The sequence below is a fragment of the Acinetobacter haemolyticus genome (assembly GCF_900406815.1).
GTDB lineage: Bacteria > Pseudomonadota > Gammaproteobacteria > Pseudomonadales > Moraxellaceae > Acinetobacter > Acinetobacter haemolyticus_A.
In genome coordinates, this window is sequence record NZ_OVCN01000005.1 from 115,343 (window position 1) to 173,013 (window position 57,671).

At 39.9% G+C, this 57,671-nt stretch carries 52 protein-coding genes and 1 pseudogene (2 of these 53 running past the window's edge); 16 read left to right on the forward strand and 37 right to left on the reverse strand.

Annotated elements, in window-relative coordinates; translation table 11 throughout:
* Together DK207_RS05025 and DK207_RS05030 are read left to right on the forward strand one after the other, a co-directional pair.
* A protein-coding gene (locus tag DK207_RS05025; protein ID WP_004761875.1) for a cytochrome C assembly family protein crosses the window boundary here: on the forward strand, window positions 1-380 show its 3' end. The gene continues 430 nt to the left of window position 1, outside the view; the window shows 380 of its 810 coding nt (coding positions 431-810); its start codon lies off the left edge, out of view; its stop codon occupies window positions 378-380.
* Window positions 381-460: 80 nt separating this feature from the next.
* A complete protein-coding gene (locus DK207_RS05030) occupies window positions 461-1,393 on the forward strand; it encodes a tRNA dihydrouridine synthase (RefSeq protein ID WP_005081408.1) in 933 nt (310 codons plus the stop codon).
* Window positions 1,394-1,461: 68 nt separating this feature from the next.
* Here the strand turns inward: DK207_RS05030 and DK207_RS05035 are convergent, their stop codons facing one another.
* The 8 genes from DK207_RS05035 to DK207_RS05070 all read right to left on the reverse strand — a co-directional run bounded on the left by DK207_RS05035 (window position 1,462) and on the right by DK207_RS05070 (window position 12,618).
* Window positions 1,462-2,454, reverse strand: a complete 993-nt coding sequence (locus DK207_RS05035; protein ID WP_109440225.1) for a DUF6160 family protein — start codon at window positions 2,452-2,454, stop codon at window positions 1,462-1,464.
* Window positions 2,455-2,546: 92 nt separating this feature from the next.
* The gene (locus tag DK207_RS05040; RefSeq protein WP_109440226.1) at window positions 2,547-5,006 is read right to left on the reverse strand and encodes a DUF6160 family protein; all 2,460 of its coding nucleotides are present in this window, start codon (window positions 5,004-5,006) and stop codon (window positions 2,547-2,549) included.
* 29 nt (window positions 5,007-5,035) lie between these two features.
* Entirely contained in the window at window positions 5,036-5,743 is a 708-nt protein-coding gene (locus tag DK207_RS05045) for a hypothetical protein (RefSeq protein WP_109440227.1), read from the reverse strand.
* A gap of 13 nt (window positions 5,744-5,756) precedes the next feature.
* Complete coding sequence (locus DK207_RS05050) at window positions 5,757-7,784, reverse strand: hypothetical protein (protein ID WP_109440228.1); 2,028 nt, start codon at window positions 7,782-7,784, stop codon at window positions 5,757-5,759.
* 290 nt (window positions 7,785-8,074) lie between these two features.
* Window positions 8,075-9,562: a tryptophan 7-halogenase gene (locus DK207_RS05055; protein WP_109440229.1), complete on the reverse strand. Its 1,488-nt coding sequence runs from the start codon at window positions 9,560-9,562 to the stop codon at window positions 8,075-8,077.
* Window positions 9,563-9,625: 63 nt separating this feature from the next.
* Entirely contained in the window at window positions 9,626-11,107 is a 1,482-nt protein-coding gene (locus DK207_RS05060) for a hypothetical protein (protein WP_213066232.1), read from the reverse strand.
* Between the two features lie 247 nt (window positions 11,108-11,354).
* The gene (dcd, locus tag DK207_RS05065) at window positions 11,355-11,924 is read right to left on the reverse strand and encodes a dCTP deaminase (RefSeq protein WP_003653416.1); all 570 of its coding nucleotides are present in this window, start codon (window positions 11,922-11,924) and stop codon (window positions 11,355-11,357) included.
* Between the two features lie 100 nt (window positions 11,925-12,024).
* On the reverse strand, window positions 12,025-12,618 hold the full coding sequence (locus DK207_RS05070; protein ID WP_109440230.1) for a LysE family translocator: 594 nt from the start codon (window positions 12,616-12,618) through the stop codon (window positions 12,025-12,027).
* Between the two features lie 303 nt (window positions 12,619-12,921).
* On the opposite strand from DK207_RS05070, the gene DK207_RS05075 reads away from it, so the two are divergent.
* Window positions 12,922-13,479 (forward strand): DUF2062 domain-containing protein, encoded by a 558-nt coding sequence (locus tag DK207_RS05075; protein ID WP_109440231.1) that lies wholly within the window; start codon window positions 12,922-12,924, stop codon window positions 13,477-13,479.
* Between the two features lie 18 nt (window positions 13,480-13,497).
* On the opposite strand, the gene DK207_RS05080 is transcribed toward DK207_RS05075, so the two are convergent.
* From DK207_RS05080 to DK207_RS05095, 4 genes are all read right to left on the reverse strand, one after another.
* On the reverse strand, window positions 13,498-14,370 hold the full coding sequence (locus DK207_RS05080) for a 5'-methylthioadenosine/S-adenosylhomocysteine nucleosidase (protein WP_109440232.1): 873 nt from the start codon (window positions 14,368-14,370) through the stop codon (window positions 13,498-13,500).
* A 128-nt stretch (window positions 14,371-14,498) separates the two neighbouring features.
* Entirely contained in the window at window positions 14,499-15,728 is a 1,230-nt protein-coding gene (gene apbC / locus DK207_RS05085; RefSeq protein ID WP_109440233.1) for an iron-sulfur cluster carrier protein ApbC, read from the reverse strand.
* Between the two features lie 150 nt (window positions 15,729-15,878).
* Window positions 15,879-16,415 (reverse strand): hypothetical protein, encoded by a 537-nt coding sequence (locus tag DK207_RS05090; protein WP_087539831.1) that lies wholly within the window; start codon window positions 16,413-16,415, stop codon window positions 15,879-15,881.
* A gap of 192 nt (window positions 16,416-16,607) precedes the next feature.
* The gene (locus tag DK207_RS05095) at window positions 16,608-17,144 is read right to left on the reverse strand and encodes a GNAT family N-acetyltransferase (RefSeq protein WP_087539829.1); all 537 of its coding nucleotides are present in this window, start codon (window positions 17,142-17,144) and stop codon (window positions 16,608-16,610) included.
* Between the two features lie 107 nt (window positions 17,145-17,251).
* Here DK207_RS05095 and DK207_RS05100 point away from each other — a divergent pair, with 107 nt between their 5' ends.
* Entirely contained in the window at window positions 17,252-17,740 is a 489-nt protein-coding gene (locus DK207_RS05100) for a hypothetical protein (RefSeq protein ID WP_109440234.1), read from the forward strand.
* Window positions 17,741-17,776: 36 nt separating this feature from the next.
* On the opposite strand, the gene DK207_RS05105 is transcribed toward DK207_RS05100, so the two are convergent.
* A complete protein-coding gene (locus tag DK207_RS05105) occupies window positions 17,777-18,238 on the reverse strand; it encodes a hypothetical protein (protein WP_109440235.1) in 462 nt (153 codons plus the stop codon).
* Window positions 18,239-18,438: 200 nt separating this feature from the next.
* Between DK207_RS05105 and metG the strand changes: the two genes are divergently transcribed.
* Window positions 18,439-20,508, forward strand: a complete 2,070-nt coding sequence (gene metG / locus DK207_RS05110; protein WP_109440236.1) for a methionine--tRNA ligase — start codon at window positions 18,439-18,441, stop codon at window positions 20,506-20,508.
* A gap of 83 nt (window positions 20,509-20,591) precedes the next feature.
* Here the strand turns inward: metG and DK207_RS05115 are convergent, their stop codons facing one another.
* Window positions 20,592-21,626, reverse strand: a complete 1,035-nt coding sequence (locus DK207_RS05115; RefSeq protein ID WP_109440237.1) for a hypothetical protein — start codon at window positions 21,624-21,626, stop codon at window positions 20,592-20,594.
* A gap of 101 nt (window positions 21,627-21,727) precedes the next feature.
* Between DK207_RS05115 and DK207_RS05120 the strand changes: the two genes are divergently transcribed.
* From DK207_RS05120 to DK207_RS05140, 5 genes are all read left to right on the forward strand, one after another.
* The gene (locus DK207_RS05120; RefSeq protein WP_109440238.1) at window positions 21,728-22,705 is read left to right on the forward strand and encodes an MBL fold metallo-hydrolase; all 978 of its coding nucleotides are present in this window, start codon (window positions 21,728-21,730) and stop codon (window positions 22,703-22,705) included.
* A gap of 128 nt (window positions 22,706-22,833) precedes the next feature.
* Window positions 22,834-23,382, forward strand: coding sequence for a TetR/AcrR family transcriptional regulator (locus tag DK207_RS05125; protein WP_109440239.1), 549 nt, complete (start codon window positions 22,834-22,836; stop codon window positions 23,380-23,382).
* 12 nt (window positions 23,383-23,394) lie between these two features.
* On the forward strand, window positions 23,395-25,050 hold the full coding sequence (locus tag DK207_RS05130; RefSeq protein WP_109440240.1) for an MFS transporter: 1,656 nt from the start codon (window positions 23,395-23,397) through the stop codon (window positions 25,048-25,050).
* Between the two features lie 21 nt (window positions 25,051-25,071).
* A complete protein-coding gene (locus DK207_RS05135) occupies window positions 25,072-26,241 on the forward strand; it encodes an HlyD family secretion protein (protein WP_109440241.1) in 1,170 nt (389 codons plus the stop codon).
* A 65-nt stretch (window positions 26,242-26,306) separates the two neighbouring features.
* The gene (locus tag DK207_RS05140; RefSeq protein ID WP_109440242.1) at window positions 26,307-27,176 is read left to right on the forward strand and encodes a 1-aminocyclopropane-1-carboxylate deaminase/D-cysteine desulfhydrase; all 870 of its coding nucleotides are present in this window, start codon (window positions 26,307-26,309) and stop codon (window positions 27,174-27,176) included.
* Here DK207_RS05140 and DK207_RS05145 read toward each other — a convergent pair.
* On the reverse strand, window positions 27,173-27,592 hold the full coding sequence (locus tag DK207_RS05145; protein WP_109440243.1) for a hypothetical protein: 420 nt from the start codon (window positions 27,590-27,592) through the stop codon (window positions 27,173-27,175). The genes DK207_RS05140 and DK207_RS05145 overlap by 4 nt on opposite strands.
* 261 nt (window positions 27,593-27,853) lie before the next feature.
* On the opposite strand from DK207_RS05145, the gene DK207_RS05150 reads away from it, so the two are divergent.
* A complete protein-coding gene (locus tag DK207_RS05150) occupies window positions 27,854-29,056 on the forward strand; it encodes an NAD(P)/FAD-dependent oxidoreductase (protein WP_171293625.1) in 1,203 nt (400 codons plus the stop codon).
* Between the two features lie 68 nt (window positions 29,057-29,124).
* Here DK207_RS05150 and DK207_RS15815 read toward each other — a convergent pair whose 3' ends face one another.
* The 3 genes from DK207_RS15815 to DK207_RS05160 all read right to left on the reverse strand — a co-directional run bounded on the left by DK207_RS15815 (window position 29,125) and on the right by DK207_RS05160 (window position 31,599).
* Window positions 29,125-29,301 (reverse strand): hypothetical protein, encoded by a 177-nt coding sequence (locus DK207_RS15815; RefSeq protein WP_171293626.1) that lies wholly within the window; start codon window positions 29,299-29,301, stop codon window positions 29,125-29,127.
* A gap of 285 nt (window positions 29,302-29,586) precedes the next feature.
* Entirely contained in the window at window positions 29,587-31,173 is a 1,587-nt protein-coding gene (locus DK207_RS05155) for a mechanosensitive ion channel (RefSeq protein ID WP_109440244.1), read from the reverse strand.
* A gap of 225 nt (window positions 31,174-31,398) precedes the next feature.
* Window positions 31,399-31,599, reverse strand: a complete 201-nt coding sequence (locus DK207_RS05160; protein WP_005081354.1) for a hypothetical protein — start codon at window positions 31,597-31,599, stop codon at window positions 31,399-31,401.
* Window positions 31,600-31,804: 205 nt separating this feature from the next.
* On the opposite strand from DK207_RS05160, the gene DK207_RS05165 reads away from it, so the two are divergent.
* Window positions 31,805-32,227, forward strand: a complete 423-nt coding sequence (locus tag DK207_RS05165) for a hypothetical protein (protein WP_005091558.1) — start codon at window positions 31,805-31,807, stop codon at window positions 32,225-32,227.
* A 34-nt stretch (window positions 32,228-32,261) separates the two neighbouring features.
* Here the strand turns inward: DK207_RS05165 and DK207_RS05170 are convergent, their stop codons facing one another.
* On the reverse strand, window positions 32,262-33,023 hold the full coding sequence (locus DK207_RS05170; RefSeq protein ID WP_109440245.1) for a ferredoxin--NADP reductase: 762 nt from the start codon (window positions 33,021-33,023) through the stop codon (window positions 32,262-32,264).
* A 108-nt stretch (window positions 33,024-33,131) separates the two neighbouring features.
* Here DK207_RS05170 and gigC point away from each other — a divergent pair, with 108 nt between their 5' ends.
* Complete coding sequence (gene gigC / locus DK207_RS05175; protein WP_075316071.1) at window positions 33,132-34,016, forward strand: LysR family transcriptional regulator GigC; 885 nt, start codon at window positions 33,132-33,134, stop codon at window positions 34,014-34,016.
* 14 nt (window positions 34,017-34,030) lie between these two features.
* Here the strand turns inward: gigC and DK207_RS05180 are convergent, their stop codons facing one another.
* From DK207_RS05180 to ndhC, 16 genes are all read right to left on the reverse strand, one after another.
* Entirely contained in the window at window positions 34,031-34,729 is a 699-nt protein-coding gene (locus DK207_RS05180) for a cold shock domain-containing protein (protein ID WP_109440246.1), read from the reverse strand.
* A gap of 81 nt (window positions 34,730-34,810) precedes the next feature.
* Window positions 34,811-35,104: a cold shock domain-containing protein gene (locus tag DK207_RS05185; protein ID WP_109440247.1), complete on the reverse strand. Its 294-nt coding sequence runs from the start codon at window positions 35,102-35,104 to the stop codon at window positions 34,811-34,813.
* Window positions 35,105-35,222: 118 nt separating this feature from the next.
* On the reverse strand, window positions 35,223-35,858 hold the full coding sequence (upp, locus tag DK207_RS05190) for a uracil phosphoribosyltransferase (RefSeq protein ID WP_109440248.1): 636 nt from the start codon (window positions 35,856-35,858) through the stop codon (window positions 35,223-35,225).
* A gap of 106 nt (window positions 35,859-35,964) precedes the next feature.
* Window positions 35,965-37,461 (reverse strand): NADH-quinone oxidoreductase subunit NuoN, encoded by a 1,497-nt coding sequence (gene nuoN / locus DK207_RS05195; protein WP_109440249.1) that lies wholly within the window; start codon window positions 37,459-37,461, stop codon window positions 35,965-35,967.
* A gap of 3 nt (window positions 37,462-37,464) precedes the next feature.
* A complete protein-coding gene (nuoM, locus tag DK207_RS05200; protein WP_109440250.1) occupies window positions 37,465-39,063 on the reverse strand; it encodes an NADH-quinone oxidoreductase subunit M in 1,599 nt (532 codons plus the stop codon).
* A 1-nt stretch (window position 39,064) separates the two neighbouring features.
* On the reverse strand, window positions 39,065-40,960 hold the full coding sequence (nuoL, locus tag DK207_RS05205) for an NADH-quinone oxidoreductase subunit L (RefSeq protein WP_075316076.1): 1,896 nt from the start codon (window positions 40,958-40,960) through the stop codon (window positions 39,065-39,067).
* On the reverse strand, window positions 40,957-41,265 hold the full coding sequence (gene nuoK / locus DK207_RS05210) for an NADH-quinone oxidoreductase subunit NuoK (protein WP_075316077.1): 309 nt from the start codon (window positions 41,263-41,265) through the stop codon (window positions 40,957-40,959). Before nuoK ends, nuoL begins: the two co-directional genes overlap by 4 nt.
* The gene (nuoJ, locus tag DK207_RS05215; RefSeq protein ID WP_171261759.1) at window positions 41,265-41,783 is read right to left on the reverse strand and encodes an NADH-quinone oxidoreductase subunit J; all 519 of its coding nucleotides are present in this window, start codon (window positions 41,781-41,783) and stop codon (window positions 41,265-41,267) included. The genes nuoK and nuoJ overlap by 1 nt, the downstream gene beginning before the upstream one ends.
* Entirely contained in the window at window positions 41,783-42,325 is a 543-nt protein-coding gene (gene nuoI / locus DK207_RS05220) for an NADH-quinone oxidoreductase subunit NuoI (protein ID WP_075316079.1), read from the reverse strand. Before nuoI ends, nuoJ begins: the two co-directional genes overlap by 1 nt.
* A gap of 18 nt (window positions 42,326-42,343) precedes the next feature.
* A complete protein-coding gene (nuoH, locus tag DK207_RS05225) occupies window positions 42,344-43,360 on the reverse strand; it encodes an NADH-quinone oxidoreductase subunit NuoH (RefSeq protein WP_004638054.1) in 1,017 nt (338 codons plus the stop codon).
* A 3-nt stretch (window positions 43,361-43,363) separates the two neighbouring features.
* Window positions 43,364-46,048: an NADH-quinone oxidoreductase subunit NuoG gene (gene nuoG / locus DK207_RS05230; protein WP_075316080.1), complete on the reverse strand. Its 2,685-nt coding sequence runs from the start codon at window positions 46,046-46,048 to the stop codon at window positions 43,364-43,366.
* Between the two features lie 11 nt (window positions 46,049-46,059).
* Entirely contained in the window at window positions 46,060-47,388 is a 1,329-nt protein-coding gene (gene nuoF, locus DK207_RS05235; RefSeq protein ID WP_008941874.1) for an NADH-quinone oxidoreductase subunit NuoF, read from the reverse strand.
* On the reverse strand, window positions 47,385-47,894 hold the full coding sequence (nuoE, locus tag DK207_RS05240; protein WP_004638051.1) for an NADH-quinone oxidoreductase subunit NuoE: 510 nt from the start codon (window positions 47,892-47,894) through the stop codon (window positions 47,385-47,387). Before nuoE ends, nuoF begins: the two co-directional genes overlap by 4 nt.
* 12 nt (window positions 47,895-47,906) lie before the next feature.
* Window positions 47,907-49,694 carry an NADH-quinone oxidoreductase subunit C/D gene (nuoC, locus tag DK207_RS05245; protein WP_004638050.1) on the reverse strand — a complete coding sequence of 596 codons (1,788 nt, stop codon included), beginning with the start codon at window positions 49,692-49,694 and terminating at the stop codon, window positions 47,907-47,909.
* An 88-nt stretch (window positions 49,695-49,782) separates the two neighbouring features.
* A complete protein-coding gene (locus DK207_RS05250) occupies window positions 49,783-50,460 on the reverse strand; it encodes a NuoB/complex I 20 kDa subunit family protein (RefSeq protein ID WP_004638049.1) in 678 nt (225 codons plus the stop codon).
* Between the two features lie 6 nt (window positions 50,461-50,466).
* Window positions 50,467-51,018 (reverse strand): NADH-quinone oxidoreductase subunit A, encoded by a 552-nt coding sequence (gene ndhC / locus DK207_RS05255; RefSeq protein WP_004638048.1) that lies wholly within the window; start codon window positions 51,016-51,018, stop codon window positions 50,467-50,469.
* Window positions 51,019-51,416: 398 nt separating this feature from the next.
* Between ndhC and DK207_RS05260 the strand changes: the two are divergent.
* Window positions 51,417-52,834: pseudogene (locus DK207_RS05260) on the forward strand (diguanylate cyclase).
* Window positions 52,835-52,927: 93 nt separating this feature from the next.
* A complete protein-coding gene (locus DK207_RS05265; protein WP_109440251.1) occupies window positions 52,928-53,284 on the forward strand; it encodes a hypothetical protein in 357 nt (118 codons plus the stop codon).
* Window positions 53,285-53,412: 128 nt separating this feature from the next.
* On the opposite strand, the gene bfmS is transcribed toward DK207_RS05265, so the two are convergent.
* The gene (gene bfmS / locus DK207_RS05270) at window positions 53,413-55,053 is read right to left on the reverse strand and encodes a sensor histidine kinase BfmS (RefSeq protein ID WP_109440252.1); all 1,641 of its coding nucleotides are present in this window, start codon (window positions 55,051-55,053) and stop codon (window positions 53,413-53,415) included.
* 82 nt (window positions 55,054-55,135) lie between these two features.
* A complete protein-coding gene (gene bfmR, locus DK207_RS05275) occupies window positions 55,136-55,852 on the reverse strand; it encodes a response regulator transcription factor BfmR (protein ID WP_005081325.1) in 717 nt (238 codons plus the stop codon).
* A gap of 522 nt (window positions 55,853-56,374) precedes the next feature.
* Between bfmR and DK207_RS05280 the strand changes: the two genes are divergently transcribed.
* Window positions 56,375-57,671, forward strand: the 5' portion of a protein-coding gene (locus DK207_RS05280; RefSeq protein ID WP_109440253.1) for a ribonucleoside-diphosphate reductase subunit alpha. The gene runs 1,538 nt beyond the window's last position; only the first 1,297 of its 2,835 coding nucleotides appear in the window; the start codon lies at window positions 56,375-56,377; its stop codon lies beyond the right edge, outside the window.

Sequence of the window (57,671 nt, forward strand, 5' to 3'; positions counted from 1 at the left end):
CCATTCATGCCGTTCTCTTGTGGTTCCAAGACAGAGAACTGAAAAAAAAGCAAAAAAAACGGATTTGGGTCAATTTACTCCCTCCCTTTCAAGTGATGGAATCATTACTCTTTGATTTAATTATTACAGGATTTGCTCTACTCACTGCCGCCTTATTATTTGGCTTCTTTACCATTGATAATTTCTTTGCCCAACACCTTGCGCATAAAACTGCGTTTAGCATAATTTCGTGGTTTTTATATGGTGCTTTGTTGATTGGACATTACAAATTTGGTTGGCGTGGACGCAAAGCGATTCGTTTTACAATTACAGGTTTTATCTTGCTCGCGATTGGTTTTATTGGCAGTAAATTTGTACTCGAAATGATCTTAGGACGTTAAGTATTTCGTGGATGAATAAACACTAGACAGCGTTTCTTAAAATGCGTATAACGCTGTTTTCGCTTAACTAGGTAACCACCGTGAAACTTGTACTTGCCCCAATGGAAGGTCTAACTGATCCAATCATGCGTGATGTTCTCACTCATGTGGGCAGCTTTGATTGGTGCGTGACCGAGTTTATTCGTATTACAGACAGTATTCTACCAGACCATATTTATTATAATTTTTGTCCTGAACTACAAACGGATGGCAAAACTGCTGCGGGTACACCTGTCCACGTTCAGTTTCTAGGAAATAATCCCGATATGCTGGCAGCGAATGCAGCTAAAGTTGTTGAACTTGGCGCGCCAGCAATTGATCTTAATTTTGGTTGTCCAGCCAAAACGGTCAACCGCCATCGTGGTGGTTCAGTGCTACTCGATGAACCTGAAACTGTTCATTTATTAGTAAAAGCAGTACGTGACGCTGTACCTTCTCACATCCCTGTTTCAGCCAAAATGCGTTTAGGTTATCTGGATGAAAATCATACGATGGAAAATGCTCATGCCATTGAAGATGCAGGTGCTAGTTGGTTAACCGTACATGCAAGAACCAAAGCCGATGGTTATACTCCGCCCGCATATTGGGAAAAAATCCAACCGATCACTGAAGCATTAAAAATCAATGTGATTGCCAATGGTGAAATTTGGAACAATACTGATGCTAAGGCATGTCTGACCCAATCTCACTGTACAGATCTTATGATTGGTCGTGGTGCTGTGACCACCCCAGATTTAACCCAGTGTATCCGCCAAAATGTTGATTATGCTTTATTAAGTTGGCAAGATTTGGTTGAATTACAACATCGTTTTTTAAGTGGTCAATTTAAAACTGAAATTGGCATGATTGGTCGTTATAAACAATGGTTAGGTATGATGACCAAGGCATACCCTGAGGCACAAGAACTTTGGGGACAAGTAAAGCGAATGAAACAATTGGAACAGATTTTGGTCTGCCTAAATCATACCAATTAAACCTCTGCCTATAAAAAAGAGCGGATCCATACCGCTCTTTTTTTACAGGTAAACTTTATGCAATTGAGCTACATTCCACCAACATTAACTCTTAGATTGGTCACTGAAGCGCCTGTTATACCAACATTTCCAATGGATGCATTCGGTAATGCATGGAATGTTCCCGTCGCACTCTGCCCCGCAGTACCTAAAGTTACATTATTCAACTTCAAATCAAATTTGCTGCTTTCACCAGTATTGCCAAAAACTAAACCCGTATTTTCAATACCGGCATAAAAACCATTTAATGCAAAAGCATTACCCTCATGGCCTGTTAACTGCAAATCAAAACTGGCACCGACTGGCGCTGTTGACGCATCTCCTGCAGTTGCATAGTCTGATACGAGTATCATATTACAACCCGTTCCAGCGCCACAAATAGAATTAATTCCGCCACCAAATAATACCATCCGATTTTGGGGAGCTGCTCCTAATTGGATGTTAAAGTTTGGCTTATTATTTGGATCAAAAGCGATATCGATATTACTATTTGAGCGTAAAATTTCTTTAACATTTGTTTTCGGAATATTACCTGACCCAAACATTGAGTTAGTTGTATAAACATCTGCAATTAATGTTGAAAGCGCTGTACTTGTCGCTGCATAAATTGAAAATGGGGAAATACGAATTCCATCTACACCATCAAAAGATAAAGCAATATTAGCAAATGCACCATTTAAACCAGTACCACGATCCGTATCAATCACAGCCTTTAATCCTAGTTGTGTTGAAGATCCAGCAGATAAACCAGATACCTTAACATTCTGCGCAGCTGTTCCCGCAACACCTGCAACAACTAGACCTGCTTTATTAGTGTAATTATCTGGATCGGTATGCCCTGTATAAGACAAACCATCCTTATCAATCATAGCAATCTGTTTAAATTCAATATCTGTATTTATCGTAATACTTAACCCATCTTGTCCTGTTGCTAATGACAAGCTTTGGTCATCCATTGGTTGCATTGCCATTGTAAATGAGCTTAATAACAACAATGACACATATCCTAGTTTCTTATTCATTGCCCTAATCCGTAGACAAGTGTTTAAAAAATACTCACACCAAAGTAACACAATTTTTATATTCCTCAATCCTTTTCAGATGAGATGAGCCCTTAATTACGAGGCATAATACTAAATTGGCTACTCAAACGACCGCCCGTGATTGCCATTTCACCCAAACGTGCTCCTTTTCCAGTTTCTGGTGGATATAAATTTATATCACGGATTCTTAAAACGCCTTCAGTAGTACGTTGAGGGTTAAAAGTAAGATCTGTATTAAAACTAACCACCCCTTCAGCACCATTCTGACCAGCTTTAGGTTCAATCACAATTGCATTATCAAATGCAACTTTACCAGTAATGTTATCCAAGCCAACAGTTGACTTATCAATTGGGTCACTAATTTGTATGGTATTTTTATCACCTGTTAGCTGAAAATCTCCCACAATATTAAGACGGTTTCCTGTGCCATCAGCTTTATATTCACTGTTTGGAATCAGTGAAAGATTCATATTTCCGCCTAAACGCAGGTTCAAACCAAATAGAACATCATCTTCATTTGCAAAATTATTATTAGGAGCAAAACTTTTATTAGTACAAGCCGATATAGGATTAGTGATACAACTTTGATAAGTTGCGCCAGGTAAATATCCTGCAGCAACTTCGGCAGCCATCACAATTAACATATCTTCAAGACTAACATTCATGCTTCCTTTTTCAACACCAATACTACCCGTTCCTTTTAGGAGCATATCAATGTTACGTAGTCCCATGTAATAATCTGTAGCACCATCGATAACTAAAATAGAGGTTGTTTTATTCCCCAGTTTCGTATTATTCACTGGATCTCGATCAATACCATATGTGTTCATTGCCAGTGAGAAGCCCAAACGTGGAGTCTGTCCTGTACCAACTGCAATACCTTGAGTATTACCCTGCTGATAATAATAAACTTTACTCGCATCAACAGTCGTTCCAAACATTGCCATATTTGCGTTTAAACCATAAAAAGGCAATGCCAGCCCCCATTGATTATTATTATGCTCAGCAATATTAGGAACGCTTTGTCCAAAAGCATCATTGGTTCTTGCACTATTGGTAAAACGTCCACGTTTTGATAATGCTTGGAATTCAGCTCCGCGAACAGCGACAAGTAAACTATAAGGGTTTGCTGTACTTGCTCCCTTATGGATATTCTGAATATAATCAGCATCTGTTGTCAGTGTACTGTTGTCACCAAACCGGCTCGTTTGGAAAGCATAGTTTGCTGGTAAAAAAACTGACTTGGTGTCTGCAAGATTTATATAAACATCACCGCTATTAAAAGAACCACGTGTTCCCTGTTGTAATCCAGTTAAATTACCAAACTCAAAGCCATAAGTATTTAGTCCAGCTCCACCAATTTCCAGAGTTGTTGCTTTTCCATCACTACCCAACATTGAATCATTATCTATAGTAAAGTCCGCCCCCATTCTAAAACCAATGCCAGTATTGCCAATGACGTTACTACCACTTTTAGCCTCACCTAGAATGTTCGTGCCATCTGGATGACCATAACTTGTACCATATACGGGGTTACCTTTCCCCTCACTACTTATACCGCGCAACTGTAAATAGCCATTAACCATACGGCCACTCGCACCCACACGAATTAAACCATTTGCACCTTGAGGACTTTTCGTTAACTGATTAATTGCATACGGATCTGTTTTACTTACATTCTCATTAAGCATAAACTCCAAATTTAACCCAGCATTTGTTAGATCCGAATAGCTACCAGCAATTAAACTATTACTGGCTGCATCGGATGCACGGATAAAATCAACATAGCCATGTGTCGAACTAGGTGCGGTTGCTAACCCAGCTTTACTAACACCATCCGCATTTGTTTGTAACTTAAAACCTTCTATAGCATCAATAAACATGACGCCCTTACCAAGAAAATTAAAGTTAAGATTTTTTAAAATTAACTGGTTTAACTCATCATTAACATCAGTTTGCTCTAAATATACATTGGCATTATTGATTCCTAGTTTAAGCGTAGACTGTCCTGTTTTACTAAATAATCCATCGCGAGTTTTGAAATCGATATCAATCACTGAACTCGTTTGAATAGCCATATTCCCAATTGGATCGCTACAAGTCTGGCTAGCTTCTGTATCACAAATTTTAAACTTATCAATCGTAATTAAGGATGGGTTTGTTGCAATACTCAAGTCTAAGCCAACTTTACCATCAGCATGACTACCACTATTAATCTTATAGCTCGTGCCAGGTGTAAGTGAACTAGAATTACTTTGTGCAATTTTAAAATCTTCAGCAACTGCTCTCAATTTATTATTGGTTGCACTTGCAGTCCCTCTCCCAGCATCATCCTCCCAATACAACTGTTTGACATTGACTTCATCAAAACTCGTATTGATTGAAATACCATCTTGACCGTTGACTTGTCGCAATGCACTATCATCTAAACTTTGCATGGCATAAGCAGAATGACTAATCATCAATAGACTTGCTGCAAGTGTATTAAGCGTAAAATATACGAGTTTGTGATTTTGATTGTTTTTTTTCATCACTTCAGTCCTTTGAAATCTACACTTAATTAACAACGCGGATGGCTACCATCACAGCCAAATACCTTAATTGTTCCTTGTAATGCAAGATTACCGTTCATTCGTAAACCCATAAATCCTGTTTCTTTACCATGATCATAAGCAGAGTTTGGTGCATTTGAAGCATTATAAACAGAGTTTTTCAGATAACCATAACCATTCGTAGGTGGATTATTTGGATCTGTTCCTTCTACCACTTTTTCAGTCGTAGTATCAATATAACTCGTAAAGTCATCTTGCTCGATTGATAGTGCATTAAAACCAAAATTACGAATTAAGATTGGTGATGTAGCTTGATAGCTTAATTGAATAGCAGGTTTAATCGTATCACCATAAACTAAATCAACCCCGTCTAAACCTAATTTTTGAATATCAACCGTACCTTGTATACCCTTAAAAACCAACCACAACCTATAGGCAGGATTGTCAATGGTTGGATTACTAACTGCATTATTATTGGCATCGACAAAACGTCTATTCACAGAAAGCGCAAGTCGACAATAAGCTAAATTTATACAAGCACTCTCATCAAATACATACTTTCCATTTTTTAATCGATGATTTAACGACAATTTAAGTGATAAATCAGCCCCTGCCTGTGCTTCTACAGCTTGCAGCTCACTGTTATCTAATGCTTGCAATCCTGCATGCGCAATACTGGCGCTACATAATAGGAGAAAAATTGATAACTTTTTCATCTCTTATACTCCTCTATAGTCCAGTGGCAGTGATTTTAAGATGTTGAATCAATACACCATCAATCACAGCCGATCCCATATTATTGATCGGTGAAGCCGTATTTAATCGATATGTATTAATGTCTGCATTTGGAGTTGTCGTATGCCAGCGTCCATTGTTATAAAGTGCATCTGGTAAAGGTGTTTGATTGGGCACAGTGAATTGGGTTCCATTTCCAGCATCAACCAAGGTATATCCTGTATTGTTTATTGTTGGATTATAATAGGAAGTACTATCTATATTTGCCCAGTTTGCGCCTCGAGAATCAAATCTTAAACCTGACCCTGCGTTGCCAGTCCAGCCTGTTGCTGTCCGATATTGCCAAGTATCATAACAAGTATCTAAATTCAAAACTCCGCAACGATAGCTGCCTGCACGACGCTCCTGATTTTGCAATTGGTAGAAATAATAGTCTTTTGATACAGTCCCGCTACTTAAGGAACCAAAAGAAATCCCAACAGCATCTTGTGTACTATTTCCTTTAAATGCTTGAAGTGTTTTACCACCATCATCGCTATATACAGTACCAATACTAATACTACTGTGTGTAGCATTAGAGCCTTGATAGGTTTTTCCGCCCAAGGTAACGTTATTACCACATTGATAAACGTTACAAGTCGATCCCTTATAGCTACTGTCTAAACCGGTATAGTCGGTATATATTTGTTTATAAATACTTTCTTTATTAGGAATACGAACAACTTCCAAACTAAAATTTTTACCGTCAGAACCTAAAATGACAGGTTGATATAAATTACCCAACACCAAGTTAGTATTTAAATTATAGATAAACAACCCTTCATTACCATTAAAAGTTGGCGCATTTCCACCATGAATAGCTGGTGTTGTTAAGTTATTTGTATCAGAAGTTTCTCTAGTACTTAAGCGCAATACATGATCATTTAGACCTGTTGGTGCAGTCCACTGCCCAGTAGCTGTAATTTTTGTTGTTTGACTACGATTACGATATAACCAATCTGAACTTGGTGAGTTATTACTTGGTGCACCAGTATATTGAGTACTATAACGATTTACCCAAGGTTCTACCGCAGAAGTTGGTGTATTAGTTGACATGCTTGCTTTTAAATCAGCGCCATCACCACTGTTAAAACGAAATACACCCGACATCCCTAAAGTTTTATTATAAAATGGACTTAGTCCACCTGTACTCCCTGCACCATCTAAAGTCTGAAATATTTTGAGATGACTGCCATTCAAACTAAATCCATTCCAGACACCCTGCAAACGCAGTCTATTTGCACGGTTTGCATCTACACTTGTTCCAATTAAACCCTGATTATTTCCATAATGGAATTGATCTGCGGCACCATCGGCCTTATTAGGATTTCTAACAAATACATCTGCCCATAAACCTAACTTTAAGTTATACGCATCACTACCAACGCTGTCTCGTGTACCGACTTCATACAAAGGAGCTTCTAACGCCACATAAGTTATTTCACCAGTATCTGTATTAAGCGACCCACCATCTGGTGTAAATGTAGGAACATTCGGTTCTGTTTGAACTTTTAAAATCCAAGGATTACTTGCTGTACCCCAGCTGCGAATTGCATTTATTGAATTCCCATCATTACTTAAACCAACCCGTTCATTATGATTATTTGCACGATTTGGATTTGAAGCAGATATCGCTAAACCATATAAGAATAAGTCAGCCTTACCTACAGCACGATCTCCCGAATCAATACTTCCATTATTGTTGGTATCTGCTGCTGTAAGCGACAAAGGACCAATTGGTAAATAGTTAATATACCCAGTATCCAATTGTCGATTAAACAAATCTGCTTGTGTAGTCGTCGCTTTTTCACCTTGAAAGATCATATAGGTGTTTTCAGGAAGTAATGCAATGCCCTCGCCTATAGTTTGGCTTAGCCCCTCATCAGAGATTTCTTGTAATGCAAAAACTGACTGGTTAACACATAGTCCAACCAAACTCGCTAAAACAGTTCTTTGAAATAAATCCTTATGGAGTATAGCCATTTTGACCTTCCTGTTACACGATGCTCCGCATCAACGTTATTTTTCTAAATCTTCCTGAGTGACTTCCAACCACAAAAAAGGCGCAGTCAAGGATATGCTTCCAAGCATCACTCAAATTGTAGGCAGAATCCGCCTACCCAATCTTACTTTTTTATTATGCCTACTATTTACGCAATTGCAAAAAAAACCCGTTAAAAGTTACATTTTTCCGATAGATGAAAATATACCGATCTCAAAACAGCATCTAAACATTATAATTTTCAAATATATCTAGATTCTTAAACCTACTGTTATATAGATAAATGTCTTTTTAGCTGTTGCAGATATTTAGCTAATTTTTGCTTTTTTTCTGTTGACAATGCATAGAGCTCTGCTGAAGTTGCCTCAGGCTTAATCACTCCAACCCCCGCACCTACAGCAAACCAACTAGCAGCACTAAACATCGACATTCCACCCATACTATGCTCCACAAAGTCAATATCTCGCGGAGTTCGATGTTCCCAGCATTTTTTTAACTCTTGATAACTTTGCGATTGAGGGACTGTCAACATATATTGCCAAAAAGGGGTATCTTTGCGTCCAGTATCATAATGCATACGAATAAAATCACAGATACCTTGCCAATATTGGCTATTTTGTCGATTATAAAAATCTATATTTTGCTGGGAAATCACCCCATGATTTTCTTGAATAAATGAAATCATTAATTGTAACTGACTAAGCATTTGCCCAATTGAGGTAGCCTCCAAAGGCTCAATAAATCCAGAGGCTAAACCAATAGCCACTACATTTTTCATCCATACTTTTTCATAAAAGCCAGCCTCAAATGCAATTGGGAGAGCTGGACTAATCTTCGCTCCTAACCACTGTTCTACTTCCTGCTGCGCTTGTTCATCTGTAATAAATTGATCGTGATATACATAGCCTGCCCCAATCCTTTCCTGCAACGGAATTTGCCATACCCATCCTGAACTCATAGCCGTTGCACGTGTCACTAACTCAATTTTATCCTGATGTTGCAAATGAAAAGGTAATGCTCGATTCATAGGTAAAGTATCAGCAAATGAATGCCAACAACTTTTATACTTTTTCCCAATTAATAACCGAGAAAAACCCGAAGCATCTACCACAAAATCACACTGAATTTTTTGATCCAAGAGTTGAATAGCTGAGATATATTCTGTTTGCGGATTTAATTCAAAATCATGAACCCTTTGTTCAACATGAATAATACCTCTAGCTAAAGCAATTTTCTTAAGATATTGACCAACTCTAAAAGTGTCAAAATGTAGCGATGCACCAAAATTATTCTTTCCTTCCAAAAGAATCTGCAAAACCTCTTGGAAAGGTTTCCGCTCTTCACTGAACTCATAAGATGCCATATAGCGACTAACATCTATCCCATGATTAAATAATCCTGATAAATAAGGGTTAAACCCAAACTCATTCCATGCAAAATCAGGCGTTGGCAGCGGGAAAAGATGATAATAATAGTCTTCTTGTTTGCCTGTTCTCCAACGCTCATAACGAAACGCCAATTTAAGCGTAGATCCCGTTTGTTCTATAAAATCTTTTAAATCGATATTCAAATCATGTAATACCGAAAGCAAGTTCAAAACTCCACCTTCACCAACACCAACGATTGGTATCTCTGGTGCTGAAATTACCATCACTTCAACAGATGGACTAAACAATTGTCTAAGTTGCAATGCAGCAAACCAACCTGCCGTCCCACCACCAACAACTACAACCCTATTCATTCCTCGTAGATTTATCATTCTTCTTTTCCCAATTTGAAATAATAAAAGCAGCCTCGGCTGCTTTTTTAAAATGTAAGCAAATTAACAGAATGTTAATGTTCCATAACAGTTTGATTTTGGCACTTGATTTTTTAGCTGTATATTAGATAAAGAAAGTGTGGCAGGTGTAGCATCACTTAAATCAATTATAACGGGGTTCGGAGTAGTAATTGTAATTCCAAATAAAGTACCAACAGCAGCATCAGCTGGAGCATAAATGCGTTGAGATTCTTGATTCAAAAAAGCAGAAGCTTTCGTCGCAACTTGAGGATAAACAGCAGATACATCCACTGGATTTTGACCTTTTAACAAACCTAAATTTACAGGTTCAGCAAATGACATCCACCACCCAGCTCTAGCAATATCACTAGCTTGAGTAAAATTAGATAAAGAGGTCTTTCCAATATCAGCTCCATCAATATAATTGCCTGGCCATAATAAATCTTGTAATTGTAAGGATAAATAGACGCCTGTACCTGTCAAAGGTATATTATGAATCATACTTAAAGATTGCTCAAAACTAATATTTAAAGGTAGTCCTTCAATTCTTGACCCCTCTTTCAATTTAATTTTCGCGCTACATGCTATCAGCAAGATACAGTCAAAATCCACTTTGAGCTGGTTATTAGGTCCTTGATCCAACGGAATATCAACACTCGCCGTTACATTATCAATACGTGCAGCTGTTTGACGCTTACCATTAACCTGAAAGGCTGGTGTTGAAAATCCTGCCGTCACGGATGGAATCGAAATTCCCAATGTATCACTACTAGCAGGATCTGAAACCCAGTCTCGATTAAAACCTAAAGCATTTAGTTTTCCACTTAAACGTTGGTCGTTAGTTTTACCAAACAATCCCGGTGTTGTTGTCACTTCCCCTGTTGTTGGACTAAATCTCAGAAAGCCACTTAACGACTGAATTCCATCTGTAGTAGATGGTGATGCATTGTTAGTTAAACCCGCTGTTAATAAAGCATTAATTTTTTCAGCACCAGCTCTAAAACCAACCACCTCACGAGTTGAAGCGCTATTTGGGTTTTTAATAGCAAACTCCAAGAAAGGATTACTAATTTTAGCACTTGTAGCAGCACGTCCATCCCCCGAATAGGCTGGATTACCATCTATATCATAACCACCATTCGGAACAGCATTCCCATTAATGTCATAGTTCCCACCATTTGGAAGCCCACTCAATGCTAGATTTTTAATATCAATATCACAGCCTCCAACACCATTCTGCCCGCCACAACCTAGCTGTAAATTCTTTATGTTAGCATTCAACTCTAATTCAGCTTCAAGCCCTAATTTATAGAATCCTATATTATTGGAGCCACTAATATTCCTCATTAAATTTGCACTATCAGAAGGAGCAATATATGACAAACTCATCAATGCTTGACCAGTCGTAGCCGACATTTCAGTATCAGTTAAGCTTGTTAAAGTAGAAGTATTAGCATAAGCAGTATTTAAGCATAATCCGCTCAAAGCCAACAATGCCAAATGAAGAGACTTAAACCGTCGCATAACGACCTCCGTGTTAAAACTTCCATATGTTCTTTTTATTACTTGTTTCTGTTTGATCGAATACTCACTTATATGGCAGTAGTAATTTCCGTGATCCTGTACAAAAACAAATCAAATTATAATGATTGTATCTTATTTTTTATTAATTGCTAGCTTCATTCGTCTGAACAATCATTATGATGAATGAAGAATTTTTTAAATGACTGTATTAAAAAACCCATCATTTCTAAATGATGGGTTTTTTAATTTAGGTCTTAGGTAAGGTCACACCTGTTTGACCTTGGTACTTACCACCACGATCTTTATATGATGTTTCACACACCTCATCGCTTTCAAAGAAAAGCATTTGTGCGACACCCTCACCTGCATAGATACGCGCAGGTAAGTTTGTTGTATTGGAAAACTCTAAGGTCACGTGACCTTCCCACTCAGGCTCTAACGGCGTAACGTTTACAATGATACCGCAACGCGCATAGGTTGATTTCCCTAAACATACAGTAAGTACATTACGTGGAATACGGAAATATTCAATCGTACGTGCTAGAGCAAACGAGTTTGGTGGAATAATACAAACATCAGACTCGATATCAATAAAGCTTTTATCATCAAAGTTTTTTGGATCTACAATTGCAGAGTGTACATTGGTAAATACTTTGAATTCACGCGCACAACGGACATCATAGCCATAGCTTGATACCCCATAGGAAATCAACTTTTCTCCGTTTTCATCGAAACGAACTTGATTTTCTGCATAAGGTTCAATCATGCCGTGTTTTTCGCTCATTTCACGAATCCAACGATCAGATTTTATTGCCATGTCTTTATATCCAAAAACGAAGTTGATGATTGGTGGCTACTTTAACGTAAAATGCTGCCAATGAAAACAATGCTGTTCTATCAGCAATCTGATAGAACGACTAGAGTTTAGAAAGTGCAGAATAACTGATCGGGATCGCAAAACTCACGAGCACAATAGATGCGGTCCTTTGTAATTTGGCTTGAGATAACCATCCAACTTTATTGGTTGCTAAAGCTGCCCCAACGGCAATCCAAAACATAGCAATCGGAACAATTAGCCCAACGAAAGTACTCATATGAGTCAAATATATTTCTTGGCTCGTCCAAGCACTTGCAGGGAAAATTGCTGACGCAAACAATAATGCTTTAGGGTTCAGCAATGTCGCACATAAAAGCTCTCGTGGTCTGATCGTTGGCTGATTCAACGCAACTTGTTGGTCTGCTGTACGCCATAATTTTATAGCTAGAAAAAGAATATAGCTCGCACTCAATAATTTTAAGAATGTTGGGAGCAATGGTAAGGTAGCAGAGACAGTAGCAATCAACACACCCCATACACTAATCGCTATGATATAACCCATCGCTTCTGCAGGTATGAGCAATAAAGATTTGCGTACGCCGACTTGGATACCTGAAGATGCTAGCAAAGTATTGGTTGGACCTGGTGTGAACAAGATCGTGGCAACCAAACCAATAAAAAACCATGAAATCATTGAATGACCTCACTAAGAGAGGTTTTTAGATTAATCTAAACAATACTATGATAGCAAAAAAATATCTGTAAGGAGTCATGTCTACCTTTCAGCTAAGCTTTTATATTTACTATCTTTTTAAAGAGTCAATGTTTAGCAACTTGTAAGTCACCATCTCATTATCCTAGATTTATTCACCACCCCACTCTGCACTTTGGCTTTTACAACATGAAAAATCAAACATTTATTGTACATAATTTAAGTTTGAGCTAAGAAACGACTGTTAAAATAAAAATGATATTTTCTCATCACTTTACCCATTTTATGCCTAAGCTATTCTTCCAAAAGTGGCTTCCTTCCTCTGAAAAAATTGCCGATTTAAAACTTATGAAAATATTCGGCACTCGCACCTTAAATCCATTGCTTTGGTATGTGAATCGACACTCGATTGCAAAAGCGATAGGTCTTGGGGCATTTTGGGGAATTTTACCAGTTCCTCTCCACAGCCTTTTCATTATTCTCACGGTTTTATATTTTGAAGTAAATTTGCCGCTTGGACTATGTATGGCTTGGCTCACTAATCCATTGACCATTGTCCCAATTTTATATTTAGGTTTTTGGTTTGGTACAAAAATCTTCCACGTCAATATGATTAATAAAGACATGCTACTTGGCGTCTTACATCAGATCCTCAACTGGTTACAAAATTTCGGTCATGGACATATTGATTTGCATTTAGCCAAAATTTTAATTACAGGGCTCATCATCGAAGCCGTACTGTTTGCTTTATTGTTTTATTGTGCAACTCACCTCTTATGGCGCTGGTTTGTTATTAAAAACTGGAAAAATAGAATTCAAAATAATCAAGAAGAAATCATGTAGCTGATTTCTTCTAGGTCTTTAGTTTTTATCCAATTGTTGTTTCATGTATTGTTCAACCACATCAAGTACATAGTCCTGACATGCCTCACCCGTAGCAGGGTTATATGCACCATTATTGGTAATATTATTAGATAAAATTCTTATACCTAAAAATGGAACATTAAAATGATGTGCAATCTGTGCGACGGAAGCTGCCTCCATCTCCTCTACAGAAGTTTGATAATTATTATGGAAAAACTGGATTCGATCTAGCTCATTATTCCAAACATCTGCTGAACCAATCGTTCCCTCAACCACATTCCCTTTGCTATAAGAAGCTTTTGCTGTATGTGCAGCAATCAATAACTGTTGATCACCTTCAAATTTGCGTATCGCAATCGGTTCAGGGTCAGACTCATCTTCAGGTAATACATCAAATGCCTCTGTCCATGCCAATGAGTTTGAACCGCCTCCTATCGGTAATCTTGGTGTTCTAAACGCACCAATATTTGTCGTGTATTTGCCTAATACAATATCAAACACCTTTAAAGCAGGATCATGCCCGCCTGATGTACCTTGGTTAATAATTGCAATGGGTTGATATCGCTCAATTGCAAGTGCTGTAGCAGCGGCAGAATTACTCATGCCCATACGTGTTTTGGATACGATCACTGGATAACCTTTATAAGTTCCTTTCCAAAACTTCCATCCACCCACAGTTTCAACACTGACGTTATCTAATTTTGATGCCATACGTTCAGATTCGACAGGTAAGGCACCTTGGATCACGATGGGTTGTAATTTAGTTTCTAATTGCTCAGTCTCTTTTGGAGAATCATCACCATTACAAGCACTCAGTAAAAATGCACTACACAATCCCAGAATACTTACAGCTCTTTTGACGGACTTCATATCATCACTCGAAAATAAAATAGTGATGAAGCAACTCTCATGCTATATTTTACCAAACGATATATTTGCAACATCAAACAAAGAAAAGCCCAACGAAATGTTGGGCCGAACTTAAAAATAACCATCGGTTAGAAAATGCGCTTGTCATCTCTCTGACGTTTTGGAAGTTTTTCCATCTGTTTTAAGACACTTTCCGCAATATTGATATAGCTTTCAGAAGCGACATCTTGTGTGATGACACTTGGTTTACCATTATCGGCATTCTCTCGGATTTTTGCATCTAAAGGTAAACGACCTAGTAAAGGTATGTCATATTGTTCAGAAAGCTGATCACCACCACCCGTACCAAATATTTGATCTTCATGTCCACAGTTAGAACAAACATGTGTTGACATATTCTCAATCACACCGAGTACAGGAATATTCACTTTATTAAATAATTCAATCCCTTTTACAGCATCCATTAAGGCAACATTTTGCGGTGTAGTAACAATTACCGCACCAGTCACCGGGATACGCTGTGCAAGCGTTAATTGAATATCGCCAGTACCTGGTGGCATGTCGATAACCAATACATCCAAATCTGGCCACAGAGTTTGATTAAATAACTGCATCAATGCGCCAGTGGCTTTAGGGCCACGCCATGCTACAGGAGTGTTATGCGCACCAATCAAATGACCGATTGAAATCACGGCCATACCATAAGCATCTAAAGGAACAAAATGTTCATTTTCAATCTGAGGTGTGTGACCAGCATTGCCCAACATAGTTGGAATACTTGGACCATAAATATCTGCATCCAACACCCCAACTTTTAAACCGAGTTTTTGCAATGCGAGCGCAAGATTCACAGTTGTGGTTGATTTACCTACACCACCTTTACCCGATGAAACCAAGATTACGTTTTGAATACGTGGATGTGGAGCAACATCTCGTTGTTGAGGCGCAGCTTTCTCAATCGGAGGATTATTTGGGTCTGCTTCAGCTTTCGGAGATGCATCCATTACTGGAGGAAGCTTGGTGTTTTGTGTTTTTGGCTTAGATGAACAACTATGTCCCGCCTCGCCATGGGCAGCATGTTTCTGCTGAATAATATGCAGATTGAGTTCTTGGATACCACACTTTTCTAAGGCATCTGCAAGTTCATCATGGATTTGTTGTAAATGATTTTTTTCTTCGGGAAATGTATTGATCGTGAGCTGTAGGATGCGACCTTGAACATTGACTTGGCTGATACGATCTTTCAAGGCATTTTCAGAGTTTGGAAGAATATAATTTTGAAGGACTGTTTGGATTTCATCTTCCTTCACTTCTTGCGCAGGCGAAAAAACGGATTTTAAGGAAGAAAGCCACGACATTTTGTACTCCAAAAACTGATCATACTCACTGAATGTGGTTAGTTTAGCAGTATTGAAGATTCGACGCTCATATCAAAGACCGTAATTGCTCAATTTTATGTCGCAATTTATCTTTGTCTATCAGCGTCGATTGTTAAAGCTTTATCGTGATTAACCTTTGAATTTATTGATCGTATCAGTGGCAGCTTTCTTTAAATCATCTAACTTGCTGCTAGCTTGAGCTTTCAGATCATCAAATTTTGCAGCTGCCTCCTCTTTTAACTCAACTGCTTTGGCTTTTGCATCTTCTAATTTATGCGTTGCCTCTTCTTTTAAGTGATCTAATTTCTCTTTGGCAGCATGTTGAGTATCCGCCAGTTTTTCTTTTAACTCATCTGCTTTAGCTGATAATGCAGCTTTACTTTCACCGTATTGATCGCTTGCATTGGTCTTTAAATCATCTAAAGCTTGCTCGCCTTTTTGCTTCAACTCATTGGCTTTATCTTTAGCTTGCTGTAAATCAGCTTTAGTTTGATCAATATCTTTCGCTGCGAAGTTTTTTACATCCTCTACAGTTTCCTGACCTTTTTGTTTGATGTCACTTCCAAGCTCGCTGACTTTATCTTTAGCCTGCTGAAAGTCTGCTTTGGTTTGCTCTAAATCTTTTGCTGCGAACTGTTTTAACTGATCAATTTTGTCATTACTCATGTCATCTTCCTCTTGTTATTTCGTAAAAGCTGTCGTTGATTTCAATTACAGTTATACAAGATTCTGCCTACAGTTATCGTGTTTGCTGCAAATTGAAACAAATGGGATACAGGATGATTCAAATTTATTGCTGATTAATAACCATTTGAATTTTCATATATAAAAATCATATAAATGCATAACACAACTAAATTACTTGATACGATCAGACTGCTGAATCTCATACAATACATGCCAACTTAATGGATGATCTTTAGCCAGAGCAGGATGTTGAAATTCTACTAATTTCCTCATCCCTAAGCTTTGCATAAGCGCTTGTGATCGCAGATTTTCTAAAGTGGTAAAAGACACAACAGTTTCAAGCTGCAAATGATTAAAAGCAAAATCTAAGGCTGCATTTGCTGCTTCTTTTGCATAACCTTTGCCCCAAAATGGTTGATCTAAGCGCCAGCCAATTTCAACACAAGGCGAAAATGAAAACTGTGTGGGTTGATCATGTAATCCTACCAAGCCTATCAATTGTTGAGTCTGTTTTAATTCTACTGCCCAAAAGCCCCAACCCTGTTTTTCAATAATTGCCTTTAATTTATCTATATATACATCGCTTTCAGCGCGCGTTAAAACTTTTGGAAAATACCGCATAACCTCTGGATTAGCACTCATCTCTGCAAAAGGTAAATAATCCGTGTCTCGCCATTGGCGTAAAATCAGCCTTGGTGTTTCGATCATTTTTAGAACCATTAAATTTGTATTAAAAACTATTCACAATATAGAGAATTAGATCAGATATACTTTTGCGCTATCGTGAAATTAACCTGACTTATAAAGCTTTATATATGAATGAAAATGAACTTCTAGAAATTCAAAATGAACTGCAAGCTCAACAAAAGCGCCTGAACTATATTCTTTCGAGTAAAAGAAGAATCCAAAGCATGATTGATTCTTTTGAAGGTGATTTGGCAGAACAATTACTTCCTGTCATTCATAATGAAAGCAACGATTATGCTGGAATCGCAACAAGTTTGGCGCTTTCAATTTGTTGGAAATTTTCAAAAGTTGAATTTCCAAAGACCGTTCATTGGTGCAGTGAATTAAGTATTAGCGATCTACAAGTTAAAGATGAATTTACCGCTGTAATTAAAGCTCAGGCTTGGTTAGGTACTTTAGGAAGTGATGAACTTTGGCAAACGCCACTCTTTGCCGAAATTACAGTTGATCCCAAAACCAATAGTTTAAAAAGCTATCACATCCATTTCTTGTCTAAAGGGAAAATCATCTCTTTAAGAAAGAACTCTAAGCAAAGTGTTACCGTTAAGCAGATGTAAAGTATGTAATCCTTTGGGATACATACTTTTTTTTAATCAAAATAAGATCATATTCTTCTTTTGATTTACTTTATTCATCACAAAATAACAACTGTTCGCCCCCATACAACTCAAAGCTAAAATCGGCAGCATCATGAAATACATCAAAATACCGATCTTTAGCGTTGAGAAATCAATGTGGTTCACTTGATCTTCGAACAGAATCATTAAGACCAGTAAAGCCCAAGCAACTAAGATCACAAAACTTATTTTTAAAAACTGGTATGAATCAAAAATCTGAGTGGGCAGTTTCAATACTGCAAAAACAATCAGATAAAAGATAAAAGCCAAAACGATGAGGATTGGGGTCAAATACATCATAACTTCCATGCCATCACTGACCACATGAAGCAGATGCTTCTGTCGATAATTTAAGAACAAACAAAATGGAATCACAAAACTAAAAACAGAAACTAAACTGGCTGAGACTGATGAAAAAACTAATGACCAAGACCTCATTTTTATTTTCCTCTCTTTGATATTGTGATTATTCTCGATCAAACAGATGTACTTTGATTGAAGCCAAAGTGAAGCTTGTATGAAGTTTCAAAATAAGATTCCCTTCAGGCTAAAAAGATTTCACCGATTCCCTTGTGCAAGTCGCTCTTAAGTCATGTAAAATCATCCACCTTGTAAATACGAATGAGAGAACAATATCCGTGCGTAAAATTTTAGTCACCAATGCCCTTCCTTATGCCAATGGTCCTATCCATATGGGTCACTTACTCGGTTATATCCAAGCAGATATTTGGGTTCGTGCGATGCGTGCAATGGGTCATGACGTGACTTACGTATGTGCGGATGATGCTCATGGCACAGCGATCATGTTACGTGCTGAAGCGAATGGCATCAGCCCTGAAGCGCAAATTGCAAATGTTCAGAAAGAACACATTCGTGATTTTGATGGTTTTGGTGTGCATTTCGATCATTATGATTCAACTCATAGCGATGCAAACAAAGCACGTGCATCTGAGATTTATATTAAAAACCGTGAAGCAGGCAATATCGCTGTTCGCCCTGTCACACAGTTGTTTGATCCTGAAAAAGGCATGTTCTTGTCTGATCGTTTCATTAAAGGCACGTGCCCGAAATGTAAAGCTGAAGATCAATACGGCGACTCATGTGAAGTCTGCGGTACAACCTATAACGCGACTGAGTTATTAAACCCACGCTCAACATTGAGTGGTGCAACGCCAGTTGAGAAATCATCAGATCACTATTTCTTTAAACTACCGAATTTCTCAGAATACTTACAGAAATGGACGCGTGACCAAGGTCGTTTACCCTTGTCTATTGCCAACAAGCTAGATGAATGGTTTGAATCAGGTTTATCAGATTGGGATATTTCGCGTGATGCGCCTTATTTCGGTTTCGAAATTCCAGATGCACCAAACAAATATTTCTATGTTTGGGTAGACGCTCCAATTGGTTATATGTCGAGTTTTGAAAACTACATCAAAACCAAACGTCCAGATTTAAGTTTTGATGACTTTTGGAAAAAAGACAGCGATAAAGAAGTCTATCACTTCATCGGTAAAGACATCGTTTACTTTCACGCACTGTTCTGGCCTGCAATGCTAGAAGGTGCAAACTACCGCACGCCATCAGGTTTATTCGTCAATGGTTTCTTAACGGTGAACGGTCAGAAGATGTCAAAATCTCGCGGCACATTCATCAAAGCTGAAACTTATTTACAGCATTTGAATCCTGAATATTTACGTTATTACTTTGCGTCTAAGCTTTCTGACAAAGTTGAAGATTCAGATTTAAACTTGGATGACTTCGTTCAGAAAGTGAATTCTGACCTTGTGGGTAAAGTGGTGAATATTGCCAGCCGTTGTGCAAAATTCATTAATAGCAATTTCAATAATACGCTTTCTAGCACTTGTGCTGAGCCTGAATTGGTTCGAAGCTTTATTGATGCGGGCGATTCAATTGCGCAAGCCTATGAAGCGCGTGAATTCTCTGCGGCTATTCGTGAAATCATGGCGCTTGCGGACAAAGCGAATCAATATATTGATGAGAAAAAACCGTGGGCACTTGCAAAGCAAGAAGGTCAAGAACAACAAGTTCATGACGTTTGCTCAGTCGGTATCAACTTATTCCGTCAGCTTGCGATTTACTTGGCCCCTGTTCTTCCAACACTTGCGGCTCAAGTTCAGTCTTTCTTACAACTTGAAAGCTTTGACTTTGCATCACGTCAGCAAATCTTAGTTGCACACGAAATTGCTCAATTCCAACCGCTGATGCAGCGTGTTGATCCTAAAGCAGTTGCAGCTATGGTTGATGCATCGAAAGACTCTTTAGCGGCTACGGCAGAAGCGCCAAAAGTTGAAAAGAAAAAAGAGAAGAAAGCTGAGAAGAAGCCTGAACCTAAAGTGGGTGAAGCTGCTCTTAACACAAGCACCATTGGTATTGAAGACTTTATGAAAGTTGACCTACGTGTAGCTGAAGTTTTAGAAGCTGCAACGGTAGAAGGTTCGGATAAATTGCTTCAATTGACTTTAAATGTAGGTGAAGCTGAACCACGTAATGTGTTTAGTGGTATCCGTGAGTTTTATCAACCAGAAGATTTAAAAGGCAAACTGGTGGTGATGGTGGCTAACCTTGCACCTCGTAAAATGCGTTTTGGTATTTCTAACGGTATGGTCCTTGCAGCGGGTAATGGCGAAGGTGTTTGGGTAATTTCACCTGAATCTGGTGCTAAAGCTGGTGATAAAGTTTCTTAATAATTTAAACTCATATAAGAGCCTCTACGAATGTAGGGGCTTTTTCGTATACTCTCTCATATAAACTATTAAGATTACTCAATCTAATTATTCTGTTTTTTTATAACATCCAATAAGGTAGAAGTAGATTTTAAAACCTCAGCATTTGTTTTAGCTTGTTCTTGTATTGAAATTGAATCTTCTTTTATAGATTCAAATAAGCTTTGACCAAAGTAACGTTTAGCTAAGTCAAAACGTATTTCATTTTGTTTATTTTCAGGCAAATGAATTAAGTATTCTGGCAATGCTTCAAGTTCCATATATGTTTGATGAGCTTGTTCTGAAATTCTTCGATAAAAACTGATTTGCTTAAAACAATAGGTAAAGAGAGTTGCAATTAAAACAAAAATCGTAAGTTTAATTGTGATGACATTAGATAGTTTTAATGCATCAAAAAAACTATGCGCAAATAGTTGTCCAAGAACTAAAGTAACCGATAAACATACAAGTAACATGATATAAAACTCATAGACTTCTACGATCCTCTTATAATCTTTATACTTTTTCTTATATATTTCTTTAGTTTTTCTGGATGACACCTCTCCTTTATAAAGATTTAGATCAGATATAAGACCATCTACTTCAGCATTCTTGGCCTTAAAGCTTGGGTTAATTTCTTTTTCAATCCTAGCGTCTAATCGGTTAAAAAGAGGTTGGCAAACTATAAAATACCCGTGGATTATCTTATAGTTCAAAAACAAAGCCTCTGACCCTTCGACTAGAAAATATAATCCTCCCTCTCCAAAATTAGGTAAATTTGCTTGAGGTACAACATGTGAATAACCTCTGAACACACTCAACAGATGCTCCAATTCTGATTGAATTGAATCAAGAAAAAAAATCTTTTGATCCATATTCCAGCTTTCAATCCTACTAAGGACAGCATTGCTAATATTTCTACTTTGATAAATGTGGCCACGCATTAATTTCACAACTTGAAATAGATCTATAGCTTTATTTATCTCTTTTTCCTCAAAAAATTCTTCTATAAGCTTTTCATCAGAAAAGGTTTCCAATGTTGAAATAATTTTTTCTAGATACTCATGGTATATATTTAATCTTTGAGTTATGTCTTGCATGTAAAATTGAAATTTTATGAAAGGTAATAGAAGTATAATATTTATCTAATCTCAAAATATATGCTAAAACAGGTGATCATTTTAAACTTATTAAAATTCCTATGAAAAAAACAGCCCTACTCCTTTCAGCATCATTCTTGAGCAGCTTCCCTTTACTCAGCCATGCAGAAACCAGCAAAACCCTGCCAGTCATTGAACAACAAAAACAAGTCTCTGGCTTTTACCAGCACCAAGTCGGTGACGTACAAATTACAGCTCTACTCGATGGCACTAACTTTATGTCACCAAGCTTGTTTAAAGATATTTCACCACAACAAGTTCAGGAAATCTTAAAAAAATACTATGCTGATCAAGACAAAGGTGTACAAACCTCGATTAATGCATTCCTCGTCAATACAGGCAAATCACTGGTTTTAGTCGATAGCGGTGCAGAAAGTTGCTTCGGTGCACATCTTGGTTCTATTTTGAAAAATCTCGTTGCTTCAGGATATAAACCTGAACAGGTCGATACGATTTTACTCACTCATTTACACCCAGATCATGTGTGTGGCATTAGTCAAAAAGGCACTGCCAATTTCCCAAATGCCACAGTTTATGTATCTGAGGATGAAGCTAAATATTGGTTAGATCCAAAACAAGTAGCAAAACTACCAAAAGACAAACAAGCCAACTACTTAGGTACAGTCGAAAAGATTAAAGAAGCTATTGCACCCTATCAAGCCAAGCAACGTTTTAAAACATTTAAGCTCGGTGATGAAATTCAAGGTTTTAAAGTCATTAACACGGCAGGACATACACCGGGGCACTACAGTTATGAGTTAAAAACTAAAGACCAAAGTGTAGTATTCATTGGCGATATTGTTCATTCTCATACCGTGCAATTTGATAAACCCGAAACTGCGATTGAATATGATATTGATCCGAAAAAAGCAGTACAAACCCGTTTAAAACAATTTGCTAATTTTGCAAAAAATGGCCAAACCATTGCTGCACCACATTTACCATTTCCGGGTATTGGGCATATTTACTCAGCAGATCAGAAAAGCTATCAATGGATTCCCGTACATTTTAAAGATTAATAACCATCAGCATGTGTTGCCCGTCAATGCATGCTTTTACCGAACTAAAACAAAAATTAAAATGACTTAAATTTACAACGGACAATAATGTCCGTTAAATGTAGCTAAATTTTCTATGAATCCCCAAAATGATCAAACGTCAGCAACGTGCGATTCAAAATCGTGATGAATTGCTCCATGCCGCAGAAGAGATTTTTCGAATCTATGGTGTGCATGTTCCTTTACAAACCATCATTGACCATGCAGGTGTAGGGCGAGCAACGTTTTATCGTAATTTTGCTGATCGTAAAGCATTGATTGTAGCTTTACTCGAACAAGCTATGACCAGACTCGAAGATCATGTGCAAGCTTTACTGGCTTTTGATGATGGCTTTCTTCGCTTAATCGAAAGCTATGTTGAACAAGTTCCCCATCTCATTGTTCTTATTGATTACTGGCGTATTATTGATCGTCATGACCCAATCATGTTAAACATTTATGCACGGCGTGATAAAGCATTACAACCACTAATTAACCAAGCCATACAACATAAACTGTGCCGTCCTGATCTTAGCCCACAAGATTTTTCTATGATTGTGGGAATCTTAGGTTCTTCATTTCAGGGACATACTGCCGCTGACCAAGTTCAGCTAGCCAAACGAGCAATAGAATTATTATTAAACGGCATTAAAATTTAGTTCGAGGATCATATGGATAAAAACCCTCGCTACCTTGAAACTCCACCAGATTGGTCTGCTGAAGAGCGTCCCACACTTCCGGGTTCGCCCGCAGCAATTGCCCATAGCATACCGAAACGTTTCGCTTATTTTTTTATTGGCTTGTTTATCTGTATTGCTGCCAGCTTAAGTAACGGCTTTGTGATTGCGAACTTACCTATTTTCCAAGGTGAGTATGGTTTAACCCCTTCTCAAGCGGCATGGCTCCCTGCGGCCTATGTGATGGCAAATGTCAGCGCCAATTTAATTTTATTTAAAGCACGTCAACAATACGGCCTACGTCTATTTTCTGAGATCGGTCTGCTGGTTTTTATTGGTGTATTGATTCTCCATCTCATCGTACAAACTTATGAAATGGCATTAATTGTCCGTTTTATTGCGGGTCTTGCGGCTGCGCCATTAAGTTCGCTTGGGATGTATTACACCATGCAGGCATTTGGTAAAGTTGATTTAGCAAAAGGTATTTATCTTGCATTTGGCTTTCAGCAACTCGGTCTACCGCTGGCATGGATGATTTCGCCCTTTCTATTAAGCGCTAATCAATGGGATGTGATTTATACCTTTGAACTGGGATTGGCCATTTGCTGCTTTGCCATGGTGGTTGCACTCAAATTACCTCGAAGTCTGCGTCTTGCTGTTTTTGAAAAGCAAGATTTCTTTACCTTTGCCTTACTGGCGCCAGGTTTTGCTTGCTTATGTATTGTTCTCACGCAAGGCCCTATTCTTTGGTGGTTTGATAGTCCTTGGCTGGCTTATGTGTTAATTATCGGCTTTTGCCTGATTGTCTTAGGTTTAACTTATGAGCATTATCGTGCCAATCCACTGATTATGACGCGCTGGCTTGCAACAAGCGACCTGCTAACGTTTATCTTTAGTGCATTTGCCTTACGCCTGTTGATGTCTGAGCAAAGCTATGCAGCTGTTAATTTTCTAAAAACCATGGGAATGGGACCTGATCAATTTGTTCCACTTTATAGCGTCATCTTTTGTGGAACTATTGCAGGTTCAGTCTTTAGTGCATTAACTTTTCATAAAGATCGCTTGATTTTGAATTTGTTTCTGGCGGAATTTCTAATTTTAGTCGCATGTATCTTAGATTATCACCTGACCAGTGATGTGCGCCCTGCAAACTTTTATCGAAGTCAGTTCCTTGTCAGTTTTGCTGGTGGCGTATTTATTGGTCCTTTATTGCTGATGGGATTTTTACGTACCTTACAACGTGGCCCACAATACGTAGTCACCTTTGTTGTGCTCTTTACAGCCACACAAAATTTTGGTGGTTTAGTCGGTTCCTCGTTTTTTAACACTTATCAACAACAGCATACTTATGATTATAAAGTCGAAATTAATAGCCATTTAAACCCCACTGACCCATCCATCGCCCAACGCATACAAAGTTATGAACATAGTGCCATGTTAAATACGACTGATCCTGTTTTGCAAAATAAACAAGCCATGCAGAACTTGAATAAAGTAGTGACCCGCGAAGCACAGGTTCGTGCCTATAACGATGTGATTGTACTCAATGGTATTTTCGCGATTATTCTCTTGTTGTGGGGCTTATTTAAATATACCCGTGAGAAATATAAAACGATAAAAAATAGATCCTTAACCAGCATTTCGAGTTAAACATTTGATTGAGAAAATATTATGGCAGAAGAAACCAAAGATAATCCCGCAGAACAGACTCAGGAAAGTCCAGCAACAAATGCTGAAGCATCACCTCAGTCTAACAGTGCAACCCAAGCTGCTGAGGTGCCACCACCTCCTCCGCCAGCAAGTAAATTGATTGAAACCAAGCGTTCAACCCTATGGTGGATGCTGTTGGTTTTATTGGTGGGTATTACCATCATCTTATGGGCATGGAAAATTGGCCCCTTTCATACAGCGATTGAGCAGACCGACAACAGTTATATCAAAGGGAAAACCACGATATTGTCCTCACAAATCAATGGTTATATCAAGGATGTACTGGTCAAAGATTTTGATCATGTAAAACAAGGTCAAGTGTTGATGCATATCGATGCAACAACCTATGATCAAAAAGTTACACAAGCGGTTTCAGGTGTAGAACAGGCTCAAAATAGCCTTGCCAATCAAACTCAAGCCATTGCACAGCGCCAAGCCGATGTCGTAGCGGCACAAGCCAAACTAGATCAGGTCAAAGCTCAATATGATTTATCACTGGCACAACTGAAACGTTATCAGCAATTGGGCAATAGCGGTGCAACATCCAAATCTGAGCAAGATAAGGCCTCAGCCGATGCGCAAAACAATCTTGCATTGCTCAAACAGGCTCAAGCCAATATTTTGGTGGCGCAAGAAGCTTTAAAAACAGCAGAAGTCGCGCAAGCTGGACTAAAAGCACAGGTTAATAGCGCGCAAGCACAATTGGATCAAGCCAATACCACCAAAGATTACAGTACCATTGTTGCACCACTGGACGGTCAATTGGGTGAAGTGAATCCTCGTGTTGGTCAATATGTTGCCGCAGGTTCACAATTACTTTATTTAATTCCACAACAAACATGGGTGATTGCGAACTTTAAAGAAACGCAGATTGCCAATATGAAAATAGGTCAGAAAGCTTCTTTCACTGTGGATGCCATGAAACATCAGAAATTTACAGGGCGTGTTGAACAAATCTCTCCAGCGGCTGGATCAGAATTCAGTGTATTGAAACCAGATAATGCAACAGGTAATTTCACAAAAGTGGTTCAACGAATCGCTGTTCGTATTGCGATTGATCCAGATCAGAAAGGTATCGAAAATTTACGTCCTGGCATGTCCGTGGTGACATCCGTGGATACTGATTCTTAAGCAATAATGACATTCTCAATCAAATCCATTTACAATGTGATCAAATCCATTTTTAACTCACCAAAATGTTTGATCACATTGCTTTTCCCACTCCCTATCAAACATTGGATCTGCCTTATCCAGTTCAACTGACGGTGAAACGACTTGACCTGATTCATCCTCAGATTTCAGGCAATAAATTTTTTAAACTGAAATACAACTTACACGCAGCCCATCAACAAGGGTATAAGCAAGTGCTCACTTTTGGTGGAGCTTACTCCAATCATATCGCAGCAACGGCGTATGCAGCACAATATTTTGGTTTTCAAAGTATAGGCATAATTCGAGGTGAAGAACTCGCGTCTCAAACATTAAATTCAACGCTACAAACAGCACAAGATTTTGGTATGCAATTGCATTTTATCAGTCGAGCTGAATATCGCTTACGCCATGAATTTGAATATTTACAACAATTAAAACAGCTTTATCCAAATACGTTGATTATCCCAGAAGGCGGAACAAATGAACTTGCAATACAAGGGACAAAAGAAATACTGACTGCTGAAGATCGAGAAAATTATGATGTTATTTGCTGTGCTGTGGGTACAGGTGGAACAATTGCAGGGATCATCGAAAGTAGTTCAGATCAGCAACAAGTTTTAGGCTTTTCGGCACTCAAAGGTGATTTTCTAAAATCAGAAATTCAACAATGGACCGATAAGCAAAATTGGCTTTTAACCGATACTTATTGTTGCGGTGGCTATGCCAAAACCACTCCTGAATTGCTGCAATTTATGCAGGACTTTGAGCAGAAATATGCAATCCCTTTAGAGCAGGTCTATACTGCTAAAATGATGATGGGAGTGTTTGATTTAATACAGCAATATCATTTTCTTAATGATACCCGTATTTTGACGATTCATACTGGTGGACTACAGGGAAAAACTCATCTCTAGCATTTTTTGATATCAAAAGTACCTTGTAGAAATTTTTCAATCTCCTTTAGATCTTTTGAATCAAAAGCTTTAGCATTAATCTTTACATATTGTTTATTTTTTAATGTGATTTTTAATGAATAGGTTGGTTCACCAGCTTTGATCCCAAAAGTATACTCTATTTTTTTTACTTCATTTTTATAGACTTTCTTTCTGATAAAAATATAATAGTGATAAACTAAAAAATCTTCATAAATATCAATATAAAATGTAAAAGGGGTAACAATCAACATAATTACACCTAGTAATATTATATATTCCCCATTCCCACCTAACTTATTAAAGTTTATTATAAAAAAACTAATTAAAAAAATAGTTGCAATCATAATAAATACAAACTTTATTCTTTTTCCACTACGAATTCTTTTTAATCTCATGTTTCACACCTAAATCTGATTGCCGAAAAAGACTTCGATATTCCCTTTGTCTTTTCCATATACAAAGCTCAAAGTTAAATTATCATTTTTTAATAAAAATGTTCATAGCTACCACCACTACCTGATAACAAAGATGAGTTATAACAATACTAAAGGAATTTAGAACAGCTTTTTAGAAGTTAAATATGGACTACTCTCCCTATAAACATACTCAAAAGGCTTTAAATCTTTTATAATTGCCCGCTTTTCGTTGATCGAGTAATGTCCATGGTTCATCAAGTTGATGTTGTTGTTTTAGGTGCTGGCGCATCTGGCTTGATGTTGGCTGCTGAAGCAGGTAAACGTGGACGTTCAGTTGTGGTCCTCGAAAAAGCCAATAAAGTGGGCAAAAAGATTTTGATGTCTGGTGGCGGTAAATGTAACTTTACCAATCTCGATGTAGAACCAGCAAATTATCTTTCAGAAAACCCGCATTTCGTGATCTCAGCACTTACCCGCTATACCAACTGGGATTTTATTGGTTTAGTCTGTGAATATGGCATTGAATACGAAGAGCGTAAACAAGGTCAGCTATTTACCTTAAAGGGATCAAAAGAAATCCTTGAACTGTTACTTGCAGAGTGTAATAAAGCGAAGCGTGTTCAAATCCAAACCCATTGCGAAGTTGAAAAAGTCAAAGTACAAACAGACTCGGGTTTTATTATTGAAACTAATCAAGGTATCTATCACTGCGAATCTCTAGTCGTTGCAACAGGTGGCTTATCAATTCCAACCTTAGGCGGTTCAGGTTTTGGTTATGAGCTTGCTAAACAATTTGGACATCATGTATTCCCGACCCGTGCAGGTCTTGTGCCCTTTACTTTTTCAGACCAATTCAAAGAAGTGACCACGCGTTTGAGCGGAAATGCTTTAGATGCCACACTCATGAATGAGCGACATCAATTTACTGAGGCATTATTATTTACCCATCGTGGCTTAAGTGGTCCAAGCTCATTACAACTTTCTAACTATTGGCATATAGGTGAAAGTTTTAAAATTGATTTCTTTCCAAGCCAAGATTTCAGTCAATTTTTCAAAGATAAGAAGAAATCACAACCCAAAGTTCTGCTCAGAACGTTACTCAATGAATTTACAGCCAAAAGTATTGTTCTGGAATTACAGCAACTCATTTGGGCGGAACAAAGTGAAATTGCGATTGGAAATATCAGCGACGCTCAACTCGAACACATCGCAACTCAACTGCATGCATTTATAGTTAAACCATCAGGAACGGAAGGCTATCGTACCGCAGAAGTCACGCTCGGTGGTGTAGACACAACCGAAATCTCCTCGAAAACGATGGAAAGTAAAAAACAAAAAGGCTTATATTTTATTGGCGAAGTCTTGGATGTTACAGGACATCTTGGGGGATACAACTTTCAATGGGCATGGTCGTCAGCACAAGCAGCAGCACAATTTGTATAGAATCCCCCACCTTTTAGCTTAAAAGCATGACATGGGCTAAATGCTGTTACTTCAACTCTCAGCAGAATCTATCGGTGTTCATTCACCTTGGTATCTTCTGAAGTTGATGTTTTCTGGTTGCTTGCATGTGGCTGTTGCTTTTCATTATTAGCTTTTGCAAATACAAATTTATACGCACTCGCTAAAAATCCAACTGTGATTCCAGCAATAATAATAGGTGCGAATACACGATTTGGCCTCTTCACTTCATTCTCCTATCAATTTTTTATTTTGAGACGACTGACATTAAGGGTTTGTTAATATTTTCCTCTCCTCTCTCTATGAGCGCTATCACTCTTAAGGTGCAATATAAACAGACCCTCTATATAGATGAATTGCTTTATAGGTCATTTTTTTGATTGAAAGCATTCATTACAGCGCAGAAATGTTCTTTTTCCCTTCTATTGTAACGACCAATAGCGTGGATATAAACAATTCGACCACCCTGTTAGAGTGGTCGAATTAACTGAAAAAATCAAAGATTATTTTTTCTATTCATCCGAATTTGGTGAAATTGGCGGTGTTGGATTCACCGGATTCACTGGATTTTGTGGTTCTGGATTGACAGGGTTTTGCGGCTCTGGACGCAAAGGATTTGGTTGTTTTGCTTCAGTCTTTGCCTTATCGAGCAAATCAGTCAGCAAACGTTCAGCAGGTTGACGACCGCCTAAACCAAATGCCAAGGCAAATGCGACTGCGACTGAACCTAAAGTTAAACCAAATGCCAAGTTTACAATCGAGTCAGCAATACCCATTGCTTTTAGACCCATTGCAATCACTAAGCCCATGATGAGGATACGTACTAAGTTGCCTAACCAACGAGAGCTATTGTACTCACCACGTTGTACGACGTTAGCAACCACATTTGCGAGCCAGAAACCGATGACGAGAATCACTGCACCTAACAAAATGCTTGCACCGAATTGGATAAACATCGCAATCAACACACTGACTTGCTCCAGTCCAAGTCGATCTGCAGCTTCAGAAACTGCAAAGAGCATTGTGAAGAATACGATCAGATATCCAATAATATCAGACACACGTGTTTGACCAAGGAAGCGCTGTAAATCCAGCTTCATTGGAACTTCATCAACACCAGCCCCAGAAATCAGTTCAGCGACTAATCGTCCAACAAAGCGAGAAACGACATAAGCTACGATTAAAATCAATGCTGCAGCAATGATTTGTGGTATAGCAAGCATAATGTCATTCAGCATCGCAGTGGCAGGTTGTGAAATAGCTTCTATGCCCAACGCTTCAAAAGCAACAATCAAACTAGTAATGATAATAATAGCAAAAACAAATGAACCTAAGAATCTAGAAACATTTGAATTTTTAAACAATCCAACTTTTTGTGCTTGTGCTTGTAAGCCAAGACTATTGCTCAAACCTTCCACGATACCGCGTACAATTTTTGCCAGAATATAACCAACAAAGATGATTACACCCGCAATAAATAGATTAGGTAAATACGAAATCGCATCATTTACCATATTCTGTACAGGGATCAACAAGCCAGTTAAGCCCAGAATCGAAAGCACAATCGGTAAGAATAGTAATAATACAAGCCAGTAAAAGATCTCACCTATATTACTACTCAGTGAGCTCACACCCACCTCACTGCTCAGCTTTTCATCCCATTCTGTTTTCGCAAGTACTTTGGTTAAACCTGCTTGCACTAAACGAGCAACGATCCAGCCTATGAAACCTACAGCAACCGCAGCCAATAGATTTGGTAAATAAGCGAGTACACGCCCCACCATATTACTAAATGGATCACTCACACCACTAATGTTGAGGATATTCAAGGCCCCGACAACCGCAAGGATCATCACAAACCAGAAAACAAGCTTGGATATTAGACTTTCAATATTTGAGTTCTGTCCTGTCGCGGAAGAGAGTCGATTATTGGTATCCAGCTTTTGTAGTAACTTCTTTACGCCAGCAGCAATGACCAACGCCACGATCCAACCGACTAGTAAAATGACGATTGCAGCTAAAATAGGCTGAAACTGATCCCAGTAGTACATGGCATCGAATCCTCCTCGTTGGGAGGGGGCTCTAAAAAAATCATTCATGTTGTTATCCTTATGTCATGTTTTTACATGTTGTACGATCCACTCATGATCACTCAGTGAGCAAGCAAATAATTTATGGATGCTTTCACCTTAGTTTTTGTCTATTTTCCAATCAATGAATCGCATCACTAATACAACAAAAAATCCGCAAAATATTGCAAAAAAGCCTATTGATTCACATCAACAGGCTTTTCCCATTATCAAACTTGGTCTATAAGAAACTGCTTATGCATTTAAAATTACCGACTGCAAATGTGACATAATCACTTGGGCAGTGGGTTTTGCCGAATGATCAGCAACCATAAATACAAGCAGTGCGATTAAAAAGATTCCCACAATAATCAAAATATAAACGGGTAATCTTCTCTTCTTGGTAATTTCTTCTTTACTCGCCACATGAGGCTGTGGCTTACTAAAATCATGCATGATAGCAGCCCTCATCCTTTTTACTGTTCAGCTTTATATTAACAATACGCAATGTTGCATTGTGTGAAGAAGATTCGGACTATCGTTGCCCTAGTTGCATAACTCTACTTTATATTTCAATATACTTTGTATAAAATATAGGCGCTTTAGCAATACTATAAAATAAGCTATAATACTTGCCCTCATTTCCACACTGTTCTGCTTTATGTCCTACAGTCAACAAAGCGTTTCTCTTGAATTGGACACTGATGTTAGCCATCAATGTTTTTTGCATCACACTCGTGATGAACATTTGATTGGTATTATTGAATTTAATAAGCCGAGCTACATTTTAAAATGGGGTGATCTTGAATATTTCCGTCGTCGTACCGATGAGTTTTCAGTCATGCCTTTACCTGACTGTATCAATGCCATGATTATTGATATTCGAAATGTGCAACCTTTTTTAGATAATGAAGTTCCAATTGTACCTTGGCGCTTACTTGAAGAAGACTGCCCAATCAGGCTTGTGGTACCGCAGGACCGTTTAGCCCATTATACAGGTGTGTTTGAACCGACATGGTTAAGCACTGACATCGATACCGCAATTCAAGAAATTCGTGAATTTATGGATATGCTTGTTCATTAACACATATCCTATTCAACTTATTTTTCTCGGTTGGTTACCAATAATTCTCAACCGCAATATTCCCCTCTCCACGACGATTCATGGTTAGCCCACGCTGTTTTAATGCTTCTTTGGTATCATCCACCATTTGCGGATTGCCACACAACATGACATGGCTAGTCGCTGGATCGAATGTCAATCCGACAGCTTTTTCTAGCTCACCATTGGCAATTAAAATCGGTAAACGGTCATGTAATTTGGCGTTTGGATCACGGGTAATAATAGGTACAAACTGAAATCCAGAATGACCTTCACCAAAGGTTGCTGCAATCTCCTGAATACGTTCAACATACGCCAATTCTGAAGCGGTACGAACACTATAAACGAGATTGATATGCTGATATTTATTCCACGTTTCAAAATCTTGCAACATCGATAAAAATGGTGCTAACCCCGTACCCGTAGCCAATAACCACAAATCTTTTGGTAATGGCTGCTGATAACGTGCAAGTGTTAAATAACCATAAGATATCTTTTCAAGATAGAGCTCATCACCTACTTTTAGATGCTGTAAGTTTGAGGTAAATGCGCCTTCAGGGACAACAATTGAAAAAAACTCCAAGGTTTCATCAAATGGCGATGACACAACTGAATAAGCACGAACCACCAATTCACCATCCACCATTAAACCAATACGCGCAAACTGACCTGCGGTAAATTTAAAATGGGCTGGACGGGTCATAGTAAAACTAAATAGAGTATTGGTCCAACGATGAACCAATAAAACTTTTTCTACGCTAAATTTTTCAATTGACATGATTTGAACGTGGCACGAAACAGTGTGCTCATGGTAGCATGATCTGATTATTTATAAATACTCTAGAGTCTGCTAAATATAGACTCTCAATACGTTAAGGCTTTTAACATGCGCATGACATTACGCCAATTGGCTGTTTTCGTGGCGGTCGCTCAAGAAGGAACTGTTACCAAAGCGAGCGATGCTGTCAGACTCACGCAAAGTGCGGCAAGTATGGCTTTAGCTGATTTAGAAGATGGTCTTGGAGCACCATTATTTGATCGCTTGGGTAAACGTCTACAACTCAATGATTTGGGTAGATTCTTACTTCCCCAAGCACTAGAAATTTTAGGTCGTTGTGAATCTTTTGAACAAGCGGCGAAAGGTGAATTGCAAAGTATTGATTTACGTTTAGGTGCAACCTTAACGATTAGTGACTATTTGATGCCTGATCTGATGGCTGATTTTTTACAGCTTCATCCTCAAGCTCATCTACAACTACAAGTTGGTAACACACGCCAAATGATCGAAGCCGTTAATCAATTTCAACTTGATTTAGCCTTAATTGAAGGTTCTTGTCACCTCCCGCAACTCCAATGTATCCATTGGCGCAATGATGAACTTGCTGTTTGTTGTGCGCCCGATCACCCTCTTGCACAGTTAAATCGTCCTATCACAGCAACCGATTTTCTAGATGTTGAATGGATCTTACGTGAAGAGGGTTCTGGTACCCGTGAAGTATTCGACAATGCAATTTTACAAGACCTACCTGATGCAAATATTCGCTTAACATTGGGCCACAATGAAGCGATTTTGAAAATTGTTGCGGGTGGTTTAGGGATGACCTGTGTGTCTAGATTAGCAATCGAACCGCTACAAGAGAAAGGACAATTAGTTATTCTCGATACGCCTTTTTGGGAGTTAACACGTCCACTTTATATGCTCGTGCATCGTCAAAAATATCAGGGGCCTGGTCTAAAGGCCTTTCTACAATTCTGTGAAGATCAGGTTTAATCCTGATCTTCTTTTTAATGGCGTGCAAATTGTCGTTCGCACGGAATACCATCTCCATCCCCATCCATTTGGGTATTGGGACAATTTCTTAAAAAGAATACAGCCTCCTCATAAGATCTCATTTGCGAACAATGAATTCGCCCATCACAACTAAATTGATTTTCCGAAGCAATCGGCTGTTGAATTGATACTACAGAGTTATGAGTGGAATTTAATGCATTCTCGGTTTTTTCAGAGAGCTTTACTTCAGGCAAATCTCCTATAGCTTGACGTTGAGCATCTATAATCCTTTTTTGCTCTTCAATCAATTGCCCGACCTTGAGTTGTTGAGATTGCTGATAAGATTGATATTTTTTAAACACCAGTCCTAGTAAAATTGCTATGATAATCATCGCAACTATTGTGTAAGTCAGCCCCTTTTTACCTTTTGTTTTTGAGTTACTTTGAGCAATATTTTTTACAGACATGTCAGGTTGAATCGCTTCATGAACTGGGCTAACAGCTTTCAGGTCTAGCCGCACGATATTTGTTGCTTTAAATTTACCTTTATCTTCAACAATTAAAAACTTAACTAACTCCCCGGTTTTTGGCTCACCACCTTTTTTAGGAAAATCTGTTATATGAAAAAAAATATCTGATCGTTCATGTTCTACCTCGATAAAACCAAAACCACGATCTGAATTATAATTTTTAATTTTCCCCGTAAGAAACATAAAACCGTCCTTTACTTTTATTCTTTTCTACAAAGAATAAGGGCTAAGCATAGCTTACCCTTACTCTAAACACCGAATTATTTAACGTCGAAAATTTGATAATAATTCGCTTGTAATCGCTTTATTATGATTCGCAATTTTAGTCTTCTTGGTTTTCGCAGGATTTGGATCAACACGCTCAATCTGAATCGCTTTAAATTTACCTTGATTTTCAACCACAGCAAATTTTACTTTTTCATTTCGTTTCGGCTCGCCTTCTGATGCCGGGAAATCTGAAATATGAAAAAAGACATCACCTTCAGTTGTACCAATAAAACCGAATCCTTTATCAGGATTATATTGTTTCACTTTTCCTTGATAGAAATCTTGTTTCATGACATTTACCCTACTTTACCAAGCCGTTGTCCATAGTATATAGAAAAAAAAAAGAGACTTTAGATCTCTCATACAATTTATGATGGATCATGTCTCTTTTTTATAATAATTTTAATTGTTAATCTTTTTGGACACTACCAAAAATCTTATCACCTGCATCCCCCAGCCCTGGGACAATATAACCGTCTTCATTAAGACCCTGGTCAATTGAAGCGGTATATAAACGCACATCAGGATGCGCAGCTTCAACCTTGGCAACTCCCTCAGGTGCAGCCACTAAAACCATCACACGAATATCTTTACAGCCACTTGCTTTCAAAACATCAATCGCAGCAATCAATGAATTGCCTGTTGCAAGCATAGGGTCGATAATCATTGCCAAACGGTTCGCCACATCTGGTACAAGTTTCTTGTAGTAAGTACGTACCTCTAGCGTTTCCTCATCGCGTTCTAAGCCCAGTACACTGACTTTAGCACTTGGAATCAGATTCAAAACACCTTCAAGCATACCAATGCCTGCACGTAAAATCGGAACAATGGTAATTTTCTTTCCAGCGATACGCTGTGTAGCAACTTTCCCTGCCCACCCATCAATTTCATGATCAACTACGGGCAAATCCTTTGTCGCCTCATAGGTCAATAACATTGTGACCTCTTGTGCCAATTCACGAAAGTTCTTGGTGCTAATGTCTGAACGACGTAATAAACCAAGTTTATGGCGAATAAGCGGATGACGAATTTCTTGGATCGACACGAGTAAGTACCTAGCTAATATAAATCTTCGACTATTATAAAGTGTTTTTTTACTATTCAATAAAAAAGCCCCCAATTTTGGAGGCTTTTTTGTACAAATCAGACCATTAGTGTTGTTGTGACATCATAAAATGCAATGGAGACAGAATTTCTGCTTTCAAAGCCAAGTTAATCATCGGATCTGGGTACACACCCAAGAACAAGACTAATAATGCAGCACCCAGTACCATGATACCGCCCACTTTAGTTCCCCAATGTGCATCAGCATCAATACGAGGTACATCTGGTGGTGTCATATACATGACAACCATCACACGAAGGTAATAATATAAACCAATACCACTACCCACAACGATCATCGCTGCCAGGAACCAATGTTGAGTTGTAACTGCTGCCAACACTACCAAGAACTTACCGATAAAGCCTGCAGTTAATGGAATACCCGCAAGAGACAACATCATCACTGTTAATGTCGCAGTCAAAATCGGACGGCGCCAGAACAAACCGCGATAGTCGGCAAGACTTTGTGCCTCATCCACGTTGTTATATGGGCTCGACATCAATGCAACAGCACCGAAGGCACCGATAGTCGTCAATACATAAGTAATCACATATACCGTAACACTGCCCAAACTTGCATAGGTCATGCTGATTAAAGCAATCAACAAATAACCAAAATGTGCAATGGATGAATAACCCAAGATACGCTTTAAATTCACTTGACGCACAGCGAGTAAGTTACCCACTACAATCGACAATACTGCAAGAATCGTCAAAATCGTAACCAGCGATTGCTCTAAAATTGCACCTGAAGTCAACAAGTAACGAACAAATAGACCAACAGTCGCCACTTTAGCAGCCGTTGCCAAGAAAGTTGCCATTGGCGCTGGTGCACCTGCATACACATCTGGTGTCCATTTGTGGAATGGTGCAAGCGAGAGTTTGAATGCTACAGCAAAAATAATTAATGCCAGACCCAATAACACCATTGGTTGATCAATCACAGCAAATAAATTCTGTACTGAATCATAGAATGATAACGAGCCTGTATATGCATAGATATATGCCATGCCCATCAACAACATTGCCGATGCTGTTGCTGAAAGCACGAGATATTTAATCCCTGCTTCCAACGACTGGCTACGTTGATAGGTATACGCCAACATGCCATAAATTGGAATTGACATGAGTTCAAGGCTGATAAAGAACGCTGCATAATGAGAGCTTGCAACCAACAACATTGCACCTGCTACTGAAGACAGTAACAAGATATAAAGCTCTTCACGATTGTCTTTATAGGTCTCGATATAAGCATGAGACAAGGTACAACAAGCCAAAGCAGCAATCAAAATCAAGAATTGATAGAGCATGGTAAATGGATCAACCATAAACATGCCCATCACATTTACTGGAGCAAAACCTCCAGTAAACATGGTATATGCAATTAAAATTGCAGCAAGGTTTAAACCTACAACCGAAGTTGTCGCAATTAAATTATGGTTACGCTTGATCGCAATCAACAACATCACAACGATTGCAGTCAACGCCACAATCATTACGGGTGCCAGTGGCATAAGCTCAGAAAAAGAAAGTGTGAAGTTCATGATTTATTGCATCTCCACATGTTCAAGTTGAGTTGCTGTCTGTTGAACGACTTCAACAACTTCTTGTACTGGCATATAACTATTTACAATCCACTGCATACTTGATTGTGAAACATCCAAGAATGTTTGTGGGTAAAGTCCTAACCAAAGTAAGCCAACCGCACATAGCATTAAAATACTAACTTCACGAGCAGATAGATCTTTGAGTGGGCTGGTGTAGTGCTGCTGCTGTTCTGGATTCGGTACACCAAATAGTGCTTTATGAATCAGAATCAAACCATATAGTCCAGCAAATACCAAGCTTACTGCGGCAATGATAGTGAAAGTCGGATAGGTATTGAAAGAACCCATCAGGATCAGGAATTCACCAATAAAGTTACCTAAACCTGGTACACCAACAAGTGCTGCAACAAAGAACATCAAGAAGAATGGCAAGTATTGCAGTTGACCACGTAAACCACCCATCAAACGTAAATCACGGGTATGTAAACGTTCATAGACTTGACCAGACATAATGAACAATGCAGCAGATGATAAACCATGCGCCAACATCATGATCATGAGGCCTTGGAAAGTCAGAATATTACCTGCATAAATTGCAAGTAAAATGAAACCCATGTGCGAAATAGACGTATACGCAAGTAGACGTTTCATATCTGTTTGTTGGTATGCGAGGAATGCCCCGTAGAAAATACCAATCAAACCGAGAATAATCGCAATATCTGCAAATTGTGCTGATGCTGCTGGGAAGAATGGAATGACAAAACGAAGCAAACCATAAGCCGCAGTTTTAATCAAAATACCCGCTAAGTCCACAGAACCCGCAGTTGGTGCTTGCGCATGTGCATCAGGTAACCAACCATGTAATGGGAATACTGGTAATTTGACTGCAAAACCGATGAAGAAACACAACATGAAGGCATATGCAACTTCAGGCGGTAAACGATGTGCTACAGCCATAAGATAGTTGTAATCAAAACCAATCATGCCTGTCATCAAATATCCATAAACCACAAGGCCTAGGATACCGATCAACATAATTAAACCAGCAATTTGGGTATACAAGAAGAACTTGGTTGCAGCATAAACACGTGAACGACCATTCGAACCTTTATGACCCCATAACGCAATCAAGAAATAGATTGGTACGAGCATCATCTCCCAGAAGAAGAAGAATAAGAATAAGTCAATCGCTAAGAATACACCGATCACCCCACCTAAACTCCAAAGGAGGTTTAAGTGGAAGAAACCAACATTCTTTTGAATCTCACCCCAAGAGCAACCTACAGCAAGCACACCAAGTAACGCTGTTAATAACACCATCAGTAGTGATAAACCATCTACTGCAAGGTGAATGCTAATACCTAAGGTTTGAATCCAAGGAAGATAAAACTCTGCAGCCCATGATGGCGTTTGGCCACCCATACTGTAGCTGAAAGTACCATTTTGCCAGAGAGCTATACCCAAACCAAAGGTGATGAGCATACCAATTAAGGCAATCCAACGCGGTAATTGTTGGTCGAATTTATCAACCAACCAACAAATGAAACCAGCAATGAAAGGAACTAAAATCAGTGCGGGTAAAATTAAATTGTTTTCCATTTTATTTCCCCACAACCTGAATCACGATCAAGATCATCAACAACACCACGATACCGAGTGACATGCTTGATGCGTATTCACGCAATGAACCTGTTTGACGCGCGCTTGTAAAGCTATTACCACCCTTCACAATCGCAGGCAATACCAGCCATAAACCATCAACAGGATCACGACCTAAGATTTTTGCAATAAACAAATATGGTTTTACAAACACGATGTCATACAAAGCATCAAAACCGAATGCTGTACGGCAGATATGCGCTAAACCTGCACCCAAAGAACTTTGAGCAAACGACTTGACAGCACCATAAGCAAAAGCAAACAGGAAAATACCTACGGCTAAACCAGCCAATGCAATCCCAACTGCTTTTAATTCAACACCATGCTGTAAATGCGCGAGAGCTTCAGTCATGGCAAACGCAGGAATACCAGCTTGATTTAAAATACCGATAACTGGCGCTTGTAATAACGCACCCACACCTGTTGAAAGTACAGCAAGAATAGCAAGTGGAGCCCAGTAAGTTGCGCCTTTGATTGGGTGATATGCAGTCTTTTCTTCGCCAAAGAATACGATCCAAATTAAACGGAAAGTATAGATAGATGTTAAGAAAGCACCCGCAACACCGACCCAGAACAAGGTACCAAAGGTTTCAATACCTGTGGTATGACCATGTGCCCAAACTTGCCATAAAATCGCATCTTTAGAGAAGAAGCCTACTGTCAAGAATGGAATTGCAGCTAAGGCACCGCCACCAATCGCGAAGCAAGCAAATAAGAATTTGTTATGCTTGAACAGACCACCCATCTTGAAAATGTTTTGTTCATGATGGTACGCCAAAATGACAGCACCTGAAGACAAGAACAATAACGCTTTGAAGAATGCGTGAGTCAACATATGGAACAAACCAGCTTGGTACGCTTCAGCACCCACTGCCATAAACATATAACCGAGCTGACTCATGGTTGAGTAAGCCAAGATACGTTTGATATCGGTTTGAACTAATGCAGCAAAACCAGCAACCAATAAAGTCACAGCACCTGTAATTGAAATGAATTGCATTACTTCTGGTGCCATCTCCATTACAGAGAACATACGGCAGCATAAGTACACACCCGCTGTAACCATCGTTGCAGCGTGGATCAATGCCGATACTGGTGTCGGACCAGCCATCGCATCTGCTAACCAAGTTTGTAATGGAATTTGTGCTGATTTACCTGCCGCGCCCAAGAACAACATCAATGCTGTCCAGATCGACAATGATGAGCTTTGTGTCATTACAGCTGCTGCATTTTCAACAATGTACTGAGTATTCAAAGTACCAAATTGTTGATAGAGCAAGAACAATGCGATGAGTAAAAATACATCACCTACACGTGTTACTGTAAATGCCTTGATTGCTGCCCAACCATTTGCAGGATTTGAGTAGTAGAAACCAATCAGTAAGTAAGAGCACAGACCTACACCTTCCCAACCCAAGAACAATAACGCCAAGTTATCGCCCAATACCAACAACAACATGCTGGCAACAAATAGGTTAAAGTAAGAGAAGAAACGGGCATAGTCCTCTTCACCACGCATATACCAAGATGCGAAAATGTGAATCAGGAAGCCCACCCCTGTGACCATTCCCATCATAATCAGGGAAAGACCATCCAACTGTAAACTAATGCCAGGTGCGAAACCACCGACATTGAACCATGTCCATAAATGCTGAACAAATACAGTATCGCCGCTATTGGTAAATGCTAAACCTGCAATTAATGCAAATAAAGCAGATAGACCCACTGAACCGACACCAATGATGGCTGCAACATTTTCAGAGAGCTTATTACGACCTGCCGCTAAAAGGATAAAACCAATGAGCGGGAATAAAATAGTTAAATATAAGGTACTCATCCGCGCATCTCACTAGCAGCATCTACATCCAAGTGATGGAAGCGATGATAGAACTGAAGGACGATCGCTAGGCCGATACATGCCTCTGCCGCAGCCAAGGTCAGGATCAAGATAAACATCACTTGACCATCTGGTTGCACCCAAGCACTACCTGCCAAGACGAATGCTAATGCAGCAGCATTCATCATGACTTCAAGACTCATTAACATAAATAGTAGATTGCGTCGCACCATTACACCGTAAAAACCCAGTGCAAAAAGAATGGTTGCAACAATCAAACCATGTTCTAAAGGGATGTGTCCCATTATTCTTTTTCCTCTTCTGCACCTGGCTCACGTTTACCTAAATGGAATGCTGCAACCAATGCTGCAAGCAATAACATCGCGGCAACTTCTACCAATAATAGATAATGCGTAAATAGAGCCTGCCCAACTGCTTTAGGACCAACCACCTCACGCCCCATTACTGCACCTGAAGTGGTGTAATCACTGCCCAGCATCCACACGAGGATCAAGCCCATAAGGAAGCTCATCAATGCAGGAAATGCCCATGCATCCGAAGTCAGCCATTTGCTTTCTTGTTCTACAGTGTCCTGTCCGAGATTTAACATCATGACCACGAAGACGAATAAGACCATGATCGCACCGGCATAAACGATGATTTCAAGTGCGCCTGCAAATGGCGCACCAACGATCATGAAAATACCCGCCACAGCAAGTAAGGATACGATTAAGCTCAATAGTGCATGCACAGGATTTGTATTCGTCACAACACGGATGGTTGAAACAATGGCCACAAGAGCCATCAAATAAAATGGCCACATCATGGTAATAAGCTCCGTACATCAACTGGCGCACTTTCTTTTTGCGCTTGACCTTTGTCTTTACCTGTCACAGCCATACCAGTCACGCGGTAGAAGTTATAGTCTGGATATTTACCTGTACCAGAAATGAGCAAGTTTTCTTTCTCATACACCAAATCCTGACGTACATATTCTGCAAGTTCAAAATCAGGTGTCATCTGGATCGCAGTCGTTGGACATGCTTCTTCACACATACCGCAGAAAATGCAACGTGAGAAGTTAATACGGAAAAACTCTGGATACCAACGTCCATCTTCTTTTTCCGCTTTTTGTAATGAAATACAGCCAACTGGACATGCAACCGCACATAGGTTACACGCCACACAACGCTCTTCACCATCTGGATCACGCGTTAAGATGATACGACCACGAAAGCGTGGAGGCACAATTTGTTCAGCTGGTACTTCTGGATATAAAATCGTGTCACGTTTACGTGTTGCATGGCTGAACACCATCCACAACGAACGTACAATCGATCCAAATCCAGCTAGAATTTTATACATTTTGTACTCCCTGCTGTCCTAGGCCTGATTCATCAGAATCACAGCACCAGTCACTAACAAGTTGACCAACGCCAATGGCAAACAAACTTTCCAACCAAAATTCATCACTTGGTCATAACGTGGACGCATCAATGAACCACGTGCCAAGACAAACATCATTACAAAGAATGCTGTTTTAATTACGAACCAAAAAACTGGCGGAACAAATGGAATTTCTAAGTTAAATGGTGCAAGCCATCCGCCGAAGAATAAAGTCACGATTAATGCTGAGATCAATACCACGTTGACATATTCTGCAACGAAGAACATCCCCCACTTCATACCACCATATTCAACATGGTAACCTTCTGCCAACTCTTGCTCAGCTTCAGGTTGGTCAAATGGATGACGGTGCGTTACCGCAACACCAGCAACCACAAAGATCAAGAAACCTAAGAATTGTGGGATGATGAACCACATATCACGTTGTGCTTCAACAATCTCACGTAGGTTGAATGAACCTGCAATCGCCACCACACCCATCAACGAAATACCCAAGAACACTTCGTAAGAAATGGTTTGTGCCGCTGAACGAAGACCACCAAGCAATGAGTATTTGTTATTCGATGCCCAACCACCAAATAGCACTGCGTAGACTGCAATACCCGCCATTGCCATAAAGAACAATAGACCGATACTCATATCTGCAACACCCAACATTGGGCTCACAGGAATGACCATAAAGGAAAGTACCGCAGTTGCCATCGCAACTGCTGGTGCTAAACGGAAAGTCAACTTATCAGCAAACTTTGGTGTCCAGTCCTCTTTGAACATGATCTTGAGCATGTCGGCAACGATCTGGAACATACCTCCAGGGCCAACACGGTTTGGACCATAACGGTCTTGCCATAATGCCAACAGACGACGCTCAATAAACGACATCAACGCAGCAACCAATACCACCACAAGCAAGATCACAATGGCTTGAATCACTGAGTAGGCAATCGGCCAGTTCTCAGCCCAAAGTGGCGTTTGACGTATAATTTCTTGATTCATGAATTACACTCCTACCGCCACAGAAACAGGCTCTGCCAATGAAACTGTTGGTGCTAAGCCAATTGGATAACCAATATAACCTGTTGGTAAATATTCAATCACTTGTACAGGTAAGCTAATGCTGGTTTCGCCAGCTTTTACCGTAATACGTTGACCATCTTGAACATTTAAACGTGTCGCATCTTGCTCACCGACCGCAAACATTGCTTCAGGAATACGAGATTCCATTGCTGGTGTTTTAATGGTGAATTCACCAGAACCAAAGATATGGTGCATAGGTACAAGACGGAAGCTTTCAGGGTTCACCACAACAGCAGTTGGTGCAACATAGCTACGTGCAGGACGTTTTGCTAAATGATCAAAAAGACGAACACCAGAATCACCACCTTTTAAGTGACCACCCACTTCATCTTGGTATTTGTTCCAAGCTTGAGGTGAGTTCCAACCCGCTGACCATGCGAAAGGCACCAATGAAGACGCTGTTTGATTACCGACATAACCTTCCATTGAGAAGGTTAATGCTGAATCAGGATCAGTTGGTTGTTTAGGCTCATGAACAGATAATGGTGCACGCATTGCGGTACGACCAGAATAACGACGTGGTTCACGCGCAATTTTTAAACCATGGATACGATAGCCAGCATCTGGTGCAACATCTTGAATCGCTTCAAGCACAGGAACATTTTTCACGATGTCATCAATCACATCATCAAGAAGTGTCCAATCTACAGCTTTACCTTTGAGACCTGTCTCAACGGCATGTAACCAACGCCAAGATTCTTTGATTGCATATTCAGGCTTGTAGTAGCTTGGGTCATACACTTGATAGAAGCGTTGTGCACGTCCTTCTTGACTGACTACAGTTCCGTCACCTTCCGCAAAACTGGCAGCAGAAAGAACAATATCTGCAAGTTTCAAGGTTTCAGTTTCGCTGTGATCCAATACAATCACAGTTTCAGCTTTATCCAATGCAGCTTTGACTTGAGCAACTGGGATACGACGAGTTAAGTCATTTTCAACTACAACCACTGCATCATAATCTTGTGCAAACGCTTGTTCTAAGCTTAAGCCACCGAATAATGCTAAGCCCATTGAGTTCACTTCAGGAACTGTCAATGATAAGCCCGCATTTTCACCTAGATTCTGAGCAAGTTGTGCAGCAGCTTCCATAATTGCTGGATCTTGTAAGCTGGTACCAGAGATAATCAATGGCTTTTTCGCAGCTTTTAAGGTATCAGCAATGGTTTGTGCAAATGCTTTTGCGTCATCATCAAGACCAGATACTGTTTCACCTTTCACAGCAGCAGCAACCGCAAAACCTAAACGTGCAATATCGTTTGGAGAAGCAACCACTTCACCTGTTGCCACATCCGCTAAACGCGTTTGTGTTGCAGCAAGAATATAAATCGGTGATTTTGCTTCTTGACCAATACGTTGTACAGGTTCTGCTAACCAGTCAGGTGTACGCGTTTTAGCAGCCATTTCTTTCGCTTTATTTTTCGCAGCTTGGCGAACCGACAAAGCCATACGTGGTGCTGTTTGCGTTAAGTCTTCACCCAAGATCAACACGGCATCATAGCTTTCAATTTCACGCATGTTCGGGTTATAGATACCCTCTGTTTGCATGATAGATGCAGCTAACTCCACCAAGTTCTGCTCTTTTTGAGACATACCTGTTGAATAGTTATCTTGACCAACAAGTTGGCGAAGTGCGTAGTTTGATTCCAAGCTTGCGCGAGGAGAACCAATACCTAAAACTTTTTTACCTTTAAGCTGCGCAATGACTTGATCAAGTGCCTGATCAACACTCACGGTTGCTACAGTTTCACCATTACGGAATTGAGGTTGACGCGGACGATCTTCACGATTGACATAACCCGTACCAAAACGACCTTTATCACAAAGGAAGTATTGATTGACTGAACCATTAAAACGGTTTTCAACACGACGGATTTCGCCATAACGCTCACCCGGAGAAATGTTACAGCCAGAAGAGCAACCAAAGCAGACACTTGGCGCATACTGCATGTCCCACTTACGGTTATAGCGTGCTGAATGTGTCTTATCAGTAAACACACCTGTTGGACAGACTTCTGTCAAGTTACCAGAGAATTCTGATTCTAAAGTACCCGACTCTGGACGACCAAAGTAAACACGTGAAGCATTGGCATACACACCAAAGTCTGTACCGCCTGCATAGTCTTTGTAGTAACGCACACAACGATAACATGCGATACAACGGTTCATCTCATGCGCAATAAACGAACCTAACTCTTGGTTATGATGGGTACGTTTAGTAAAGCGATAGCGACGACGATCATGCTGTGTCATCACCGTCATATCTTGTAAATGACAGTGACCACCTTCTTCACAAACTGGACAGTCATGTGGGTGGTTCGTCATCAAGAATTCAACAATCGATGCACGAAACTCTGTTGCTTCTTTATCTTCAATCGAAATATAAGTATTGTCAGCGGCTGGTGTCATACAAGACATCACCAAACGCCCACGTGTGTCCTCAGGATTCGCGTATTGAGTTACCGCACATTGACGACAAGAACCAACAGAACCTAAGGATGGGTGCCAACAAAAATACGGGATATCGATGCCAAGGCTAAGACATGCTTGTAGCAAGTTTTCTGAGCCGTTGACTTCATACGATTTTCCATCGACATGAATTGTAGCCATAGTCGAATTCCTTAAACCTGTTCTACATCACGAGTTGCTGCATGGGTACTTACCTTTGCTTCAAACTCATGACGGAAATATTTTAATGCGCCCATCAGTGGCTCCATCGCACCAGGTGCGTGGGCACAGAAAGTCTTACCAATCCACAACTTTTTAGTAAGTTCAGAGAGATGTTGAATATCCTCCATCTTCCCTTCACCATTTTCGAGTGCTTTCAGTGCTTTAACAGCCCACGGTAAACCATCACGACATGGTGTGCAGAAACCACAAGACTCACGCGCAAAGAATTCTTCTAGATTACGGGTCGCTGAAACCATACATTGCGTTTCATCTACCACCATCAACAGACATGTTCCTAAACGAGAACCTGCCTTCATGATGCTTTCAGCATCCATTGGCAAGTCAATATGTTCAGCAGCCAAGAAATCTGTTGATGCGCCGCCCGGTAACCATGCTTTCAGTGTTAAACCATCACGCATACCACCCGCATGATCTTCAATTACTTCACGCGCTGTTGTACCAAATGGCAATTCCCAAAGCCCAGGGAACTTCACCTTACCTGATGCACCGTAAATCTTAGTTCCAGGATCTTTAGACTTGTGTGCAGACAAGTTGATGTACCATTCAGGTCCACGCAACATAATCGCAGGCAAGTTATTGTAGGTTTCAACGTTGTTGACAATCGTCGGACGACCCCATGCACCCGCAACTTGTGGGAATGGTGGTTTAGTACGTGGATTGGCACGGCGACCTTCAAGTGAATTAATCAATGCGGTTTCTTCACCACAGATATAACGACCTGCACCCGTGTGAACATGCATTTCAAAGTTCCAGCCCGTACCGAGGATATTTTCACCTAAGTAACCTTTGGCACGGATTTGCTCTAATGCTTCATTTAGGTATTGAGCAGCTTCGATATATTCACCACGAATGAAGATATAACCATGCGTTGCTTCTAAGGTATAACCTGCAATCAACATCCCCTCGATCAATTGATGAGGAAGTTTTTCCATCAACAAACGGTCTTTGAAGGTACCTGGCTCCATTTCATCGGCATTACAGATCAAATAGCGAGGACCAGAATTATCATTTGGCGCCATCAATGACCATTTAATACCCGCAGGGAAACCTGCACCACCACGGCCTTTAACCGTCGCAGCTTTAATGACTTCAAGTACATCTTTTGGTGGCATGCTGAGTGCTTTTTTAAAGCCTGCATAACCTTCAAGTGCTTCGTAGTCATCAGCATTGCGTACTGCATCTTGCTTACTCAAACGCCAAGTCAGCGGATGAGTTTCTGGATTACCGTCGCCATAAATTGGTTTTGGTTCAGTATTCATACATACTTCTCCAATAACTGTTTAACTGATGATACGTCCACTAAACCGTGGGTATCTTCATCAATCATTAACGTTGGACCTTTGTCACAATTACCTAAACAGCAAATTGGGAGCAAGGTAAAACGACCATCAGCTGTAGTTTGCCCATACTGGATACCCAACTCACGTTGGAACGCTTCTGCAAGCGTTTCTGCACCCATCAAGAAACAAGCAATTGAATCACACAATAAAATTACATGACGCCCCACAGGTTGGCGGTAGATACGGTTATAGAATGTTGCTACACCTTCCAAATCCGCCACACTGATTGTCAATAATTGCGCAATTGCATTCATTTGTGCATCATCTACCCAACCGTTACGGCGTTGTACACACTTCAATGCATCCAATGAAGCTGCACGTGGGTATGGGTAATGACCAATGTGATGTTCAATTTCATGGATTTCATCCGCAGTCAAAATCCCTTCAACATTCACACGTGGTTTTTTATCAGTCAAAATCATCATAATCGTTTACCCCTAGCGATCCACGTCAGCCATAACCACATCAATGGTCGCCAAATAAATGATCAAGTCAGATACCAAGCTGCCGTTAATCACGGAAGGAATTTGCTGTAAGTGCGTGAACGTTGGTGTACGAATACGGGTACGGTAACTCATCGTCGACTTATCCGAAGTGAGGTAATAGGTACTCGCACCTTTCACCACTTCAGTCATAAAGGATGCTTCACCTGCAGGCATTACAGGACCCCATGACACGCTCAAGAAGTGCGTAATCAAGGTTTCAATATCTTGTAATGTCTTATCTTTCGGTGGTGGAACAGCCAATGGATGATCCGCTTTATATGGACCAGAAGGCATGTTATCCAAGCACTGTTGAATGATTTTCAAAGACTCAGTGATTTCACGGAAATGTACCAATACGCGTGCATATGCATCGCCTTCATATTCCACTGGAATATCAAAGTCGAAGTTTTCATAACCACTGTATGGACGATATTTACGAACGTCAAAATCAATACCCGTCGCACGTAAACCTGTACCTGTCACACCCCAAGCCAACGCAGATTTAGCATCATATTGCGCAACGTTACGCGTACGACCGATAAATACTGAGTTTTTCAGGGCGGCGGTGTAGTACTCGTTCAAACGTTTCGGCATCCACTCCAACAATTCCTTAACTAGCTTTTGCCAATTGTTTGGAAGGTCGTGTGCTGTACCGCCGATGCGGAACCATGCTGGGTGCATACGGTAACCCGTAATCGCCTCAACGATGTCGTAAACTTTTTGACGGTCAGCGAACATATAGAATACTGGCGTCATACCACCCGCATCCTGAATCGCTGTACCACAGTAAAGTAAGTGGTTATTGATACGGAATAATTCGTTCAACATGACACGAATGACTTGCGCACGCTCAGGTACTTTAATCCCTGCAAGCTGCTCAACCGCCATCACATATGGCATGTTTTGCGCACAACCACCTAAGTAGTCAACACGATCCGTATAAGGGATGAATGAATGCCAAGTTTGACGTTCAGCCATCTTTTCCACACCACGGTGGTGATAACCGATATCTGGCACACAGTCTTTGACTTCTTCGCCGTCCAACTGTAAAACCACACGGAAAGCACCATGCGCAGATGGATGGTTAGGACCCAAGTTCAAGAACATGAAGTCTTCGTCATCATTGCCGCGTGTTAGACCCCAATCTTCTGGTACAAAACGCAAATGCTCTTGCTCGAAATCTTGCTTGGCTTGATCTTGCATATACGGCGTATATTCTGTCGCACGGGCAGAATATTCTTTACGTAATGGATGACCTTCCCAATAAGTCGGCAATAAGATACGACGAAGCATTGGATGCCCGGCGAAATCAATTCCAAACATATCGTAAGCTTCACGCTCGTACCAGTTGGCATTTGGCCAAATATTGGTTGCCGTTGGAATACTTAAATCATTTTCATTCAACGCAACTTTGATACGAATATCACTATTACGCTCAAGCGATAATAAGTGATAGAACACTGTGAAGTCAGATGGTGGCAACCCATCACGGTGAACACGCAAACGCTCATCTACCGCAGATAAGTCAAACAACATCACATAAGGACGTTCCACTTTACGGAGGAACATAAGGACTTCTTGCACGCGTGCGCGCTCAACCCAGACTGTTGGAAACTCTTCACAAGTCGTCTGCACGTAAAAGTTCTCACCAAATTTGGTTTTGAGCTCTTCTACAATTGCAAATGCTGGGCGTGAATCGACTTGAGTCGATTCTGGCATAGCAATGTCAGTTTCAGCCATTGGCTTGGCTTCCTATTTAATACAAATTCTGGCAATTCTTTCCGATGACCATATCCATCAGGGATATGTCAAAAACTCATCGTTAAAATTATTTAATTTCATCCATAGAGCGTAAGTTTTTCACCGCAATACGTTCAGCATTTTTACGGTCACGTTCTGGCATCATCTTTGGCTTATACACAGGCTGAAGATCATCACCAATAACCGCTGAAAGTGGACGGCGCTCTAGTTGAATTTGGTCTTGAAGTAACATCAATGCTTGAATCAATGCTTCTGGACGTGGTGGGCAACCTGGGATGTACACATCAACAGGAATAATTTTGTCTACACCTTGAACCACTGAATAGATGTCGTACATACCACCTGAGTTAGCACAAGCACCCATTGAGATCACCCATTTTGGTTCCAACATTTGTTCGTACAAACGCTGAATAACAGGTGCCATTTTAACGAAGCAAGTCCCTGCAACAATCATCAAGTCAGCCTGACGTGGTGAAGCACGAATAACCTCAGCACCAAAACGTGATAAGTCATGTACGCCTGTCAAAGTTGTTGCATATTCAACGTAGCAGCATGATGTACCAAAGTTAAATGGCCATAATGAGTTTTTACGTCCCCAGTTGACTGCGGTATGCAACACATCTTCAAGACGTGTCATCATCACACTTTTATTCACTTCTTCCTCAAGTGGATCAGTGACGATTTGACGATCTTGCAATGGATATTGATCGGCATCTGGATTCGCACGGGTTAAAGTATATTTCATCCCGACTTACTCCTGTTCAAATGATGATGTAGTCGGTGTTTTAGATTTAACACGACCAGAAGACTGTGCTGGAATTTGACCAGTAGGATCGACAACGAGCTCTTCGATATTATTGAATCGAGTAATGTCAGCGATATTCATATTTGGTGAACCAATTTTTGTTTTGATCCCTGCCGCTTTACGACGATCAGAAGGTGCCCAATTCAGTCCACCTGTTGAAAGCTCGTAAATCAAACCAATCAATAAAATCAAAATAAAAATTGCAGCAGCTGCAAAGCCAACCCAACCTACTTCACGCACAGAAGTTGCCCACGCGTAGAGGTAAAGTGCTTCTAAATCAAAAACGACAAAGAAAATTGCAACTAAATAGAATTTGGCTGACAAGCGAATACGGGCACCGCCCGCACTCACTACACCTGATTCAAACTGTTCTTGCTTGGCACGTCCCCATGCTTTACCCCCAAGGAGTAAAGGAACGGTCAGCATAAAAACGCAAAGAAATGTAACGCCGATCACGAAGGCAATAATCGCCCAATCGTATGGAGTAATGGCACTCATGCGGGGATAACTCCTGGCAGGCCTATTTTTAACAAAGAATGTATGTATTGGCCTTCAAATACACCAAACACAAAATTAATTCCGCCAATTGTACCTGATTTCTAATTTCTCATGCTAGTTGAAGCGCTTTAGTCTTTCGGATGATTTTGTCCTTAAATTTACAAATATATCCAATAACATGGTTAATTCACCCTCAAAAATCGAATTAACTAATCAAACACCAAAAGTTAATCATTTTTTTCTTTACTTATGCGCCAAAAACATTCGTCTTTGATACCCTCTGCGCAAAAATATTGCAGCATGAACTAAATCATTGCATTGCGACAAATTTATGATGAAAATTTAAACAAAATTTATATAATAGCGCGACCAAATTCCTCTTATGGAAATGCGTCAGAATGCCTCACCCAAAAGCAGCATTAAAACCCCTCTCGCTCTTCCAACTCTTTCTACTTTTTGCTGAGGTTATTTTTCTGTGCTGCTTACTCGGTATCGCCACGCGACACCTCAGCTTTCTCGCTTCTTTTTGGCCTGCAAATTCAGTATTACTTGGTTTATTAATCCGCTTCCCACATACACGTCATCCCATCAGTTTTATCGGCGCAATTGTGGGATACTTGATTGCCGACACTATCCAAGATACTCCTCTTTTATTAACTTTTAGTTTAACCACAGCCAACCTGCTCTATGTCATCACCACACTGGCCCTATACATCCGTTTTAGTACATTTATTCGCTCGATGCATCATGGCTATTTTATTTATTTTTATTCAGTTTTTGTTGTATTGGCGGTTTAAGCAGTGCCTTATTTGCAGCAATTTTACTGCCTTATTTAAACACGCCCTTTGCTTTAGATTCATTTTGGGAAGACTTTGGTTTTTGGTTTACGTCCGAAATTCAAAATGCAGTATTGCTGTTACCCGCACTTATTAGCTTGCCGCATCTAACGCCCCTCAAACAATGCTTAAAAGAGCTTAAAAATACAACGGTTCAAACGACCTTACCTCTGATTGCGGTCATCGTTTCTATTGTAATTGCCTATTATGATGCTGGACCGGGATCACTACTTTACCCCATAGCCCCATTGATCTGGTGCGCGCTGCGATACCAACATTTCTCTGTAACGATCATTAGCTCAATCAGTTGCGTTTTTATTATTTATCATGTCTCTCAAAACTATTTATTGCTTTATCCGGATAATTATTTAAATAACACGATATCAACACGACTTGGGTTGATCATGATGACCATAGCGCCACTCACCGTTTCCAGTATCAATAAAGTCAGATCCAAGCTCATTGAAGAATTACAACATACGCTTGCCCATGATGAGTTAACTTCTAGCTTAACGCGACGGCAATTCCTACAATCCCTTCAACTCCTCCAAGAGCAAGCCAGGAACGCAGGACAAACCAGTGCTTTTTTGATGCTTGATATTGACCACTTTAAACACATCAATGACAGCTATGGTCATCAGGTCGGTGATCGTGCCTTACAACACTTTGTTAAAACCACTCAGATATTCTTAAATCCTCAAGACCTATTTGGTCGCTTAGGAGGTGAGGAATTTGCAATTTTCATTAGTGACACCAATGAAGATGCCGCCTATCAATGCGCTGAACAGATTCGCCAACACCTCAGCCAATCCCCAATCGAGCGAGAACCTTCACAGTTTTTTTCTATTCAAACCAGCATCGGCATTTGCATCAATACCCCCGAAAAAGATTACTCAACTGAACAATTATTCAAACATGCCGATGATGCGCTTTATCGCGCCAAGCGACAAGGACGAAACCAAGTGGTTATTTCGACATAATCTGTTGCAATTCAGCAAAGTACTTTAATTATCTTTATACACAGCGTCAGCAATAGAACGGTATTCTAAAGATAGACAAGAAGGAGAAAAAATATGCAGCTAAAATTCGCACACGATTCAGATTATTTCTTTTTTTCGCAACTCCTCATGCGCCATATTGAAAATTATATTCAAAAGCACCCAGATGCGGATAATGCTATTTTTGATTTAAGGGACATTTACGACGTATTTCGAGAAGACTTTGCATCAACCACAACCAACCTCGAAGGTATTCTTAATATTGCTGATACTTATCGGGTTGAGACTTTGAATGGAGATGAACGACTGATCCAAAATTATAAAATTGATGTTAAAAACAATTCTTTATTGATTGATTTCAATGCGGATGCTTTACGAAGTTTAAGATCTGGTCATCCCTTAATCGAACCAGATTCTTCTCTACAAGAATAATGTGATCTTCTCTACATCCCGCTGAGTATGCTATTTCGCCAAAGTCAAATTATGCTTTGGCAATTTTAATGGTTTTTCTAAAATATTGAGGAGGCTGCAATCAATCTCTCAGCCCCCTTGAGTTATTATCATTTTTTTGTAGTTTGTTTATAACGCTTTGCAGGCCAAGTCATAATAAAACGCGCGCCCCCTAGGTTTGGACTTTGATCGACTTGAATCGTCCCGCCAAACCAATACGCAATACGACTTACAATAGACAAACCTAAGCCATAGCCCCCTGAAGCACGAGTACGACTATCATCAAGACGAGCGAAGGCTTCAAAAATTCGAGAACGATCTTCTTCAGGAATCCCTGGACCATCATCCTCAACACAGACATAGGCTTGGCCATCTGCACGAACACCACCACTGATACGCACCTTATGATCGCAATAACGCACCGCGTTACCCACAAGGTTCTGTACCACACGATGTAAATAGCGACGTTCTGCATCGACTTTTAACACCAATGAAGGCGCAATCAATTCAATCTCTTTTTGTGTTTTTAATGCTTCAGTTTCCATTGCCACTTGATCAAGCACTTCAACCAACACAATTTCTTCGAAATCTAGCGATGGGGTTCCCTGCTCCAGTTTGGCATAGGTCATGATTTCATCAATCAAGGTGTTCAATGCCTCAATATCTTTATCAATCATGTCAACCTGCTGAATACGATAATTATAATCATCTTCCTCAGCCAGCATTTCCATCCCAAAACGGATTCGTGCCACTGGTGTTCTAAGCTCATGCGAAACAGCACGCATTAACTCACGCTGCGCCTCGATCAAACGTTGAATATGATCCGACATATTGTTATAGCTTGAAGCTAAATTTGCCATTTCATCGCTACCTTCGATCGGTACACGCAATGACAGATCACCAGACTTCATTTTATTTAAAGCATAACGAACCTGACGGATTTTTCGCTCTAACGGCAAGATCAGCCCATAGACACCTAAGCTCAACAAGAACAAGCTAAATAAGGTAATACCTGCGGAAAGCTGGAAAGGCATCCAGTTAAACATCGGCACAGGACCCAAGATCAAGACTCGTGCAGGATAGTTCGGCATGGGTGAAACAATCGAAATCGTGGTACCACGTATCGTCGCACTATCTTTATATAGCAACACGCTTTGGTCTTGGCGTAGACGTCCTACTTGCTCTGAATCTAGATTCACATCCCGAATATCCATGATTTCAATTGGATAATAAAAATGCTGTTTGATTCGTTCCAAATATTCACTTTCTTGTCCTGGATAAAACATCAAATAATCCAAGACAAAAATTGGCAACGCCTTCATTTGGCGTTCGCCTATCTTATCGACTTTGATATAGAGGAAATGCTGCGGATCATCTTTCAGACCGATGATGATATAGCCCACGCCATGATTCGCATCATATCGAACCACCGACTTTTGTTCAGCAATTCGCTTTTTTTCAGTCCGAGACAATTCAACTCGTGCCGCATCTACATAATAAATCGGCAATTCCAACAAATCAGAAGCATCAGAAATCCAATCTAATTTCTGCTGTTTTTCAGGTTGGCGAGATACCCCCTCACTAATAACGTAGGAAATACCATCTGTAAGCGATTCTCGATATTCTTGCGCACGCTGATAGTTAATGATTTGGACCAGCAAATAACAAAATGCGGCAACCACAACCACCAATACGACCAAACCAGCATAAATTCGCAAGAATATGCTGTTCTTCAGTACTCGACTCACCATAAGGGATATGATTCCAAATTATTCAACAACTTCTCCTTCTCAGGAGAAGAAACCCTCCTTATAAGAAGGAGGGGGCTGAATTCTACATCCCATTGGTTTCTTTAACGAATAAATAACCTTTACTACGTACTGTTTTAATACGTTTTGGGTTTTCTGGGTCATCACCAATTTTCGGACGAATACGCGAAATACGAACATCAATCGAGCGATCTTGACCGTCATACTCGATACCACGTAAACGCTCAAAAATATCTTCACGAGACAAGATACGGCCAGCATTTGATGCTAACAACCATAACAAGTCATATTCCGCACTGGTAAAGTCAACCAACTCACCATGTAAAGTGACCGAACGACCACCATTGTCAATTACAAGATCATCAAATTCGATACGTTGTGCGACTTCATCTTCAACCGTTTTGTCGGTACGACGTAATAAAGCACGGATACGAGCAAGTAATACACGTGGTTGAACAGGTTTAGCAACATAGTCATCTGCACCCATTTCCAAGCCAAGCACCTGATCCATATCTTCGGTACGCGCAGTAAGCATCAGAATCGGTTGATGATAATGTGGACGTACTTCTCGACAAACGGTTAAACCGTCCGCACCTGGTAACATTACATCCAATACCACTAAATCAGGCTGCTCACTGATAATACGACGGATCGCACGATTACCGTCTGTCTCAACCCCAACTTCTAAACCGTTACGGATCAAATACTCTTGTGTTAAACGTGCTAAACGCTCGTCATCTTCTACGATTAGAATCTTCGGTAACTTTTCTTCTTGGCTCATTTATTTGCCCCTAATAATCTTACAGATACATTGGTTTATGTTTTGCAATATACACACGTTTACATTGTAAACAAGTGGCCTTCACCAAACTGATACACGCCTAGCCAGTTTTGTTATCTTTTTATTAAAATTATGAATTTTAATACCTTTTTCAGTTTTATCTGCGCTTTTTTGGCAGAATGAAGATTAAGTATATTTTTTGTGCCAATGTTAAACAATTTGTTTCTTCCTTCATCAAATAAAATTTAAGTGTTTGTTTTTTGAGTTATCCACAGAGTTATCTATACGTGTTTTTAAATCGCTTTGTTATGCTATGTCCCTGTGAAATCAGCAGTTAAGACATGAAAAAAAATTTAGTAAAATGTCAAGGATTGATCTGCTGGTAAAAATCCCGTATCTTGTGTTTAAAACAAACTTTAACCACTAAGTATTGTGTTTATCCCTCAAATATCGTGGCATACTTTTTGCTCGATTCAAACGGTCTATGAACATAAAAATAGATGATAATGGAGCTATGCTGACATGAGCATCATCACTTCTACTCCTGGCCAACTTCAGGTCATTAAACGCACCGGAGAGATTGCGACATTTAATGCCGAGAAAATTTCTGTTGCGATAGGGAAAGCATTTCTGGCAGTTGAAGGTCAACAAGGTGCAGATTCTAGTCGCATCCATGACCGTATTACGCAATTGACCGAAATGGTAATGAACACATTTAACCGTCGTTTACCTTCGGGTGGCACGATTCATATCGAAGAAATCCAAGACCAAGTTGAATTGGCATTGATGCGCACTGGCGAACAAAAAGTTGCTCGTGCCTATGTGATTTATCGTGAACAACGTGCAACTGCTCGTCAGCAAACTGGTGCGAACCATCACCCGACTCTACAAATTACAGATGCCAAAGGACAGCTCCAACCTTTGGATCTCGATGCACTTACTGCGACAATTGAAACCGCAAGTGCAGGTTTAGAAGGGATTGATGTTCAAGCGATCGTGGATGAAACCGTTAAAAACTTATATAACGGTGTAAAAGAAAGCGATGTTGCAACCACTATGATGATGGCAACACGTACCCGTATTGAGCAAGAACCAAATTATACCTATGTGACTGCACGTTTATTATGTAATGAACTGGTCAGCACTGGCTTAGAGTTCTTGGGTCTACCAACTGATACGGTAGAAGGCGACGCATTAGAAACCTTCTTGAAAAAAGGGATCGAACTCGACCTTCTATCTCCTGACCTTCTGAATTTTGATCTTGCAAAATTGGCAGCAGCAATCCAGCCAGAACGCTCAAACCAATTTACCTATTTAGGACTTCAAACTTTATTCGATCGTTACTTCATTCACTCAAATGGCGTACGTTTTGAATTGCCACAACTTTTCTTTATGCGTGTGTCGATGGGTCTTGCACTCAACGAAGAAAATAAAGAAGAACGTGCAATCGAGTTCTATAACTTATTGTCTAGCTTTGATTATATGGCGTCTACGCCTACCCTGTTTAACTCAGGTACATTGCGTCCACAATTATCAAGCTGTTACCTCACGACCATTGGTGATGATCTGTATGACATTTATGGTGCAATGCGTGACAACGCGATGCTATCAAAATGGGCGGGCGGTTTAGGTAATGACTGGACACCAGTACGTGCTTTGAACTCTTATATCAAAGGCACCAACGGTAAGTCTCAAGGTGTGGTTCCATTCCTTAAAGTTGCAAATGATACCGCTGTAGCAGTTAACCAAGGTGGTAAACGTAAAGGTGCTGTTTGTGCCTACCTAGAAACTTGGCACTTGGACGTTGAAGAATTCCTAG

What these genes read in the sequence shown, in the direction of transcription:
- DK207_RS05055 (WP_109440229.1), bottom strand. Translation starts at nt 9,562, where the DNA reads ATGATAAATCTACGAGGAATGAATAGGGTTGTAGTTGTTGGTGGTGGG.
- DK207_RS05045 (WP_109440227.1), bottom strand. Translation starts at nt 5,743, where the DNA reads ATGAAAAAGTTATCAATTTTTCTCCTATTATGTAGCGCCAGTATTGCG.
- DK207_RS05040 (WP_109440226.1), bottom strand. Translation starts at nt 5,006, where the DNA reads ATGAAAAAAAACAATCAAAATCACAAACTCGTATATTTTACGCTTAAT.
- nuoE (WP_004638051.1), bottom strand. Translation starts at nt 47,894, where the DNA reads ATGATGATTTTGACTGATAAAAAACCACGTGTGAATGTTGAAGGGATT.
- DK207_RS05180 (WP_109440246.1), bottom strand. Translation starts at nt 34,729, where the DNA reads ATGTTTCTTACGGGGAAAATTAAAAATTATAATTCAGATCGTGGTTTT.
- DK207_RS05250 (WP_004638049.1), bottom strand. Translation starts at nt 50,460, where the DNA reads ATGAAATATACTTTAACCCGTGCGAATCCAGATGCCGATCAATATCCA.
- DK207_RS05165 (WP_005091558.1), top strand. Translation starts at nt 31,805, where the DNA reads ATGTCCTACAGTCAACAAAGCGTTTCTCTTGAATTGGACACTGATGTT.
- DK207_RS05135 (WP_109440241.1), top strand. Translation starts at nt 25,072, where the DNA reads ATGGCAGAAGAAACCAAAGATAATCCCGCAGAACAGACTCAGGAAAGT.
- DK207_RS05265 (WP_109440251.1), top strand. Translation starts at nt 52,928, where the DNA reads ATGCAGCTAAAATTCGCACACGATTCAGATTATTTCTTTTTTTCGCAA.
- nuoF (WP_008941874.1), bottom strand. Translation starts at nt 47,388, where the DNA reads ATGAATACTGAACCAAAACCAATTTATGGCGACGGTAATCCAGAAACT.
- nuoN (WP_109440249.1), bottom strand. Translation starts at nt 37,461, where the DNA reads ATGAACTTCACACTTTCTTTTTCTGAGCTTATGCCACTGGCACCCGTA.
- DK207_RS05060 (WP_213066232.1), bottom strand. Translation starts at nt 11,107, where the DNA reads ATGCGACGGTTTAAGTCTCTTCATTTGGCATTGTTGGCTTTGAGCGGA.
- DK207_RS05160 (WP_005081354.1), bottom strand. Translation starts at nt 31,599, where the DNA reads ATGCATGATTTTAGTAAGCCACAGCCTCATGTGGCGAGTAAAGAAGAA.
- DK207_RS05170 (WP_109440245.1), bottom strand. Translation starts at nt 33,023, where the DNA reads ATGTCAATTGAAAAATTTAGCGTAGAAAAAGTTTTATTGGTTCATCGT.
- DK207_RS05100 (WP_109440234.1), top strand. Translation starts at nt 17,252, where the DNA reads ATGAATGAAAATGAACTTCTAGAAATTCAAAATGAACTGCAAGCTCAA.
- DK207_RS05140 (WP_109440242.1), top strand. Translation starts at nt 26,307, where the DNA reads ATGTTTGATCACATTGCTTTTCCCACTCCCTATCAAACATTGGATCTG.
- DK207_RS05090 (WP_087539831.1), bottom strand. Translation starts at nt 16,415, where the DNA reads ATGAGTAATGACAAAATTGATCAGTTAAAACAGTTCGCAGCAAAAGAT.
- nuoK (WP_075316077.1), bottom strand. Translation starts at nt 41,265, where the DNA reads ATGGGACACATCCCTTTAGAACATGGTTTGATTGTTGCAACCATTCTT.
- nuoC (WP_004638050.1), bottom strand. Translation starts at nt 49,694, where the DNA reads ATGGCTGAAACTGACATTGCTATGCCAGAATCGACTCAAGTCGATTCA.
- nuoG (WP_075316080.1), bottom strand. Translation starts at nt 46,048, where the DNA reads ATGGCTACAATTCATGTCGATGGAAAATCGTATGAAGTCAACGGCTCA.
- nuoL (WP_075316076.1), bottom strand. Translation starts at nt 40,960, where the DNA reads ATGAGTACCTTATATTTAACTATTTTATTCCCGCTCATTGGTTTTATC.
- DK207_RS05185 (WP_109440247.1), bottom strand. Translation starts at nt 35,104, where the DNA reads ATGAAACAAGATTTCTATCAAGGAAAAGTGAAACAATATAATCCTGAT.
- bfmS (WP_109440252.1), bottom strand. Translation starts at nt 55,053, where the DNA reads ATGGTGAGTCGAGTACTGAAGAACAGCATATTCTTGCGAATTTATGCT.
- apbC (WP_109440233.1), bottom strand. Translation starts at nt 15,728, where the DNA reads ATGTCGTGGCTTTCTTCCTTAAAATCCGTTTTTTCGCCTGCGCAAGAA.
- DK207_RS05115 (WP_109440237.1), bottom strand. Translation starts at nt 21,626, where the DNA reads ATGCAAGACATAACTCAAAGATTAAATATATACCATGAGTATCTAGAA.
- nuoJ (WP_171261759.1), bottom strand. Translation starts at nt 41,783, where the DNA reads ATGTGGCCATTTTATTTGATGGCTCTTGTGGCCATTGTTTCAACCATC.
- DK207_RS05150 (WP_171293625.1), top strand. Translation starts at nt 27,854, where the DNA reads ATGTCCATGGTTCATCAAGTTGATGTTGTTGTTTTAGGTGCTGGCGCA.
- dcd (WP_003653416.1), bottom strand. Translation starts at nt 11,924, where the DNA reads ATGGCAATAAAATCTGATCGTTGGATTCGTGAAATGAGCGAAAAACAC.
- nuoM (WP_109440250.1), bottom strand. Translation starts at nt 39,063, where the DNA reads ATGGAAAACAATTTAATTTTACCCGCACTGATTTTAGTTCCTTTCATT.
- DK207_RS05105 (WP_109440235.1), bottom strand. Translation starts at nt 18,238, where the DNA reads ATGAGGTCTTGGTCATTAGTTTTTTCATCAGTCTCAGCCAGTTTAGTT.
- DK207_RS05070 (WP_109440230.1), bottom strand. Translation starts at nt 12,618, where the DNA reads ATGATTTCATGGTTTTTTATTGGTTTGGTTGCCACGATCTTGTTCACA.
- DK207_RS05080 (WP_109440232.1), bottom strand. Translation starts at nt 14,370, where the DNA reads ATGAAGTCCGTCAAAAGAGCTGTAAGTATTCTGGGATTGTGTAGTGCA.
- DK207_RS05050 (WP_109440228.1), bottom strand. Translation starts at nt 7,784, where the DNA reads ATGGCTATACTCCATAAGGATTTATTTCAAAGAACTGTTTTAGCGAGT.
- DK207_RS05145 (WP_109440243.1), bottom strand. Translation starts at nt 27,592, where the DNA reads ATGAGATTAAAAAGAATTCGTAGTGGAAAAAGAATAAAGTTTGTATTT.
- DK207_RS05075 (WP_109440231.1), top strand. Translation starts at nt 12,922, where the DNA reads ATGCCTAAGCTATTCTTCCAAAAGTGGCTTCCTTCCTCTGAAAAAATT.
- ndhC (WP_004638048.1), bottom strand. Translation starts at nt 51,018, where the DNA reads ATGAGTGCCATTACTCCATACGATTGGGCGATTATTGCCTTCGTGATC.
- DK207_RS05035 (WP_109440225.1), bottom strand. Translation starts at nt 2,454, where the DNA reads ATGAATAAGAAACTAGGATATGTGTCATTGTTGTTATTAAGCTCATTT.
- nuoH (WP_004638054.1), bottom strand. Translation starts at nt 43,360, where the DNA reads ATGAATCAAGAAATTATACGTCAAACGCCACTTTGGGCTGAGAACTGG.
- DK207_RS05130 (WP_109440240.1), top strand. Translation starts at nt 23,395, where the DNA reads ATGGATAAAAACCCTCGCTACCTTGAAACTCCACCAGATTGGTCTGCT.
- gigC (WP_075316071.1), top strand. Translation starts at nt 33,132, where the DNA reads ATGCGCATGACATTACGCCAATTGGCTGTTTTCGTGGCGGTCGCTCAA.
- DK207_RS05095 (WP_087539829.1), bottom strand. Translation starts at nt 17,144, where the DNA reads ATGATCGAAACACCAAGGCTGATTTTACGCCAATGGCGAGACACGGAT.
- DK207_RS05120 (WP_109440238.1), top strand. Translation starts at nt 21,728, where the DNA reads ATGAAAAAAACAGCCCTACTCCTTTCAGCATCATTCTTGAGCAGCTTC.
- DK207_RS05155 (WP_109440244.1), bottom strand. Translation starts at nt 31,173, where the DNA reads ATGAATGATTTTTTTAGAGCCCCCTCCCAACGAGGAGGATTCGATGCC.
- bfmR (WP_005081325.1), bottom strand. Translation starts at nt 55,852, where the DNA reads ATGAGCCAAGAAGAAAAGTTACCGAAGATTCTAATCGTAGAAGATGAC.
- DK207_RS05125 (WP_109440239.1), top strand. Translation starts at nt 22,834, where the DNA reads ATGATCAAACGTCAGCAACGTGCGATTCAAAATCGTGATGAATTGCTC.
- nuoI (WP_075316079.1), bottom strand. Translation starts at nt 42,325, where the DNA reads ATGTATAAAATTCTAGCTGGATTTGGATCGATTGTACGTTCGTTGTGG.